Origin of the sequence: Scytonema hankhaensis NUACC26 (assembly GCF_045865695.1) — a bacterium.
In the GTDB taxonomy this organism is placed as follows: Bacteria; Cyanobacteriota; Cyanobacteriia; order Cyanobacteriales; family Nostocaceae; genus Scytonema.
In genome coordinates this window covers 1-56,159 of sequence record NZ_BAACAP010000228.1, presented here as the reverse complement: position 1 = coordinate 56,159, position 56,159 = coordinate 1, and the positions used below count along the sequence as shown (strand labels likewise).

Here is a 56,159-nt window from a genome sequence, read left to right as displayed (position 1 = left end):
GCGTTGTCTCATTCCTCACTTCAAATTCAGTACTTGAGAAACGAGGAACGCTCTTCAGCACTTCAAATTCAATTTGAGAGAGATTGTCAGGACTATAACATTTTGTCTTATCTAAACAATACTCTAATTCGGGAGCGATATAAACTTGATTGCCATTAGGAGAGATGTAGCTACCAATTTCAAGAATTTCTAGGGTATTTTGGGCTATAGCAATTCGTCTCATCGGTCGCCTTTTAGAGAGATTGTACTGCTTTACTACATTGATGTTACAATCAAAAATACATAATTGTCAAGTCCCGATTTAGTCACGTTACGTGTTGAGTCCTAGGAAAAACAGATAAAATTTCTTGTGGTGCGGGCGTCCCCCTATCTCCTTACGGAGACGCTACGCGAACGGGTTCGCCAGTTCCCTGCGGAGGGAAACCCTCCTTCAGGACTGGACTCACCGCCCACCATTAATACAGGACGGGCGAGGACGCCCGTTCCACAAAAAAATGCTGTGCTTTTGGACTTGAAAAACTGCTGTATATTCTGCTGTTATGAAAGGCAGTGGCAATGAAAAAGGTAAAGTTGGGTGGGCATTACCAACCCAACGCCCAATTTTCAAGACAGATACCCACGGGTAATTGCTCGCAATGAGGGCATGAAAATAATTCTTTTCCTATGCCCAATTCTCAATTTTCAAGGCAGAACTTTACTGATTAACCTAAGATAAAGTCTGCACTAATGATAACGTTCTGGGTGTTCTCAACAAAGGCAATCAAATCACCTTTATAAAGAATATCTACTCCATTGTTATAGTTACTTAGGGAGTAATCACTTAAACTACCAGTGACTTGAATTTTGTCACCTTCTGAGTAGTTAAAGTCTTTAATGGTATCAAATCCCAATCCATTATCATAGACAATTCCCCATTCGCCCAGAACAAAAGTGTCTGCACCTGCACCGCCAGTTAAAGTATCATAGCCGTACCCACCAGTAAGCTTGTCATTGCCAGCTTCACCATAAAGCTTGTCATCGCCACTACCACCGTCAAGATAATCATTGCCAGCACCACCATAGAGGAGATCGTCACCGTATCCACCATAGAGGGTATCGTTACCAGAGTATGTTGGATTCAGACCGCCATAAAGGGTATCATTGCCATCTCCACCGTAAAGAGTGTCATCTTGATTACCACCATACAATGTATCATTGCCACCATAACCATACAAAGTATCGTAGCCGTCGTAATCATCGTAGCCAGAGCCGTAACCAGAAGCAGGATAGCCATAGATAACATCGTTACCACTAGTACCGTCAAGAATATCGCTGTAGGAGGTTCCGTTAATAGACATAATTTAAGTTCCCTGTATTTGTGTACTAAGGTTGTGTAAAACTGCGTTTCCGGTGCAGTTATAAAAGTTATCTGGCTTAAATCGAGGATTTACGCAATCTATTGATAAAGAAGGTTTCAATTTTTTCTATCAACTCATAACTTTATTTGATAGAAAAATCAATCAGCCGTTCTTGGAAACCCAATCCACTTGTTGCGCTTCGATAATATTGGGAACTTCCAAACGGTTCCTCATACGGTAAAGCACTTTTTCAGGTACTGTGGTGTCTCGCTCGCGATTTCTGTGCAACAACTCATCCCAAGACGCTTCCAAGTAAACGATGCGAACCCTTGCTTGATAACTGGAGAACAGGCGAATCAACATCCCGCGTAACTGACGGCTCAGGTTCGTTGCATTCCAAACAAAAGATTGTCGCGATCGCAAATATTCTTTAGCGATCGCTTTTGCACGATTAGCGACAACCCCTTGGTCATCTTCTGGATCGATACCCATTGTCTTTCGCAATTCATCCAAAGAAATAACCTTCGAGTCTGCCAGATTTTCCTGAATCCAAGTATCCTTACCAGAACCAGGCAATCCTGACATGAGAACAACTTGAAAACGAGTGTCATCATAAGCATCATAATCTAGGTAGCTATTCTCTTTTTGAAAATAAATAAACCGACTGTGAGCCGACCGAAACAATCGCGGATGCTCCAAGCACATATTTTCCTGACAAAATTCGCGGAAAAACTCAATGCGCTCCAACAACTGCACTTGGTCATTGCAGTAACGCCCCCGAACATCAGCTTCAGCCAGCATTGCCAACATATCGCATCTTATGATTTGACTCGCTTTGATAACAGACCGTTCGGGATTGGGCTTATCCCAAAACCACAAAGGCAAACTACCAAATTTTACCAAAGCAACAATTGCTTCCCGTTCTCTCAAAGGAACATTCAAATCCCAAAGAATCTCTTGTGCCATTTTTGCTCCTTGTAGGACATGACCCTTAGAGGAGATAGCACCATCTTCTATTTGAGTAGCAGCAGGTTTTGCAACATCATGTAGCAAAGCAGCAGCAAATAAAACCGAACGTTCGTTTGGAGGCAGCAATCGCCATTGAGGTAAAGCCACTAATGCTTCACATACCAAGCGGGTGTGTGTGAGAACATCACCCTCAGCATGGTAGCGCGGGTCTTGAGGACAGTCAGCCAAAGCACTGAGCCAATAGAACTCAGATTCCAGCGCCGACCAATCGATCGACCAATTCGTTTCGTCAGGACAGTGAGGAAACGACCAAGAGATTGAAGAAACAGAGGTATTCATAATTGGAATAAATCGACATCAGGACGCAAAATATTAGGTATGATGGGGCGATTGAGCCAATGCCCATCTGATTGCTGGATAGTGGTTAAAAAGCTCGAACGAACGTATTTATAGCGAGCAGTCACCATATCTCCCAATTCGACCTTGATATACAAACCTTCCATAAGATTTGTTTGGTCGGTTTGTTTGAGAGAACGTTCCACATCCAGTCCCCTTTCGTGACAAAGTTCTTGAAAGCGTTCTAAATGTTGGGGAGTTTGGTAATGAGAATTGCCCAGCAATCCTATGAGTTGTTTGTAAGATTGGAGTTCTCCAACAAATAGAATTGGTACGGAAACCAAAGGTAACCCAGCCAATAACTGCTTGCGACTAGACGTACTGAGAAATTGTTGCTTTTCTAAATCCAGCACATCGTACTCAAGAAAGTAATGAGGTAAAGCGTCGTAAAACACCGTGTGTTTGGCATAAAGCCATTCACCAAACAAAATATAACGAGTTCCCAACACCCGCCAAAAAGCAACTGCATGAGTATTTGCCCACTGTTTGAACAGATTAAAGTGCTTTTCCCTCTGTCCCCCCGTGAGATAGTGTCCCCGACTTTGCAATTGAAGTTCACCATCAGCACTAAAACTAATAGCAGCATTTGCCCCATCTACTTTTTCTTCGACGACGACATACTGCTGTTGTATGGCACTAAAAGGAACGCTATCGAGGTCTTCATCCCCAGGTTGCGATCGCGAACCCTCAATATGATGAGTACGCGGATATTTGTATATTTGTTTTTCCATTGCTTTACCTTGGTAACTGCGATGCGATTTCACAGCGAATGGAAGCGAACTTGCACGGAGAAAGCAACTCGATTTCATTCGAGAAGTGCTGCCATTCGCCTTTGAGGTGACTTGAAGTGAGATGTGAGATTACATACGCCGTAACCGCTGGTTTCCAAGAGTAGATATTTTTATATTGTTTACTTCACTAGCCGTGGGAGGTTTTTCGGATTTTAATACAATAGTTTTGGGGCGGGCAAGGATGCCCACCCCACAAGATGCATTACTTACTGTGTTTATTTCAACATTTGTAACAATTAGGCATTAACAACCCCTGCATCAACTGCAAGTTCTAACAGGTGAAAAGGTGGTTGGTCGGGGAGCGTTTTCTTCAGAAGCGGCATGGATACGTTATACACCGGAATGTTACTTATGGTTCGCCCCTCTAAATGACCATTATGAGCGTGACCGTGAAAAGCAGCAGTCACCGAATATCGGGTGAGTGGTTCCTCAAGACGACTCGAACCGAGAAATGGAAAAATTTCTGGCGGTTCACCCTCAACGGTAGCCTGGATTGGGGAATAGTGAAGTATAGCAATGCGCTGAGAAGTTTCTAATCTCGCTAATGCAGATTCTAGTTTTAAGGCTTCATCCACCGCCTCATGGACAAAGTACTTGATAGCTTCTTCACCCCAAGCTCCTAACGCCTTAGAACCAAAGCCTCCAGCAAATCCCTTCACCCCAGCAAAACCAACACCCTTAACCTCACAAGCATCCCCATCAAGCACCCGCACACCTGCTTCAGTAAGAATTTGTTTGACCTCATCTTGCTTTCCAGATTCATAATCATGATTGCCAAACACAGCAATAGTTGGAATTTTCGTAGATGCTAGCTCCTTGACGAGGACATGGGCTTCCTCGGGCAGCCCGTAGTCTGTTAAATCGCCGCATAGCAACAGTACGTCGGCAAGCTCGCTCGCTTGCTCAAACAGGGGTTGTAGGGCTCCCTGAGATGTCTTGGTACAATGGATATCTCCTACTGCTGCTATACGCACTACATCCTTCGTTATTGCCATCAGTTTTTCCCCTTAAACTTAACTAAATCATGGCGCAATTACTGGGTAGATTTTAATGCATCAATAGGAGCATTTTTTTTTGAAAAATATCAGTATTTTTACAGATTACTGCTTCGCTCTCCGGATTGAAGATTTATTTTGAGTTTTCAAGGATGATCGAGTTCTTACGCAGTTACGCACTTGTCCCCCTCATTTTTAGGTAGAACCCTGAAAACGAGGGGTTAAAAGGATTTGGGAAGTCAAATATAAAGAATATGCAAACTGAAACAATCACTCAAATTGAACTCGATCCACAAACTCGCGCTTTCTACTGTCAAGCACTCCAACTCCTAAATGAGTCTAAAGTGCCATTTCTGGTTGCAGGAGCATTTGCTTTTGAGCGCCACACCAGTATCGCACGTCCGACAAAGGATTTGGATATTTTCGTGCGCCCACAAGATAAAGAGCGAGTTATGGAGGTTCTATCTGCAGCGAGTTGTCAGACTGAAGTGCATTCACAACACTGGTTAGCGAAAGCCTTCTGTGGTGAAAACTTTGTTGATATTATCTTTAACTCTGCTAATGGTCTTACTGAAGTTGATAATGGCTGGTTTCAGCGTGCTGTCAACGTGGAAGTGCTGGGCATCCCCGTCCAAATTTGTTCGCCTGAAGACCTATTGTGGTCAAAGTCCTTCATCATGGCTCGCGATCGCTATGACGGAGCAGATGTTGCCCACGTACTGCTCACTTGTGCTGAACATTTAGATTGGTCATACCTGCTTCATTGCTTTGGCTCAGACTGGCGAGTCCTCTTCAGCCATTTGATTCTTTTTGGCTTTATCTACCCAGCAGAGCGATCGCGCATACCAAACTGGGTGATGCAAGAATTATCCAAGCGGTTGGAAGATGAAATCAACAATCCCCCCCCAAACGAAAAACTCTGTCAGGGAACACTACTCTCACCATTACAGTATCTCATTGATGTAGAAAAGTGGGGATATAAGGATGCAAGGCTTCAGCCTGCAGGGAATCTGACAGCAGAAGAAGTTTCTCAATGGACAACAACACTTACTGAAGAAATCAAAAGTAAATCTGATTGAGAAGGAATACATTAGACCTCTCCAAAAAAGATGTAAGGGCGCTCTTGCATTGCGCCCCTACCAGAACTTTCGGGTAATGCATAATTAATTTTTGGAGATGTCTATTACTTATCATTATAGCAGTTCTCACTTGAATGAAGTACAGATTTATCTCCGTCCATCTGCTACAGGCTGCGGTTCCATAAATTTTTTATGTATTGTACCCAAGTGAGAACCGCTATATCTTAAAGGAGTTTTTCGGATTTTCACTGTTTACTGGTCACTGGTCACTGGTCACTGGTCACTGATAACAACTTCAACACCTTAGAGCGTAACGGCTCATCCTCCGGGAGTGCCATAAGTTCATCAATTGCCTGTTGCCGAACTTTGCCTTTGCCTAAAATTCTCAACCAAAGTGTTTTTTCTGTTTCGGGTAACTCGTCAATTGCCACTATTGCAGACCGGAAAGATTTTGCAAAAAAGTACACCCCAGGTGACCAATGCCTCTTCCTCTCTCTCGCCCTAAATCCTTCTATCAATTCAGCAGAAGCTGTTGGCGTCAGTACCCATAGTCTAGGTAAATTGTTTTCTGCAACTTCTTCCTCATCTTCGCTCGGCTGACGCTCAAATTTATCAATCATTTTTAACAGCTTCAGCAGTGAGTTAGAAACATCCATTTCATCAGGTTCATCGAGGAAAGTTTCAAAAATTGCAGCCTTAGCAGCAAATCGACCCAACAAACCCAGCTTTGCAACCTCTGCCACAGGCGGCGATTCATGAGGTACAAACCAAACATCTATTTCTACATACTCTGACAATCGGCGAGCAATCTCTACCGAACCTAGAGGCTGCAATAAATCCTTAAAATAGCTTTTGACAAATCGATCGTAGGAAGAGCGTGTCATAAAAACTCTGTTGTACTAAACATATTTCTGAAGCGTTTTTTCCAGCTGCTGCACTGTAGCTCTAGGAGAAGGGCGAGGTAAAGGTTGCTCTATTCCCTCTTCCTCTGCACCTCTGTAATTTACAAGAAAAAGTACCGGAACTTCATACTGATACGCTTGAAACCAATCGTCGCGAGTCGTAATATCCCGAACTTCCAACTGTAGAGACGCAATACTTTGCTTCTCCACAATTTGTTCTAACTTTTCTTGCAAACCCTCACACAAATGACATCCCGGCTTGCTGTATAAAATTAATCGCATTGCCTCAACTGAACTGATACACTTTCATATCTTACAACCCTGCAATCAGTTCTTGCACCCTCTCTAAACCACTTGCGTCATTTTGCTGACTGTAGATTTTTGCAGCTTGCTCGAAAGCTTGCTTTGCTTCAGATGACTTTTTCAGAGCTAGCAGAGAGTATCCTTTGCTTTCATAGGCTTCTGCATATTTGGGATTGCGTTCGATCGCACGCTCGCAATCCTTAACCGCATCATCATACTTCTTCCGAGCAAAACGGGCAACACTTCGATGATAATACGCCTCAGTATAATTACTATCTAGCTCAATAACTTTATCAAAGTCTTTTGTGGCATTTTTGTAATCTTCCAAGGCTTCGCGAGTTAGCCCCCGATTGAAGTACGCCCAAGCCCAATTATTAGAATTACCAATAGCTTTGTCAAAATCTCTAATTGCTGCTTGGTAGTCCTTCAGAGCATAATGAGCCATACCTCTGTTATTGTATGCCTCAGAGGATTTGGGATTTAAGCGAATAGCCTCAGATGCACTCGTCACAACCGCCGCATAGTCTTTCTGAATGCGGTAAATTGTTGCTCTTCCGTTGTATGCATCAGCGTATTTAGGATTTATAGCGATCGCTTTATTAAAATCAGACAAAGCAGCTGGGTAGTCTTTTTGGTCGAGACGTGCTAATCCTCGGCTGTTGTATGCTCTAGCATAGTTCGGGTCAACTTCTATAGCTTTATTGTAATCAGCGATCGCGCCTGTATCGTCTACCAATTGACTCTTAGAAAGACCGCGACTGGTGTAAGCTTCCGCAAATTTAGGATTGACTTCAATAGCTCGATTGTAGTATGCGATCGCATTTTTATAATCAGTCTTTTGATAACGATTATCTCCCCATAGGGTAAAATCGGGAGCCTCTGCAATAAAACCGTCACTTGGTAACTGAGCGCTATCTAGATCCGCACCCCGAAGATCCGCATCAAACAGAGTTGCGCCCTTAAAATTCACACCCGTCAGTTGTGCGCCACTCAAATCAGAATTATCGAGGTTGGCATACTGCAAGTTACTTCCTTGCAAATTAGCATTACTCAAATCCGCACGGTGCAAATTAGCATAACTGAGATTGGCATTCTTCAACTGCACGCCTCTCAAGTTAACACTATCCAAGTTAGCTCTATTGAGATTAACACCATTGAGAGACACACCAATAAGATTCACATTTCTCAAATCTACGCCACTCAAGTTCACCCCATTAAAATTAACCCCATTGAGGTTGACGTTATCCAATCGCACGCCTCGAAGATCCGCATTAGTGAGATTCACGCCACTAAGATTAACACCACGGAGATCCGCATTATTTAAATTTGTATTACTTAAATTAGCATTTCTCAGGTCTGCACCACTTAAGTTAGCACCACTGAGATTGGCATTACTTAAATTAGCTCCACTCAAGTCAGTACGAGATAGATTTGCTCGGGACAACGTAGCACTTTTTAAGTCAGTATCCCTCAAATCAGCACCACTTAAGTCTGTACCACTTAAATCTGCATTTATTAAATTAGCATCATAGAGGTCAGCACGAACGAGATTTTTCCGGCTGAAGTTCGTGTAACTGAGATCGCATTTAGAACATCTATTAGTTTCCGTAAGCTGTTTAACGTGTTCTGGTTTTTCAGCATAACTTGGAACCGCTACTAATATTGGAGCGAAAAACGCGATAGTAGCAACAAACTTTTTAATACTTCTTTTATAAGAGGGAGTCGTTGATGTAAACATTACCATAACTTGCGCTTAACCAGGATGATACCTGACCGACTTAGCTAGATACCGATGTATCTCAAAAGCTATTTTTCATAACAGATGCTTCTCTGGATAAGTTTGTTCCTGGTATTTGGGACAGAAGCGACAATCCATTACAGTTATATCAATTTGCATCTGCGTGAGGTACAGATTTATCCGCATCACAAGGATTAGTCCTTCATCCTCAATGGCTTCCAACAAATGTTGATAGTCATTAAAATCAATGACCACTTTTTGAATGTTTCCTTCTGTCTCAGTTATTAATTCTCTGGCAAATGGATATTTATCGGCTTTCATTTTCTGGCTTTAGTAAGCAAAGTACAACTGTAAAGTTTTCAGGGCTTACGCAAAATCAACGGTATTTTGGAGATTGCACGCGTTGTAGATCCCCCCAACCCCCCTTAAAAAGGGGGGCTATGGGTAAGTCCTAGTTTATTCCAATTCCCTTCTTACTATAAATGACTAAACTTTCTTTGTGTCTTTATAGTGGGCAATGCCCACCATACATAAACTACTTTTTAGATGCAGTAGGCATACCCAAAATCTCCTCAATTCTAGGCATTTGTTCCAACGGAATCACCCGTCCTTCATCCTCAAAACCAGCAATTTGGTCAAAATTCAAATACCGATACAAATGATCGGCAAAAGGATGAATTTTACTTCCCACAATATCCAAATACTCCTGCACGGTAGGAATCCTTCCCAACAGCGCACAAACTGCAGCTAATTCCGCAGAACCGAGATACACTCGTGCATCTTTACCCATGCGGTTATTGAAGTTGCGAGTAGAAGTAGAAAACACCGTGACTCCATCAGCAACTCGCGCTTGATTACCCATGCACAAACTGCATCCCGGCATTTCTGTTCGCGCACCTGCAGCACCAAAAATACCATAAACACCTTCTTCCTTCAGTTGGTGTTCGTCCATGCGAGTCGGTGGAGAAACCCACAAGCGAGTTTTCACTGCACCTGCACCATCTAATACCTTAGCCATGGCACGATAATGACCGATATTTGTCATACAAGAACCAAGGAATACTTCTTGTACGGGGTCATTAGCAACTTCCGATAACAATTTCACATTATCGGGGTCATTGGGCGCTGCCACAATAGGTTCTTTGATTTCATTCAAATCAATCTCGAGAATTTCCGCGTATTCTGCATCGGTATCCGCTTCTAACAATACCGGGTTTGCCAACCACTCCTCCATCTTGGCAACGCGCCGCATGAGAGTTCGGGCATCTTGATAACCCCGTGCTACCATGTTCTTCAACAGAGCTACATTGGAACGCAGATATTCTGAAATTGTCTCAACACTCAATTTAATCGTACAACCCGCACAAGAACGCTCGGCACTAGCATCAGTCAATTCAAAAGCTTGCTCAACTTTCAAATCTGGTAAGCCTTCCATCTCCAGAATCCGCCCAGCAAAGACATTTTTCTTGTTCTTCTTCTCTACTGTGAGCAAACCTTTTTGAATCGCTACATAGGGAATGACATTCACTATATCCCTAAGAGTAATACCAGGTTGCAACTCTCCTTTAAACCGTACCAACACGGATTCTGGCATATCCAAAGGCATAACACCCAAAGCTGCAGCAAACGCCACTAATCCAGAACCACCGGGGAAGGAAATACCCAGAGGGAAGCGAGTGTGAGAATCTCCACCAGTGCCAACAGTGTCTGGTAATAGCATTCGGTTTAACCAGGAGTGAATGATACCATCGCCCGGACGTAAAGCAACACCACCGCGAGAGGCGAAGAAGTCGGGTAGTTCTTTTTGAGTTTTGATATCAACTGGTTTGGGATAAGCTGCTGTATGACAAAAAGTCTGAATTGTCAAGTCAGCAGAGAAACCGAGACAAGCAAGTTCTTTTAATTCATCGCGGGTCATCGGTCCTGTGGTATCCTGAGAACCAACGGTTGTGACAATCGGTTCGCAAGACGTACCGGGACGAACTCCAGGTAAACCGCAAGCTTTACCCACCATTTTCTGTGCCAAAGTATAACCTTTGCCTGTGTCGGCTGGTTGTTTGGGTCGGGTAAAGACTGTACTGGGTTCTAAACCAAGAGCCAGTCTGGTTTTGTCTGTAAGGGTACGTCCGATGAGTAGGGGAATGCGCCCGCCTGCACGGACTTCATCAAGAATTGTATCGGGTTTGAGGGTGAAGGTGGAAATAACTTCGCCGTCTTCGTTAGTAATTTCTCCTCTATGGGGATAGATGGTAATCACCATACCGGTTTCCATCTTGGTGACATCACACTGGATGGGTAAAGCACCCGCATCTTCTGCAGTATTAAAGAATATGGGTGCGAGCGTACCACCTAAAATATACCCGCCCGATCGCTTGTTGGGTATGTAAGGAATATCATCTCCAATGTGCCATAGCACGGAGTTAATTGCCGACTTACGGGAGGAACCAGTTCCTACTATATCCCCAACATAAGCTACAGGATAACCTTTTGTCTTTAACTCAGCAATGGTTGGCAGCGAACCGGGCATTCGACTTTCCAACATTGCTAAGGCGTGTAGGGGAATATCGGGACGTGTGGTAGCCTGGGTTGCGGGAGATAAGTCATCTGTATTTGTCTCGCCCGGTACTTTGAAGACAGTAACGTTGATAAATTCAGGCAATGTTGGACGAGAAGTAAACCATTGAGCTGCTGCCCAAGAATCAATCACCTGTTTGGCAAAAGGATTGGTTTTGGATAACTCTAGAATATCGTGGAAGGCATCATACACCAAAAGAGTTTTGCTCAATGCCTCTGCTGCATAGGCGGCTATCGGTTCCTTTCCTTGCCCTTTCATCACTAAGGGTGTTTCAGAAGAATCTGATAGAGATGTGGTGGGAGTTTGCAGAAGTTCAATTAATGCTTGGACGTTGTAACCACCTACCATCGTACCTAACCATTGTACTGCAGCAATAGGTGAAATTAAGGGGCTGCTCGCTTCCTTTTTCGCAATGGCACAGAGAAACCCTGCTTTGACATAAGCTGCAGGATCGACCCCAGGAGAAATGCGATCGCGTAACAAGTGCAGTAATGTATCTTCTTCACCCGCAGGAGGATTCTTTAGTAATTCACACAGTTCAGATGTTTGTTTTGCATCTAACGGTAAGGGGGGGATTCCAAGGGCGGCTCTTTCTGTAACGTGTCTGCGGTATGATTCTAACATTCTGCTCTCCAGATTCTACTCAGTCATCAGGGATTGGGGTTAGGCGGGGTTCTCTAGTCTCTAACCCCCTCTTAACAATTATCGCGAATTCCTTCCCCTCCGGTCTCGCTTATAGCATATTTTCCCGTCAAAGATTAAGCTAAGAATTCCATAACTTACACAACTTCAGTCAACTAACTCTTGTCTGTTGTGGGATGCTGTTGTCTGTTGTGGGATGCTGTTGTCTGTTGTGGGATGCTGTTGTCTGTTGTGGTACGGGCTTCTAGCCCGTCCTATGTTAGTGACGGGCTAGAAGCCCGTACCACAAGAAATTTTGGGAGAATTTTACAAGAAATTTTGGGAGAATTTTACAAGAAATTTTGGGAGAATTGCCGATTGACAAGTTTCTTAATTGAGTTTTTGCTCATTATAAGATAAACTGTCAGACTGAAGAAGTCATAAATTTATACTTCATACTTAATAATTATTTATGCCCAAAACACACACAGTTGAAATCATCCACCAAGGCAAAACTCATACCTTGCAAGTCGCTGAAAATGAAACTATATTATCAGTCGCTGATGCCAGTCATTTAGAGTTGCCAAGTTCCTGTCATGCTGGAGTTTGTACGACTTGTGCTGCCAAAATTATCTCTGGAACTGTGGATCAAACTGATGGCATGGGCGTTAGTCCAGAGCTTCAAAAACAGGGCTACGTGTTGCTTTGTGTCGCCTATCCTCGCTCCGATTTGAAAATTGAAACTGAGAAAGAGGAAATAGTTTATCAGTTGCAATTTGGTAAATAATAAAAAAATGTGGTATCCGGCTGCACAATCAGATAGGTACGTATATCCCCTCCATACATAAGTTAGGAAGAGCGCGATGACGACTCATTTTATGACTGTAGAAATTGACTTACAAGAAACTCCCACCGAACTGCAAAAAGCGATTGAAGCAGAACTCAAAAAACAGGGAGAACCTCTCCGTTGGGCTATTTCCTCAGTAGACGTTAAAAAGCAAACCTGTTCTGTTGAAGCTGTTGTAACCAATGGTTAGTCGTTAGTCGTTAGTCGTTAGTCGTTAACTGCTAACTACTGTACGGGCGCAATGCCTTGCGCCCCCTACTAACAACCAACATTTAATAAATGTTATACACATCTATTTTAATTGTACCGACTGGGGTTGGAGCATCGATTGGGGGCTATGCAGGCGATGCATTGCCAATTGCAAAAGCTTTAGCTAGGGTTTGCGATCGCTTGATTACTCACCCAAATGTCCTCAATGGAGCCAACTTGTACTGGAATTTACCTAACACTCTTTACGTAGAAGGTTACGGGCTAGACAAATTTGCAGCTGGAGAGTGGGGATTGCGCCCTGTTTATCAGAATCGGATAGGTTTGATTTTAGACAAAGGAATCGAACCAGAGTTACAGTTGCGGCACTTGCAGGCAGCAGATGCAGCGAGAGCAACACTAGGGTTATCTTTGACTGATTATGTCATAACTGATGCTCCTTTAGAAGTAAAATTACAGACATCAGCATCGGGGGTAAGTTGGGGAACAATTGGTAACCCAGATAGCCTGTTACGAGCAGCATCTGTCTTGATTGAAAAAGCAGGTGCGGAAGCGATCGCAGTAGTTGCGCGTTTTCCAGATAACATAGATGAGGAAATAGAGCAAAAGTACCGCCAAGGAAAAGGAGTCGATCCCATAGCAGGTGCAGAAGCAGTCATCAGTCATTTAATTGTCAGAACATTTCAGATTCCCTGCGCCCATGCTCCCGCTTTTTTGCCTCCTCCCCTCGATCCCAATTTATCTCCCCGTTCTGCTGCTGAAGAATTAGGTTATACTTTTTTAACAAGCGTACTTGTTGGTTTGAGTCGCGCACCCCAATTTTTGATTGGGACGAGTCATCAATTGACCGAACAAGAAACCAAAATTAATACCAACACAGGAGCCAAAACAGGAGACATCTGGGCAAATGAAGTCGATGCGGTAATTGTACCCGCAACTGCCTGTGGTAGTAGCGCTTTACTCAGTTTAAGCCAAAGTCGGCGATGCCAAATCGTAACAGTAGAAGAAAATCAAACTCAGATACAAGTACGACCCCAACCATTGGGGATCGAGACAATACAAGTAAAATCATATCTAGAGGCAATAGGTGTATTGGTTGCTCATCAGGCGGGGATCGATCCATTAGTCCTCAAATCGGAGCTATCCCAATTACGATTATTAAAATATGAAAGCTAAGTGATGAATTGTTAAGCGTTCGAGATTAACATAAAAAAGCATTCATAATTTTTTTCCTTTCCCTCCTCGAGGAGACTCCCGTGGCACAACAGCACAAGCACGAGCCAGAAATTCCATACCTGACACGCACCCAAGTGTTGGTAGCGATGGGAGTAACTGCAGTTATTTTGTGGATAGTCGCTAAACTGTGGTTGCGCTTTGGCAATATTCCTTTAATGTCCTGGCGTTGGCAAACAACGGATTTAATGCTAGGAGCTTTTTTGGGTCTATCTATCACAATTTTAAGTGGTATAGTCTATCGTCTTTGGACTCCCTACCGTAGAAGTGCAAACTATTACTTAGAAATGGTATTGAAGCCCCTTGCTTTACCAGACATCATTTGGCTGGGGCTATTACCAGGTTTGAGTGAAGAATTATTATTTCGCGGTGTTATGGTACCAGCTCTAGGATTTAATCATCTAGCAGTCATTCTATCTAGTTGTTGCTTTGGTGTCTTACACCTAAGCGGTCCCCAACAATGGCCTTACGTAATTTGGGCGAGTGTTGTTGGATTATTACTAGGATACAGCGCCCTTCTGACTGGTAATTTACTAGTGCCGATCGTTGCTCATGTAATTACCAATATGATTTCTAGCTTTTTATGGAAGCTCGGTCAATCTTAATTAAGAGGATGTTTGAAAAGTAGTCTGCTGTCATTTTCATCACATTATTACCCCCCTTAGTCCCCCCGATGGATTGGGGGGAAATAAAAGAAATCTAGTTCCCACCCCTTGATTAACCCTTGGGGTAGTGCAGGGATATCAGTAATAGGGTTCCGCCATTTTTTCAGAGCTTAGTTCGTGACAATCAAGTTAATGAAACGCACCGTTAGCATCCCAGTCAACTTGCCATCTGAAAGATTTCTACCACTGATGAACCAGTGTGCAGAAATTTTTAACACACACGTTGACTGGGCAATTGCAAACAAGACTTACAACAAAAACAAGGCACACAAGGAACTGTATCACTCGTTAAGAGTGCAGTAGCATGAAGTGCCTTCTGCTTTGCTGCAAACAATCAGAGACAATGCGCTCGAAGCAATCAAAGCCACTAAATTTAAAAGTTTTCCCAAAAAGAAACCGACATCAGGGCTTAGATATGACAAGCGCACAATGACGCTTAGGGGAAAACAATTAACTCTCTCGTGTATTGGCAAGCGAGTTAATTTAATTCTCGATGTCCCTGACTATTTCAAAGAAGTTTTTGAAACTTGGGAATTTGGCAGTGCAACTGTTACCTATACCGAACAAACCAAGCAATTCTGGGTAAGATTGGTATTTGAGACAGAAACACCACAACAAATAGAAGGACAAATTCAAGGAATTGACAGAGGTTTGTATCATCAAGTTGTCACCAGTGATGGTCAATTCTTTAGTTATTCTAAAATCCGCTCCGTGCAAAGACGTTATTTACATAATCGTCGTCATCTCCAACAAAAAGGCACTCGCAGTGCTAAACGTCGCTTGAAAGCGATGTCTGGTCGCGAGAAGCGGTTCATGAAGGATACGAATCATTGTGTGAGTAAAAAGCTAGCCAACCAACCAGGGATAGCGGTTTTTGTGCTTGAGGACTTGTTCAGTATTCGCACTCAACTCAGGGGCAAGAAGATGAATAAATGGTTGGGCAGCTGGGCGTTCTATCAGCAAGAGCAGTTCTTGGCTTATAAGGCAGAAGTTTTGGGAAAACGAGTGGTACATCAAGATCCTCGTTACACCTCCCAAAAGTACAATATTTGTAAGCATATCAAAAGAACAAATCGGTATAAGTCTAGGTTCCACTGTAGAAATTGGGGACACCAGACTCATGCCGATTTAAATGCTGCTAAAAATGTCCGAGACGACTATATTCTCTCCTCTACCTTCGGGACGGAGGAGCAGGCGTCAGTCAATGCGCCATATGTTTCAGTCAAGTTTCTCGGCTAGTTACAAGCGCCATCCCCTCGTGGGTGGCACCGTTGACCCCTATCCATATGATATGCCTTATGAAGAAGTAGAAAGCATTTTTAAATCAAAGTTAAATCAAAGCGAGCCATAAAGTATTGGCGCTAGAGCGATCGCATCTGGTAGAATCCGATGTTCCTGTACTTGAATCCTAGCATGAAGCGTTTCAGGAGTATCATCAGGCAACACGGGTACAGCAGCTTGCATAATAATTGGTCCGCTATCCATCTCCAAACATATGAGATGCACCGTACAACCAGCAATCTTCACTCCTGCTGCAAGTGCTGCTTCAACAGCATGCGATCCCTTAAAACTCGGCAACAAGCTTGGATGAATATTCAGAATTCGATTGGGGAAAGCGTCTATTAACACAGAAGTTACCAATCGCATCCAACCTGCCATGACAACCCATTCCACACCATATTCGCGCAAAGTTTGCACGATTCGTCCATCTAAATCTTGACGGCGTTTGTAGTTTCGATGGTTGAGAAGAACTGCAGGTACACCCCACTTTGCCGCCCTTACCGCAGCATAAGCATCCGGGTTATTATAAATCAAAACTTTAATTTCAGCAGATAAGCGCCCATCATCAATATCTCGAGCAATAGCTTCAAAATTACTGCCATTTCCCGAAGCCATAATTCCCAATTTTAAAGTGCCATCTTTCCATTTGTAACTAGAAATGCTTGGGGAAATCAAGCTGACATCCATTGTATCAGTTATAGAATTGTGACCCATAAAATCTGTAGAGCGGCTAATTTGCTCTACATTATCTTACATTAAGTTAGTTGTTAGTTGTTAGTTGTTATTAGACCACTATCTACTAACGACCAACCACCAACCACTATCTACTAACCATTTCTCTTACTGCTTCTCCTTTTTGTTCCAAAGTACGTAGGGTATTTAAAGATAGAAACCCAAAACCAACTTTAGAAGCAATATCTAGCAGCGTATAAAACATTGCCTCAGAACCTTGACCAAAGGCTCTAAATCCTTCTGGACTGAGAATCCATACAATTGGATAAAGCGTCCACAATACCAAATGGACTGTTATGAGCTTGCGAAAAGCTGACTTCGCTCTCGGATGTAGGCGTTCAGCTTCAACTCGATACGGTTGTGCAAGCATATAAACAATTGCTAGATATGCAGCACAACTCACTACATACCAGATGTAGCTCATGGGCTTGGGTGTGACTGTAGCGACAAAGCCAGTAGCTAGCATATAAGCATTTGCTCCTAGCAAGCTACCTGTGATAGGTAAACTCGTTCTTCCCAGAAAAGTTAAATCCAGTAGTAAAAGGGGCGTTGAAAAAAACCAAGTTAGGAATCGTACCCAGTAGGTAGGGCGATCGTTAATAATATTAACCCCCAAACCCAATGCCATTGCTAGATAAAGTCCAGACGCAATTAAGCAAATAAAAAAATTGAGCGTGTACAAGATTTTCCATCGTTCATTTTTGGCATTGTGTGCGCCAAATCCAAAAAAGGCGCTTCCCAGTGCCATACTAATAACACCAATCCAAAGCCAAGTTTGAGTCATGTAAAGTCTCTATCTTAATAAATAAGTATTTTTACGAACGTGTCTGAAATTATGTCAAATTTCTTAAAATAAAAAATACCTCTAATTGCAGATTTTAATCAATTCCATATATAGATTTAAATACAACTAAACACTATCCAAAGATAGATTATGTTTATTAACTACATCTCATTAATGTTAATAAATCTTGTGGCAGGATTATTTCTCCTTGCTAGTTACGTTTACTATGGTTTAGACAATAGCGATCGCAAACGTTGGGTTCCTGGCTTTGGGATAACAGGAGCAATTGCACTTTTGACTGGTTTACACATGACTTTTACATGGCCAATTAGAGGGAGTTTCAATATTGCCTATGGTGAAACAACAATTTTATTTGGAATTTTGTTTATTGCGACTTCCATAGCTTTAGCCCAAGGATGGGATTTAATGACAATTGCTGTTTACGGATTTTTTGCTGGGCTTGCTGCTCTTGTGATTGGTGTACGTATTATTAATCTCGATATAACAAAACGTCCCCTGCTCACAGGAATTGGATTTATCCTAACAGGATTAGGTGGAATTTTTGCTTCCCCAACACTATATTTCCGTACTAATCGAACTCTCCGATTAGTTGGCACGATTGTTCTTGTAGCAGCAGCTTGCATTTTTGCTTTAACAGGATATTTAACTTATTGGGGTCATATAGCTGACTACTCAAACTGGCAACCATTACCTATGAGAACGCCTTAGTTTTCAGCCACTATAAGGCAAAACCGGGTTATGCACTACAATGCCTATCCTACAGTACTTAGATTTTTCACAAATCAGATACGATTGCTATATGTATATGCTGGGAAGTCAATAATGCAAACACTGTCAATTAACAATAACCAACGGCTGCAACTTGCACCTCTTGCAGTTCCATCTCGTCTTCTGTTGGGACCGGGACCATCTAATGCCCATCCTGCAGTTCTTGAGGCAATGAACACTTCCCCATTGGGACACCTCGATCCTGCTTTTTTAGGGCTGATGGATGAAATTCAATCACTCTTGCGCTATGTATGGCAAACGGAAAATCCTATGACGATCGCAGTTTCGGGTACGGGATCTGCTGCAATGGAAGCAACGATCGCTAACACTGTAGAACCCGGTGATGTTGTCTTAGTCGGTGTCATGGGATACTTTGGCAATCGTCTCGTAGATATGGCGGGGCGATATGGTGCAGATGTAAGAAGCATTACAAAATCTTGGGGACAAGTGTTTACTCTGGATGAATTGCGGAGTGCTTTGGAAACCCATCGTCCGAGTTTGTTAGCTTTGGTTCATGCGGAAACTTCTACAGGCGCACGTCAACCTTTGGAAGGTGTTAGCGATTTGTGTCGAGAATTTGGGTGTCTGCTACTGATAGATACAGTTACGAGTTTGGGAGGCGTTCCTATATTTTTAGATGAATGGGGAGTTGACTTGGCTTACAGTTGCAGCCAGAAAGGTTTGGGTTGTCCGCCAGGGGCTTCGCCATTTACAATGAGTCCTCGTGCAGTTGAGAAATTGCAAAAGCGTCCGAATAAGGTGGCGAACTGGTACTTGGATATGACTTTGCTGAACAAGTACTGGGGTCAAGAACGGGTTTATCACCATACTGCTCCCATTAATTTGTATTATGCTTTGCGTGAAGCATTGCGCCTAGTAGCAGAAGAGGGATTGGAAAACTGTTGGCAGCGCCATCAAAAGAATGTAGAATATCTCTGGGCAAGATTAGAAGATTTGGGGCTAAGTTTACACGTTGAGCGAGAGTTTCGTCTTCCTACGCTGACGACAGTTCGCATTCCAGAAGGAGTTGATGGTAAAGCGATCGCACGGCAGTTACTGAACGAGCATAATATTGAAATTGGGGGAGGATTGGGCGAACTAGCAGGTAAAGTTTGGCGCGTTGGGCTTATGGGTTTTAATAGCCGTCAAGAAAGTGTTGATAAATTTGTAGATGCATTAGAGAAAGTAGGAATAAAAGGTTAGGGGGAATTAAGACAGCGTAGGTTGGGTTGAGGAACGAAACCCAACTAAAATAAAGATTGTGCGGGCTTCTAGCCCGCACCACAACAAATTTTGAGTAAACATTAATTTATTCCCCTTATACAAATCAATTTTGTGTTGCTTGCGAATTGCTCGAAGAACGTGAACTTCGATGAGATTAGTAAATGAAAGAAGTCGTGGTCTGCGATTGTGAATTGGAATCAAGGGCTTGAAGAAATTAGATCCCGAAGTAATCCGGTAACGCCGCCCCACTGTCCATGCTCGAATTGTACCTCTTGGAATGCGTAAGTAGCGAGCAGCATCACTGATGGAATAACTTGGGATGTCTCTAGGATCTATTCCTCCATAAATATTTGTCATAAGCGCACCTGCCAAAAGGGGGTATTCTTATTATTAAACATATTTCCGCCATCGCTCTCTTACATAAAATGCAACGCTCTCAACGTCAAGAAAATCCCAATAATTACGAAAAATATTTTCAAAACCACCTCTTAAATGCACGTACATGGGTAGGTCAACCGTTTTAATTCTCCCGCAAATGGAGGAGTTAGGGTAAACTTTAACAGCGATACCAAGTTAAAGCAATGGGGAGCGCTGTTGACAAACTCGCTAAAATAAAGTGTATTTGTATTACTTGTAAGACGTATGCAACAAAGAGTAGGAGTAGTTGGCTTTACAATCGACGGAGAAACCTCTAAGGACTTGGACGATGCAATTTGGATCGAGCAACAAAACGAAGGGATACTGCTGTCTATCCATATCGCCGATGTAGCCGCCTACGTGAAGAAAGATAGCTACATCGATCGCAACGCTCAGAATAGAATAGAAACGAGATATAGAGCTAGTAGGGTGAGTCCCATGCTGCCCAAGCAGCTAGCAGAAAATGACCTCAGCTTGTTGGAAAAGCAAACACGAGATACCGTGACAGTACAAGTTCGCTTGTCACAGAGCGCGGAAATTTTAGAAACTAGAATTTTTGAATCGGAACTTTGTAGTCTAAGGAGATTTTCTTACGCTGAAGCAGATGCTGCTTTGAAAAATCGGGAAGACGATTTCCACTCTGCTTTAAAACTTTGTCAACTGATAGCCAAAAAACTAAACATTCGCCGTCAAGAACAAGGTGCGATCGCTATCTCATTAAGCGATAATTTACTAGTCACTGAAGATGGGCGTTTGCTCGCGGTTGAGTATAAAAGCCAGCAAATTATCTCCGAATTTATGATTCTTTGTAATTTTGTGGTAGCCAACACCATGGCGAACGCAGGAATCAACATCGTGTATAGAAATCATTCAGCTAAGGAGATCGCACCCGATCGCAAGCGCATCTTAGAATCAATATCGGTTGTGGCTTCTATGGGCTACATTCAGTCATTGCTAATTAATTGGATGAACAAAGCTGAATATAGTCCTACTTTAACAGGACATTTTGCTTTGTCAACACCAGCTTATTGTCATTTCACATCTCCCATTAGACGGTACGTCGATCTAGTCAACCATAGAATTCTCAAAGCTTGGTTGAACGGACAAAAACTGCCCTATACTAAAGCAGAACTTCAAGAAATTTCGATTAAAGCAACTGAATATCGACAGAGTTTACAAGAAAATGCTGATGATTATTTCTCAGGAGAAAAGAAAAAACAGTATGAGAAAATTCTTGTGTCTAATGAGTTTAAAGAACTCCCTCCAAAAGAGTTTTCTCGCATAGTTAAATATACTGCCAAGCAGAACAATGTTGAAAATATAGTTGATGAAATAAAACGCAGAGCGCAAGAAAAAATACTACAACCTCCAGATTTTACATACCTTCTATTTTATGCTCGAGATAATAATGTCCATAAAATAATTTGTTCGGCTTTAAACGAAACTCCTAACGTAGCAGTTTCAGCACTGACTATACAGTGTCAAAAGGTTGAAAACTGGAAGATAGAAGATTCTATTATTGATGAAGGTACGGAATTTTGTACTTGGTTTGTTATCAGTATTGATGGTGCGGCACTAACAACAAAAAAAGGTGCAACAGATCTCTGGAAAGCAAATAGCCATAATAAAGCAGCAGTTCTCTGGATTGAGGAATATCTTTGTGGTAATTTGGTTCATCCCGACGAACGAGAATTACCTCATAAGGTTGAAAGCAAGCACCTATCAGCAGCGCCTCGAACTATGCAAGAACTGACCCCAAAAGAGTTTAGCCGCGAGGTAAAGCGTGTTATCGAACTGAATACGGTTGAAAGCATAATTGATGAAATTGAACGGCGAGGAAAACAAGAACTTTTGCAAGCCTCAGATTTTACTTATCTTTTATTTCACAGCAGGGATTCTAAGGTACATGAGGTAACTTTATCGGCTTTAACCAAAGTGCCTTACATGGCAGTCTCGGCATTAATGATGCAAACTCAAATTAATACGAATTGGAAGATAAAGAACTCAATTCTTGATGAAGGCAAAGAATTCTGTACGTGGTTTGTCGTTGCGGTTGATGGTTCGATGCTGACAACAAGAGAGTGTGCGATCGCCCCAGGAAAAGCAGCGAGTCGCAACCAAGCAGCCGTTCTTTGGGTTCGAGACTATCTTCGTGGTTGCTTAGTAAATCCTAGTGAAAGAGAGTTACCCGTCAAAGTAAAAACTGAAGTTCAAAAACCCATTGTTATAGATACTGTTGACTTAAGCGCTCCCGATCTCAATTTCGTTGGACTTCTGCAAGAACTGGTTATCAAACTCAAGCAACAAGAACCAAAATATACCTTTACTCAGCTAGGAGGCGGGGGTTTTCGGTGTCGCTGTCGCATTGAATTGTTTGAGGAAGAAATTCTCGCTGTAGCTGATTATCCTAACAAGAAAACAGCCAAACAACTTGCTGCTAAAGAGGCTTACACTCAAGGGATAAAAGTTTTGGAATCCGTGCCGAATTTAGTTTTTAGCGAAACCAGTTGATTAAACATTGCCCTTAAGCGTATTAGAGTTGCTATGATGACTATGCGATCGTTACGTACTGCGTACTGCATAGTCGCAAGTCAATCAAATTCAGGTGGCCACAAGTCTGATACTACTAATTCCCATCCCGGCAATAAGTCTGGTAGCGTCAAGCGATCGCTATCCCTTAAAACTATAGGGTTTTGACCGAGCCGATAAACAGTAACGGTTCGCTCGTCGGGGTTGCTCGAGACACCGACAGTACTTCCCAGTTCTAGAAAAAGTTGAATTTTTTCTACCAAAACCTTAACGCGGTCAGTTTTAGATTTCACTTCAACTGTTAGGTCTGGAACCATCTGTACAAAATCGCGCTTAGTCTTTTTTAAGCGTTCGGCTTTGACAAAAGACACGTCAGGATCTCGCAAATCTCTACTCAAAGATGGGTCTGTAGTCGGCAGAATAAATCCAGCACTGGAGCCTGTTACTCTTCCTAGTTTGCGAGGACGTACCCAATTGGCAAGCTGTCGTGCAAACTCCAAGCCAACTTCTTCTGATTCGTAATCCGATGGACGCATAACGACAATACTCCCATCCACCAGTTCCATTTGCCAATCTGGGTGTTCTGTTTGTAATTCTTGTAAATCCGTAACGGTGAACATAATGCTCGCGAGCGCTTTTTCTTTTTAATTTTAGCTGAGTGTCATTACTCGTTTCTTCCCAGTAACGCAACAATCAATCAAATTCAGGAGGCCACAAGTCCGATACTACCAATTCCCATCCTGGTAACAAGTCTGGTAGCGTCAAGCGATCGCTATCCCTTAAAACTGTGGGGCTTTGACCAAGCCGATAAACTGTAACAGTTCGCTCATCGGGGTCAATTAGGATACCGACAGTACTCCCTAGTTCTAGGAAAAGTTGAATTTTTTCTACTAAAACCTTAACGCGATCGGTTTTAGATTTCACTTCAACTGTTAGGTCTGGAACCAGCTGTACAAAATCCCGCTTAGTCTTTTTTAAGCGATCGGCTTTGACAAAAGATACATCAGGAGCGCGTAAATCTCTACTCACAGATGGGTCTGTACTTGGCAGAATAAATCCAGCAGAAGAACCCGTGACTCTTCCTAGTTTGCGAGGCTTAACCCAATTGCGAAGTTGAGCAGCAAGCTCAGTACCAATTTCTTCTGATTCGTAATCTGATGGACCCATAACAACAATACTCCCATCCACCAGTTCCATTTGCCAATCTGGGTGTTCTGTTTGTAATTCTTGTAAATCCGCAACAGTAAACATAATGGTCGCGATCGCTTTTCTTTATTTTAGCTGAGTCTGCTTAGTCAACGCGATCCGGTGTTAATGAGTGGTGAATTTCCTCTGCTATGCATCCAGCAGAAGGGTAATAAAATTGTTAAGCGCTTTGCTTTACTTCTACAGTGACCCGGTTTTGCTCTATCCACTGCTGGTAAGCTTGCTCGTCACCACCGAACGAGTCAATCGATACTTGACGTTCTGGCATCGGTTTAAGTGGTGCGTTGATGGGTGAGTACTTACAATGACAAATGACTATGATGTCAAATTCACCTATGGGAACGTCAGGGGTGTAGGTTTCCACTTTTGTGACTTCCCAATCACCTTTTCGATAATGAGTGCTGTAGCCGTGCTGTTTTGGATCGTGAAGCGTATCAACTCTGAGAAACTCCGCCGGACGATATCCCACTTTTGGTATTGGTTTATTCGAGCAATCGTAATGTTCGGTTAAAATTCTGGTCAAAGATTGTGTATGCTCTAGTTTACGGTTTTCCCAACCCGTTTGATTTGCTTCGGCGCGAAAAATAATATATTTACGCATTTTGCTCCTTGTCAGTGTCATAGAAATTAATAGTTGCCCTCTGACAAGTGTCGATTGCCAAATTATTTGACTACTTGACAAATTAATATCATTTAAAGCTAGCAGTCGGATTTGAACCGACAACCTTCCACTGATGCTCTAATTTTTATAAACGTCTCTTCGGTGTCCGACACGCACCACAGTTACCAGTAGTACGTTGTCTTGGATTTGATAAATAATCCGGTAGTCACCCGCACGCGCACGATACAGTTCAGAGTTAGTCAGTTTTTTTACACCGTCCAAGCGAGGGTTGAGAGCTAATTCGTTTAGACGCGCTCCTATTCGCTCTTGTACGTCTCGTGGTAGTTTTCTGATTTGTTTGGCTGCTGCTGGCTTAATTTCTATGCTATAAGTCACGCCAATCCCAGCTCTTTTTTTAACTCAGTCCAAGGAATGCTACCGAATTCAGCTAATGCTGCATGAGACTCTCGCAGATCTTCTTCATCCTCCTCCTGCTTGCGTTTTTTGATGAGGTGTAATACCTCTTCCAATGTCTCTGGAGCTATATCTTCCATCTCTTTGATGATTTCTTGGCGTAGTTCTTTGTCGGTCATAGTGAGTGCCTATGTTTTTCTAAGCTTAAATTGATTATATGCAATATGCTAAAGTAGCATAAAACTCTTCAAAGCATAGCTGCCACCTGCCCTCTGCCCTCTGCCTCTCCCAAAGCCAGCAGTCGGATTTGAACCGACGACCTTCCGATTACAAGTCGGATGCACTACCACTGTGCTATGCTGGCACTTTTACACCTTTGACAATAACACTATGTTTATTGATTTCAGGCATTGCACTAGTCAAACAATATAGCATATATCTTCTTGTTATGCAAGCGATCGCTGCAAAATATATTTCTCCCAATTTTTTTGGACAAGACCAGGGTAAAAGATCGACAATAAAAAATTGTTCGATCGCACATCAACAAGCATGGCAGGGTTGAAAGGACGAGATTTATTAAGTTTGGCAAACTTCAGTCCCACGGAAGTTCAAGAACTTTTGCAAATGGCAAGCCAGCTCAAGTCGCAACAGTTGAGATTGAGATGCAATAAAGTCTTGGGTTTGCTGTTCTCCAAAGCATCTACTCGAACGAGAGTCAGTTTCACTGTAGCAATGTACCAACTTGGCGGACAGGTAATCGATCTAAATCCCAATGTTACGCAAGTGAGTCGTGGAGAACCCGTGCAAGATACGGCACGAGTTTTAGATAGATATCTAGATATTTTGGCAATTCGCACCTTTGAGCAGCAAGAATTAGAAATTTTTGCTAACTATACCAAAATTCCCGTCATTAATGCCCTCACCGATTTGGAGCATCCCTGTCAGGTATTGGCCGATCTAATGACAGTTCAAGAATGTTTTGGCTCCTGCACGGGTTTAACCTTAACCTATGTTGGAGACGGGAATAATGTGGCAAATTCTTTGTTACTGGGTTGTGCTTTGGTAGGAATGAATGTGAGAGTTGCCACACCCAATGGATACGAACCAAATGCTGCAATTCTAGAAACAGCACGCTCAATTGCAAGTGGAAAAACAGAGGTAATCCTAACTCATGACCCCGAAGCAGCAACAAAAGGTGCTCATGCCATTTACACCGATGTTTGGGCAAGTATGGGACAAGAAGAAGAAGCAGATGACCGAAAGCAAGTTTTTCGACCTTACCAAGTGAACGATCGCCTATTAAGTCTTGCCGATCCCAAGGCAATTGTTTTACACTGTTTACCAGCACATCGTGGTGAAGAAATCACTGATGAAGTCATGGAAGGTTCCCAATCGCAAATTTGGAACCAGGCAGAAAATCGAATGCACGTCCAAAAAGCTTTACTTGCAAGTCTTTTAGGAGCAGAAAAAATCTAAGAAAAAAGTTAGGAGTTTGTGAGTGAGAGGTTGTAAAATTTAAATTGTGAGTATTTTTCCTCTCTCTTCACTCCTCTGTTCCCACCCAATTACAAAGTTTTTTCAGAAAAATTAGTAAAAGATAGTGCATAAAGATGTTTTTTGTAGTACTAATGTTCTAGGAACATTTGTATTTTCCTGTCAAAAAAATTATGGAACGTCTCACAGAAGCTCAAAGAGAACTTTACGAATGGCTGGCAGAATATATACGCTTGCACCAGCATTCACCTTCTATCCGACAAATGATGCAGGCAATGAATTTAAAATCCCCTGCACCAATTCAAAGTCGCTTAGAGCATTTACGTACCAAAGGGTACATTGAATGGAATGAAGGGAAAGCGCGAACAATTAGAATTTTGCGACCAATAAAACTAGGTGTCCCGATTTTGGGTGAAATTGCAGCAGGGGGTTTGATCGAACCAGTTACGGAAGCGGAAGAGTATATAGACCTCACGAGTATGACGTTACCTGCGAAAACTTATGCTTTGCGGGTAACGGGTGACAGTATGATTGAGGACTCTATCGTTGATGGAGATTTAGTCTTTTTGCGTCCCGTACCAGAACCAGATCATCTCAAAGATGGCACTATCGTTGCTGCTAGAGTTGACGGATTTGGCGCGACTTTAAAACGATTCTATCGTGACGGCGATCGCGTCACCCTCAAAGCAGCAAATCCCAAATACGATCCCATTGAGGTAAACGCCTTTCAAGTACAAGTGCAAGGTTCCCTAGTCGCCATCTGGCGCAATTACAACTAAATCATAGGGAATGGGGAATGGGGAATGGGGAGTAGGGAGTGGGGACATTTTCCCTATTTCCCTACTCCCCACTCACCACTCACTACTGGCCAATACAATATGTACTTGTTAAAAAAACGAATTTCACAACCGCCAACTTCCTACACAGCAGAAGTGGCAAATTTAGCGACATATCTCCTCAAGCCACCATTCGTAGGCGAAAACAAAAGTAAATATCAAATACAGCAGCCATCATTACCTGGATGCCCTAAAATGCCGATATCCATCCAATTACGGGGATATCAGCGACAGGCGATTGACAATTGGTTTGCCAACAACGGCAGAGGAACCTTGAAAATGGCAACTGGTAGTGGAAAGACAATCGTTGCACTTGCCATTGTTTGCGAACTCTACAAGCAAATAAACCTGCAAGCCGTGTTAGTTGTCTGCCCATACCGCCATCTTGTCACTCAATGGGCGCGAGAATGTGAAAAATTTAATTTGCAGCCCATCCTCGCCTTTGAGAATGTACGCAATTGGCAGAGTCAACTCTCCACGCAACTCTACAACGTTCGTTCTGGTTCTCAACCCTTTTTGACAATTATTACTAGTAACTCTACCCTAATTAACGATGGTTTTCAATCTCAGGTCAAGTACTTTCCCGAAAAAACTTTGATTGTCGGAGATGAAGCACATAACCTCGGCGCACCTAGATTAGAAGAAAGTTTACCCCGACGCCTTGGGTTGCGGCTCGCTTTGTCTGCTACACCAGAGAGATATTTTGATGAAGATGGAACCCAATCTATATTTGGATACTTTGGTCCTGTTCTGCAACCAGAGTTTACCTTGAGAGATGCGATCGCGCAAGGTGCTCTAGTCCATTACCTCTATTACCCCGTACTTGTAGAATTAACAGAAACAGAAAGCCGTGCATACGCTAAGCTAACGCAAAAAATTGGACGAGCACTCCTGTACCGAGAACGAGACAATATTGCACCCGGAAATTTTGAAGACAATGAAGACTTAAAACCCTTGTTAATGCAAAGAGCAAGATTAATAGGTGCAGCCGAAAACAAGTTACACGCTTTGCGCGAACTGATGCAAAATCGTCGAGACACCACCCATACCCTCTTTTATTGCAGCGATGGTTCGCTTGATGTAACTCAGCGTTCCGATCTACATCAAGTGAAAGCCGTCGCCAAAATATTAGGAACGGAGTTAGGTTACAGAATAAGTACTTATACTGCCCAAACACTATTAGCAGAAAGAGAAGTTTTGCGCCGCCAATTCGAGAGTGGAGAATTACAAGGTTTAGTCGCCATTCGCTGTTTAGATGAAGGAGTCGATATTCCGGCTATTCAAACTGCTGTGATTTTGGCAAGTTCTGGCAATCCCCGCCAGTTTATTCAAAGACGCGGACGAGTTTTACGCCCACATCCAGGGAAAGAACGCGCAACCATATTTGACATGATAGTTTTACCACCAGATTTAGATAGGAATACACTAGAAGTTGAGCGGAACTTGTTGCGGAAAGAATTACTGAGATTTGTGGAATTTGCCGACCTAGCCGATAATGCAGGTGAAGCCAGGATGAAGTTGCTTGCTCTACAAAAGCGTTACAGTTTATTGGATATATGATCTGATTTGATGGGAACATTAACTGAAGCTTTAGAAAGAATTATAAATTGGCAGCAAGAGCATCAGCCAGAGTATGCTGCTTCCTTTCAGCCTGGGTTAAAAGTTGATGAAATTCAAGTAGAAGAATTGGGATTTAAATTACCCAAGGAAATTTATGAGCTTTACCAATGGCGAAATGGAACAGAACAAGATGCTAAGGCGTTATGCTTTCCTTCTCTGCAGTTTTTACCTCTTTCTAGAGCTATTGAATGCAGTCAAGGATGTAACGAATATATTGAAAGTAGAAAACAATTTGTAACAGAGAAAAGTGAATGGTATGAAATCAGCCCTCTGTTTGTATTTATAGAAAACAATTGTAACTTCTGTGGTCTTCCTCTTATTGACCCTCAAAGATAAAAATTACCAGTAGTTGTTTTACTTGAAGCATCCATGTCGAAGATTTTTTATACAAGTCTAACTGACATGATGTTGACACTAGCAGAGTGCTATGAAACAGGAGCCTATTACTTAAATAGAAATGGATACATTTGCGAAGATGAATGCAAAGCTGCTTCAGTATTACGTAAATATAATGCCGCTCTTGGCGAAAGAGCGCTTTTGGCTTGTCAATCTTTACTTCTACAACCACTAGACTTTTCCAATAGTAGTTTAATTGGACAAGTTGCTGAAGCCACAATAGCGATCGCTAGATTTAAAGATCCAAGAAGTGTTAATTTATTGCTAGAAGCCTCACAAAATTTAAGTAGAGTAAAAGGTCTTTGTAGAGATGGAGTTTACTCTTGGGTACTAAAAGCTTTAGGTAAAATGTGTAATTTTAGGGCATTACCACCAATAACTAATGCCTTGCAAGATGATTCTCCACTTATTAGGAAAGAAGCTCAAAACGCTTTGTTAGAACTAAAGAAATGTAATGAGAAGTTATGGCTATAAAAATAAATATAATCGAAGATTGGAGATTGTGAATCGAAAACTTTGGAGGGTTAGCAGGCGCAAGGATTAAAAAATTTTGAGGAGATAAGGATGGGTGTATTGATAAAATTGGAAAGTTTCTTTGGTGCGGGACTATTGTATAACATTGAATATATTTCAAAACAAACCTTATTTTTGACTAAAATATTGCTTGCCCTCTTAATTTTGCAATCGGTAACGCCTACTTCTTTTAGTGTAGAATAGCTTTAAAGCTAAAAGTTGATGAATTTTAATGGCTAAGACAATTCCGGCAATTTACGAAAATGGAGTGTTACGTCCCTTAACTCCAGTAAATTTTTCTGACCACCAAACTGTTTGGTTGCAAGTGTTACCCGATCGAAACATGACTGAACTTATGCCTTTGCTTAGACCTTTTTATGAGTCTGGTTTACTTACACCTCCCACCCCCTCTGATGCAGAACCGATTTCTGACGATGATTTGGCAGCAATGGTACAGTCCATTCATGTTACGGGTCAACCACTTTCAGAAACAATCATTGAGGATCGAGGTGAGTGGTAAAAGCATATTTTTTAGACAGTAGTGCTTTGCTTAAACGGTATGTTTCAGAAACAGGAACCGCTTGGATTCAGTTCTTAACGGCTCAGTCGAGTGGTAATTTGCTGATTATTGCCCGAATTACCTGGGTTGAAATTTTGAGTGCATTGGCTCGTCGCCAACGCGAGGGTAGCCTTTCTAGCAATCAGGTTAGCCAAATTTTGCAAGCATTTCGTTACCACTTTGATACTCAGTATCAAAAAGTTGAATTACTGCCAACAGTGACTCAAATGGCAGGAGAACTTGTCACTCGTCATCCCCTCAGAGCTTATGATGCCGTTCAACTTGCTTCTGCATTGTGCATTTTGCCTCAATTCTCTCAAGCAAATACTATGACATTCACTTTTCTCACTGCTGATGAGCGTTTGCTTGCAGTTGCTCAAATCGAAAACCTCATCACTGATAATCCCAATGACCATCCTTAACTTTGTATGGGAGCAACAAGTAAGTTTTGTTAGTGTTTTTAAAGATATGCGCTTTTACTGATGAAAACGACTTAACAAACAGTTAATATATACAAACGATTTTGTTTTGCAAGCAACAGGGTGGAGTGTAGATGTAATCGTTCAGAAACGATTGTTGAGTTGATAGAGATAGGATTAGCAGTTACCTTCAAGCAACAATCTCGGTCTGTAAGTTTTACAGTGCAAGACACTAACAAATTGCCATCGCAAGCCCATCAAGAGTTCCGCACCTGCAATTTTCATTGCTTCGTGAAAGTCTCGTTATAGTACTAGAGCGCTGATACATTAATCAAATTTGGGTGTAAAAAACCCAGTTTCTGTTCCTGGAAGTACTAGTTTTTCGTTGTCCCAACTTAAAGAAACTGTTCCTTATGGAGGGAAAGCCGCATACAGGACTAGACTCACCGCAACGCACTGCTCTCTGCACGGAATTGATACCAAAAAACCACTCTTGTAATTAACGGCAGAAGACAGTATGACTGAGTTTACAGTATTATTCTTGCAAACCAGATTCGCGAAACGCTTTTGATAGTTCATCATCAAGCCCTAATCTTTGTCCCCACAGGCGTAAATACTCAAAATCTAAATGTTCCGCTTGAACTTTGAGAACCCCCAAAACATCACGCCACTGACGATCCGATTGGCTAAATCCCATCCGATACCACCGCAGCTTTTGCAAGATAATATCTTCAGCCGAATAAATATAAATCGACTGCCCGAATTGTCCGGGTAATCGATAGATTTGACGGCGACGCAGTTTTGATTGCGAAAACGCATCGTCGCCTAGAACAAAAAAGTCTGCCTTTTCTGTAGTTTCAAGATGAATAGCATTAAACGAGGCTTTACGCTCAACAGCATCGGTTACCGCATCAATACTGAGATAAAACTCACCTGTCATGGCTGCAATCAGCAATTCGATTTGGGATGAGTGAAGATCGACAACCAAATCCAAATCCAAAGTTGCACGAGGTTCTCCTAACAGCGAACTGGCTACAGACCCCCCCACTAAATATGGAATATCCAGTCCTTCTAAAATTTCAGCAAGTTTTAATGCCAACCAAACTGCATCTTCCATCACCGTTTCAATTCCTACAATATCCTCAAACTTCCCCCAATAATCCTCGTTACAGAGCACCTGTATCCATTCAACACCAAATCGTCGCCGGATAAATTCCTGTCGCACTTGCTTCATTGTTAACAAGTACGAATGTTGATTCCAAATTCCTATTAAACTTAATTGCCAACATCGTTTGGTTGCATTGCGGACAAGCTTTGCTTTTTCCGTTGGAAGCATCTCGCGCCACCGCTGAATCAAAATTTGTTCCACATCGGGGCTTGTATCAGGAGATTGCGTTCGATATGAGAATGGCATTTGGTTAAGTGGAGTCTGAGCCATGAAGGTAAATTTGCAGGGTAAATCGTGACTATCAAAGCTTAACCAATTCATGAGGACAGGCGAGACGCCCATCCCACTCTTAGGGATTTTGAAGCTCAGATCCCCGCAGGGATCTGTCGATCGTTTTGCAGCACTCGGAGTAAGAGGAGGCGAATTGTGAGTTTTCCAAAAACTTTTTTAAAAGCCAAGCTTGGCTAACCTAAGATCGGTAAAGAGGTTCATCATTTTGAACCTTGAATTGTAGTTTACTGGTAGTGTGAGGTTTCCAGGAACAGAATTAAGTAATATATGGCACAGCGACAGTATCGTAACCCGCCTATAGAAGAAGCAGTCTGTGAGTTTCGCTTTGCTCCGGGTCTAGCATGGAATCTTACAGTACCAGGTTTATTTTATGAAAAAATCAAAGACTTTTACACGGGTGAACCACAACAGCAGCATTTAGTTGCGGCTGAACTCCAAACAATTCCTCAGCCTCAAAATTCCGAAATTACCGTAACGCAGAGAGTAACCAAACTACTGTTTCCGTCTGCAAATGCCACAAGATTGGTAGGCGTGGGACCTGATGTTCTAAGTATCCACATCCTTCGCCCTTATGAAGGATGGGACGAGTTTAGAGGAAGAATTTCTCAAGCATTCGACGTTTATTTAGAGGTCGTAAAACCTGTTGGAGTGAAGCGCACTGCTTTGCGATACATAAATCGAATAGTTATTCCGGAGAAACAGGACATTGATTTAAGTCAGTACTTCACCATATACCCTCAGGTTCCAGATGGGATTTCGACTCGGGTATCAGCATTCTTGAATCGGACTGAGTTAATCTATGAGGATCTTCCGATCGAGCTAGCATTAACCTTATCAGACACTTCAGACCCTACTGAGAAACCCGAATTTCTACTTGATTTAGAAATTTCGCAAGAATGGACAGATGACTCTTTAGCCCCTGAAGAAGCGCTTTCTAGCTTGAATGAATTAAAACAGAGGGAGGGGCAAGCCTTTGAAAGTTTGATTACCGATCGCACTAGGGAGTTATTCGATGCGGACTAAAACTTATCATTATTCGTATAGCGATCGCAAATTAGGGACAACACCGCTATTTAGTGAAAACGAGAAATTAACTAGAGACTCATTCCTGCAATCGCTGAAAGGCATACAAAGCACGTCAGTCCATAGATCGATAAATATTGACTTTTCTAGCAGAACCTTAACCGCGAAAAATTGGGCGGATAGACTTAAAGTCGTAAATTCCAGGTTTCAAAAGGCTATGGCTGTTCTTGAGGCTAAAAATTATGAACCTTCTCAAGCTTCGGAGCGACTCAATAATCCAGCAGTTCACAAAACTTACAAAAAAATTTCTAGCCTGGGAGCAGCGAATGAGACTTTTCTCTACGCAATAGAATGGCTAGATCGTCTGCGTGCAACTGCTTTAGACAAGCAAATGTGGTGGCATGAGCCACTGATAAATTTAGGTGTTGACTCGGAAATCGTCTTTGAATGGTGGTACGAGAATAAGAAAATAACTGTTTATATTCTAGGTAATACCGCAGAATACATTAAAGTATGGGGACGTGACATCGATAACGAAATGGAGGATGGTTTAGCAACATCATCCGTTGAAATTCTCAATCTCTGGAAATGGCTAGTTTCGTAGGGGTTGGCAGTGAATGATGTAGTTGCAGATGATGAGCTATTGTATCGGTGTGTTTTTCACGGTGCGGATCGCTATTACTACCTTGAGGAAAGCGGAGTACGACTTAGCTCGCAGGCATTTGCTGATAGAGGGCAAGCTCCCTCCGTAGATCGGGCAAAACTTTGCAATTATGACCCACAATGGACACAGAAAAACCCAAATGATGCTGTGGTGAGTTTAGTTGCTGGTGACATTCGGGTGATAGATGATATCGTTCAGAAAGACGCCAAAGGCAAGGAGCTTTGGACTTATAAAATTGATGTCTGTCCAAGACCGCTTGCGGACAATCCAGCCCACGCGCAAATTGAGCCATCTCCAGCATATCAGAATCGGAATACCTTCAGAAAAGTATCGGAAAAGCTAGCACGTCTGGCAACCGAGAGGATTGCCGAGCAAGGCTGGGAAATTGAGCCGTATGAATTACGGAACCTCAGCAGCTCTGACCATTAGGCAAACCTCGTCGCGATCGCTGCCTCTAATGTCACTAAGTACTGATGAAGCTTTTAAGCCTTCTGCCATCTGCTTCCTTACTTCTGCCTTACAACAGGCGCTCATCTTCAAATTTTGATAAAGAATAATTGCTCGCACTTTCACTGATGGTAAAGAGCTAACAAACAGTTAAAATATACAGACGACTTTGTTTTGAAAGCAACATGGCGAAAGAACTCAATATTGATTACGTTCAAGAACCAATTACCAGTGCAACACCAGAAGTGCGGCAAATTATTGAGCGTGTATGGCAACTGGAAAAAAGCCGACTCGATAAGAAAATTAACAGTCATATTAATGATGACATTTTGGCAATTGTGAAGGAAGTTGTCAGATGAAGCTGCTTTCCATTAAACTGTGTAACTTTCGCTCTTTTTATGGTAAAACTCCAGAAATTGTTCTCGCGGTTGGAGATCCTCGTAACACAACCGTCATTCACGGGAATAATGGTTCTGGAAAAACAAGCTTGCTGAATGCATTTACTTGGGTGCTCTATGAGAAATTTAGCGCCGCTTTTGCATCGTCCGAACAATTAGTCAATAAGCGTGCGATCGCTGAAGCAAAATCGGGTCAACCCATAGAGTGCTGGGTCGAGATAGCATGGGAACATGAAGGCATACGCTATCGAGTCAAACGAGAGTTTCGTGCCTATAAAAATGAAACTGATTTTGATACAGGCAAAACAGAATTATATTTACAATTTGCCAATGCTGATGGGATCTGGAATTTTCCCACCCAAAACCCAGAAGATATCATCAATCAAATTTTACCTGCCAGTTTACATCAATATTTCTTCTTCGATGGCGAACGGATTGAAAAGATAGTTCGTTCTGACAAAAAAGCAGAAATTGCCGAAGCCACCAAGATTTTTCTAGGAGTAGAAGTCATCAATCGTTCTATCAAACATTTAATCGAAGCTAAAAGAAGTTTAGAAAGCGAGTTAAAATCCATTGGCGATTTAGAAATCAAACAGTTATTAAAACAGCAAGAAAAAATAGAGAATGAACTAGATAATATTCATCAAAGACAATTAGAAATTCAACAAGAGCTAGAATATCAAGAAACTTTTAAAAAAGAGACAAGTGTTCGATTTAGAGAACTGAGTGCTGCTAAGGAATTAGAAGAAAGGCGTCAAGAATTAGAAAAGCAAAAATCATTCAATCAACAAAATCTTAGAGACTCTAGAGACACACTGAAAAAAATTATTTCCGCACGAGGTTACACCGTTTTACTTTCTGGAACTGCATTACAGTTTCAAGAAATTGTTCATGCTTTCAAAGAGAAAGGGGAATTAACCTCTGGGATTTCCAAAGAATTTGTCAACGACTTATTGATTTCTCAACAATGTATTTGCGGAACCAAGTTCCGAAAAGGTAGCCAAGGTTACGAGAATATAGAAAAATTGTTAGCGAGAGTCGGTTCCTCTGAGGTAGAAGAGACAGCGATTCGTATGTTGGCACAAGTCGATGGAATTGATAAGCAAGCAACTAGCTTTTGGGAAGAAGTCGATAGAGAGCAAGCAAGAATCAATCAACTCAGACAAACGATCTCTCAAATTGAAAATGAGTTAGACAATATTCAAGAAAGATTGAGAAAAGATGCCAATGAAGAAATTAGCAATTTACAAAAGCGATTGGATGAAATAGAAGAAAAAATCAGACATTTAATACTAGAGCAAGGGGCAAATCAGCAGAAAATTGCGAATTTTAAAACAGAGTTAGAAGTAGTAGTCAAGCAAGTAGCCAAGCAGAAATTGAACGAAGAAAAGCAAGTCCTGACACAACGACGCATTACGGCTACTCAAGATGCTATAGACAGGTTAACTTTAGTGAGAGAACGACAAGAGAAGCAGTTCCGATTTCAACTAGAAAAGCGGGTACAAGAAATTTTTAGCGAAATTTCCTTTACACCTTATATACCCAAAATCAGTGAGAAATACGAACTGACGTTAGTAGAGAACACTGCTGGTATAGAAATGCCGGTTGCTGCTTCAACAGGAGAAAATCAGATTTTAAGCTTATCGTTTATTGCCAGCATTATCGATAGGGTACGGGAATGGAGTGAAAAAAGAAAAATGCTGATGATTCCTGATAGCAGCGCCTTTCCAATTGTGATGGACTCACCTTTTGGAAGTTTAGATGTTATTTCTCGCAGACAAACTGCCAAGACAATTCCTAAATTGGCAAATCAGTTGATTGTATTAGTTACCAAGACACAGTGGCGAGGTGAAGTAGAAGAAGAAATGGCAGACAGAATCGGTAGAGAATATGTACTGACTTACTACTCTTCTAAACCTGACTGCGAACAAGATTATATTGAATTGGATGGGGAACGATATCCTTTAGTGAGACAAAGCCCCAACGAGTTTGAATATACAGAGATTTATGAAGTAGATCGTCGAGGATAAGCTTTAGATCCCCGACTTCGTAGAAGTTGTCATGTTACCAGATAAGTTAAAAACGTAAGAAATCATGGTCAATCGTAGTAAAACTGTATCCCAAAAAAAATTAGGATAGTTTAGAGCAATCTAGAGTTTGGTTAATTCCCAAACTCTAGATTACATTGCTCGTTTGAGCACTCCCCGAAGGGGTATTGTTTGCCTTGACACGGCTTAAGAGCTTATAAATGGATTACGGTTTTGCACTGTCGTGAGCAGCCATGTTCCTTCTCCGACGCTTGAAGCTGGCTAACTTCATTAAGTCCTGACTCTTAAGCGGACTAAAATCCTTGCGGTGAGACCAGTGCTGAAGGAGGGTCTCCCTCCGTAGGCAACTGGCGAACCCGAAGGGATAACGTAGAATTAACAATTCTACATTGAGTCTGGTGAAGTCAAAAACCGAATTACTTCGATTTCTTACGAATTACTCCGTATCACGAACTTCTCGGGAATCTGAGAATAATCCAAACCCAGCTCTCGTTCACCTCGTTCCCAGGCTCCGCCTGGGAATGCCTTCCCAGAGGCTCCGCCTCCCGCATTCAGCCTACCACACGAAGCAGTCCCGATGAAAAAATCTCATAACCAATCGTGAAAATCCCTCTTCCCTTTTCCCTTTTCCCTTTTCCCTAACCCCTGATTTCATACCCAACCTTTGGTAGAATCAATTAGCCCTGACCCCGACTTGAGAGATTCGCTGAAAGTCGCACTAGCCATGTGCTTCATTTGAATTGGCTCACCAGCATCTGCGGCTAGAAAAGCTGCATTTAAGGCAATGTTGCGGATGACAGCACCAGCAGCATTCAGCCGTGCTAGCTTTATAAAAACGGATTTGGTATCACACGTTGTAGATCCCCCCAACCCCCCTTAAAAAGGGGGGCTTTGTGTAAGTTCTATTTTTTTATTTAGAACTTGCTAACCCAAACCTAACTCTCGTTTCAGCAAGCTAATCGAATTAGAACCGATATAATTGTCGCCACAAATCAGTCTTGGCGGACGAATGATATCATCCATAGTAGATTGCAAGGCTGATTGGGCGGCTGCATAACTCACTTGATCTGTACTAAAAACCACTTGTGCTCTTTTGACCATTGCATGAAGTCTGTAAGTATCTTTTGGCTGTGCTGTCATAATCAATATTTCATCCCCCCTCAAACCGTGAAGAATCACTTCCATGGCAGTCAAAATTCCAGAACTCATGCTAACTATGCCAAGACAGCTATCTTTTGGGAGACCTTTAAATAAAGTGTACTCCTTGGCATAGTCATGGATGTCTAGGGGAATTACACGCACGGCTTTAGGTGCTGCAATTACTTCTACATCACCAATAAAATACCGACTTGTCACCACTGTAGCAGAGGAAGTTTGATCCAAAACAGCAGATAATTCTTCCATCGGTACTAACTGTACTGGTATTTTGAGGGCTTGTTCTAATTCATAGACCATCAGTTCTCCCGCACCAATGTCTCGCGATGGAACTGCAACTAACACTCGCGCACTACAGCGCAAGCGCCAATCAATTTCTGCTAAAAATAACTCCCGTGCTTGGCTCAGCGTACAACCTTGGGAGAGGAGTTCATCAAGGGCTTGCTGTACAACTGTGCTGGCTTGGGGATACTGTTTGAGGATTGGCGATTGCAGTTTACTACCGCCTTCATGTCCTTGGGCGCGGACATATATTCCAGAACCAGCAAGACTTTCTACCAATCCATCATCTTCTAACTGGCGGTAAACCTTGCTAATTGTATTACGATGTAGCCCCGTCTGCATTGCCAACGCCCGCGTGCTCGGTAATTTGTATCCAGGTGGATATTGCCGAGATGCGATCGCAAACCGAATTTGGTTAAACAGCTGGTTGGATGCGGGTATTTCACTGTCCGGTTGGATTCGGAATTGAAGCATCAACAATCTCTCCTGTGTGGTGGTGGTTACATAAAACCAGTTGCACTCTGCCAATCGTTAAATATAGTACTTATAAATTCAAACCGATTATTATAAATTTCTGGTGCAGTTGCTACTGGTGGTTGATAATTGATCGGGGATAGCCCATAGCTCTAGCGTAGAGCGACATCTCTATACTCACACAGTACTGGTAAAAACTATTATGGCAGAGCGATCGCTAATTACCACAAGAATTCAAATTCCGCAAGATAACTTACAAATCGATGCGTACCAAGCAAAGCCTTCAGAACCAGGTTCTTACCCAGGAGTCGTAGTATTACAAGAAATATTCGGGATCAACTCCCACATTCGAGATGTTACAGAACGTATAGCTCAAGAGGGTTATGTAGCCATTGCACCAGCCTTGTTTCAAAGAATTGCCCCTGGATTTGAGACGGGTTACACCCCACAAGACATAGAAGTGGGTAAAAAATACGCTTGGGAGCAAACAACCGCACCACAACTGTTAGCTGATATTCAAGCAACCATTGACTATCTAAAAACCGTCGATGAAGTTAAAAAGGATAGCATTGGCTGTATAGGTTTTTGTTTTGGGGGTCATGTCGCCTACTTAGCCGCAACCCTACCAGATATTAAAGCGACAGCTTCTTTTTACGGTGCAGGTATTCCCACCCGTACACCAGGGGATGGGAATCCTACCATAACTCGTACCCCAGAAATCAAAGGCACTGTTTACGCCTTCTTTGGCATGGAAGACGCCAGCATACCCGCAGAACACGTAAACCAAATTGAAGCAGAGTTAGAAAAATACAAAATTTCTCATCGCGTGTTTCGCTACGATGGAGCTGACCACGGATTTTTCTGCGACCAACGTGCCAGTTATAATTCAATAGCTGCAGCCGATGCTTGGGAGCAAGTGAAACAACTGTTTTCACAAATTCGTTAGTAGATAGTTGTTAGTTGTTAGTAGATAGTTGTTAGTTTTCAACCACTAACCACTGTACGGGTGCTCTTGCATTGCGCCCCTACTAACCACTAACAAGAAAGCTGTTAGCAATTAACAATGAGTCTTTATAAGTCATGAACTCCGACGCGAAAATTTCTCAAAAAGCCGATTCGTCTTTTACAATGGACGATTTTGCCAAGGCACTGGAAAAACACGACTACCAATTCCAAAAAGGACAGGTGGTACATGGCAAAGTTTTCCAAATCGATCCAGATGGAGCCTACGTTGATATTGGTGGCAAATCGTCAGCTTATATTCCCCGCGATGAGGCTTCTTTGAGAGCAGTTACTGATTTATCGGAGGTACTGCTATTAAATGAAGAGCAAGAATTTTTGATTATCCGCGATCAAGATGCCGAAGGTCAAGTCACCTTATCGCGAAAGCAACTGGAAATTAGGCACATCTGGGATAGATTGGCGCAAATGCAAGAAAATTCCCAGACAGTTCAGGTACGGGTAAATAATCTCAATAAAGGTGGCGTTACTGTTGACGTTCAGGGTTTGCGAGGATTTATTCCGCGATCGCACCTCACAGAGCGCGATAATTTAGAAGCACTCAAAGGGCAAACCTTGAGTGCAGGTTTTTTAGAAGTGAACCGTAGCACCAATAAACTCATACTTTCACAACGAGTAGCAGCACGTTCTGCAAACTTCAGTACATTAGAAGTTGGACAATTAGTCGAAGGAAAAGTAACGGGGATCAAACCTTTTGGAGTGTTTGTGGATGTAGATGGTACAAGCGCTTTACTCCACATTAAACAAGTGAGCCAGAAATTTATTGAGAATCTAGAAAACGTATTTCAAATTGGTCAGCCCATCAAAGCTACAATCCTAGATTTAGACGAAGGAAAAGGTCGAGTAGCCCTCTCTACAAGAGTTTTGGAAAATTTCCCTGGCGAAATCTTGGAAAATATGGAAGATGTGATGGCGTCGGCTGAAGCCCGCGCTGAACGAGCTAGAAACAAGATGTCGAGTGAGCAGTGACCAGTGACCAGTGACCAGTGACCAGTGACCGGTGACCGGTGACCAGCGATCGGTGAGTTAGTGGTTTAGTAGGGGCGCTCTTGCATTGCGCCCGTACATAAGTTAGCACTACGGGCATAGCGTGTGGGGAATTCAGCATTGTTTAAAATAATTCAATTTTTATTTTTCTTTGCTATTCCCAATCCCCATTGCCCCTTATCCCCAGAGGGGGCCCCGAGTTCCCTAATCCCCAATCCCTAATCCCCAATATCCCGCTTTGGCGGACGCTTGTAAGTGAATGTAAAAGTGTCACCACTAGAAATTACTTGCCGCATCTCATCATACATTAAATAATTGCCGACACCACTCAGACAAGCCCAACCCCTTGCTCTGGTTAAACCAACAAATAACTGGTTGCGGTAATTCACATCACTTTCATTGCGAGCCACATTATCAAAGCCAACCACATACACCATATCCGCCTCATGTCCCTTAGCACGGTTGGTACGGGACACTGTGACTCCTCCTTCATGCCAAAATTTATCTGGGTCATTATTAGGCCATTGGGGAGTCAAGTCATTTAAGTTTAAAGCTGTGGGAATATAAACATCAATACTATGGTCTAATAAAAAGCCAGCAACATCAACTTCCAATTCTATCGCCTCAGAATTAGAGCCTAAAACCACGACTAAAATATCGCGACTGGGATTGAGACCGTCAAACATGACGTTATGCATAATGTTATCAGCTAACGCCTGCAATTCTTCTCGTCGAGAACTGTAAGTGTGAAACTCTAAAACAGGTTTGTCCCAAAATTCAGGAATGGGGTTAGGCGAATATTCAATTGGTCGATGCACGGTAATTGGCTTGCCAACTCGTCGAAAATCTCCTTTGACTTCATAGCCAATTTTGTTCCAATCATCTCTATTTGTAATACCTGCAAGCATTCCCTGTGGACGTAGCAAACCCATACCGATAGCATGAGCAGCTGTGAGAATGGGACCTGGTGTGCGGTAACAGCGACGCATGACCTCGGAACGCTTGATACCGCCAGAATACTGGGGTTGTTTGCTCAAAATATTTCCCAATTTCTCGCCAAAGACTTCTTTTGCCTTCGGAACTGCCATACTATCTAAACTCTGCGCTTCATCATACGCCCAAATCAGGCGGCGTTCTTCTGGGTTTTCTTCATCTACGGGTCGCAACGCCTGATAAGCCAACCAGTAAATTGCTTGTTTATCGTCGAATTTCAAATCGGCTTCAGATACCAAATCTTGACCCTCATCAATCAAGATAGCATCAAACATAGGTTGAATAGCGATCTCTTCCTGCAGCCGTTTACACAGTTCTGCTAAACCTCGATTGGGTTGTCTTTCCTTTGTATCTGCTACTTTCTTGCGTTTTTTACCGTGGAACTCGCAAATTGTTCCATACAAGCCAGGATGTTCTTTTGCGCCCCACGCATGAAGGACTCGCAACTTGTGATTTGTGTTTGGATCGTAAGTTAATTCACCACTGCTGAAGCGGCGAATCCATCGATCCAAAAGTTCAATTATTAAGTCATACAAAGAGCGAGTGAAAAACACAATGGCAATATCCCAGTCTGGATGCTTGAGGTGCATATGCGCTGCTTTTTGACACAACAAGACTGTTTTTCCCGATCCTGCAATACCGCGAATTCTTTGAGGTCCTGGAGGTATTTCTTTGCCAATATGCTCTTGTTGCAAATCAATTTCGTATAGTTTGCGCTCCAGATTTTCCATAACTCTAGCGCGGCTGTTTTGTGCAATCGCAGATGTTGTCCGGTTCGTGTCTTTGCGATGGACTGGTGTACCGCTAACCACAGACAGCAGCAATTCCCAGTCTTTATCCTCTAAGCTTTCTCCAGGAACGACAGCAGAAATTTGTTGAAATCGTTCAACACAACTGACTTTGCTTAATTGGTCTTGAAAAATTAAAGGAGGACAGTTGGGTATTTGGTCAAAGCCCCTTTGTTGCCATTGTTCTTGGGTAATCAAGGGAAGTGCAACAATAGCTCGTCCGTTAACCTTGCGCCAAAGATCTGATTCGCGGTCTCCATGTGCCTCACCTTGAATTTCCTTTGAGTCGCCTTTAACGGAGTAGGAAGGCTCGAGTTCGGACGTGGGACTTGCATCGCGATCGCCGACGCAAGCCGTACCCGGCTTATCGCAGTAGGCAATCAAAGCGCGTAACTGATGTTCGGCTTGTTGATAGGGATTTGCTTGTGCAATCTCACAGTTCTGCAACTGCCACACGCCACCGATGATACCAGTAATTTGGTCAATGGTAACTGATAATATTTCAATGACCGATAAACCAAACTCGCGATCGGCAATTAGAATATCAGGTTCTTTACGAACTTTACCCACCTTGGAGAAAATGGGATAACGCCAGTAAGCTATGCATTTTCTATCGGAAAAAGCATTTTTGATAGAGTCCCAAACTTTTTGTTCGCCCGCTTCATGACTAGCTTTTAGCGGTTCGGTAGTAATAAATTTGCTAATTTGTTCTTCGTTAGCAATTGTCATTGAGTACCTGCCTGTAGTGATTTTTTTGACACGGCAGCACCCTGAATATTTAGCAAGCTAACACAGGTAATCTGTTATTTGATACAGGAAAGTTACGGATAATTTATTTTGGAAAAAATAAGTATATGTACTAGATTAAATAAGAAAATTGTGTAAATTAATTTGACAGGAATTTGGGTGTGTGGCAATCGAAATTGTTGCACAATACCTCTTCCTCTCCTGTAAAGATCTGGTGTAAAGAAGTCAGTTCCTAACTAGACCAGTTGTAGTAACTGCCCTCAAAAAGTTTGTCTTGGCGTCTTTGCGTGTTATTATGATTTACTTGGTGAAAAACTTTCAAAGTCATCCCCATGTCTTATGTGGCGGGCTTTCCTTCTTCGATTCTGGTGACGACAGAATGTCAAAGCCGTTTTAGGGAAGGGCGAAAATATCCTGAAACATACTTCTTTATAGAGAAAATTGAGGTGCAACTCAACTAAAAAACTCTAGTTTATCTAGTTGATTTGCATCAAAATCAACACGTTTGCGTCTCAACTTGCACAAAGTTAGAGATGTGAAACCTCACGTATCTAAATAAAAACTTTATCTTGTTACTGAATTAATCGACAGACAACAAAATAGAGCGATCGTTACAATGAAAATTTTTCGGAGAGGAAACAATGATTAAGAATGAGTATCAATTAATGGTCACTAAATCGTGGATTGAGAAATTCCATCAAGCCATTATGAATTTATATCAAAATGAAGAAAAAAGGCGTAAAGATCCGGACGGTTGGCAACTGTTAATAGATTCTTATTATGCTCATATTAAAAATCTTCATACAGAAATAGCAGAGTATAAAAATCTGAAAAATCACAATCCAGAGAACTCTTTGGTCTTGCAAAATGTGAATCTTAACGTGGATGAAATTGGAGAGATTTTGATTAAAGTGAGACTCGCTAAAAAAATTACAGAGAAAGAGCTAGCTGCACTGACTCAATTAACAGAAGAACATATTAAAGAGTACGAAAAACATGATTATCAAAACGCTAGTTTTGACACTGTGATAGAGGTAGCAGATGCTTTAGGGGTTAAGCTACAACATTGTATCGTTGTTGCAGAAATTAATGAATTTTTGGAAAGTCAACTCATGGAAGTCCGAGAAACAGAGAAAATTGAGGCTGAATTTCAATCAGCAATTGGTTTGATGGATTGCAATTGATTAAGTAAGTCAGCACAATTAACGTCATTAGTCATTAGTCATTCATCATTGGTAAGGATTTCCGGTCTATTTACCTGCTTGTAATCTAGTTCGGTTTATTTATACCTAACTACTTATAAGACTTTCGAGGTTAGGATTCAACAAGCCTTGCTTGGATTTAATTTCACCAGACTGTCGGTTGTCTTTTCAAATTGGGATTTACAATTTCAGCGATCGCTTCTGTTCTATCTAGATGTTTTTCAGGTTTTAAAGTTCCGTATGTTTTTCTCTTCTAGCTCTGATGTTCGACTAAAATTTGTCAAACCCACTTCATTTTGTCAAAAATTAAATTTTATAAATCCTATGTAAAGACGCAAATGATAGTAACAAATTAGGTAACAGATACAACGGATGGTTTATTTGTACGGTCGATAAGAACATCCATCTGTTATATCTGTTAAATGTTCTCTTCACGGTAGTGGCGGAACCTCAAAGTCATTGAATGAATAAACGTTGTAAGCTGTCGAAGCTAAAGCTCTTACTAAGCGCTGGTCTAAAGTTAGTAACGTAGCATTAACCTGCTGTGAAAGGGCAACGTAAGAAGCATCATAAGCAGAAATTCCATTAAGATATCGCAATCTGTGCTGCATCTTCCATTAAATCAACTGTCGAAACAACATTTAAAGAAAATCCTTTGAGAGTAGTTAGATCCGTTGCAACTTTGTCAGTGGGATAAAGCCTTGCTCGAACATATTTCCAAAGAGTGTTAGTACACTCAATATAGAACAGCTCGGGTACAAAGAATTTAAAGTGGGTATTATCAACATATGACAACAATAGATCCACTTTTTGTGACAGTGGATCTGGGATAAATTGCTTAATAAATACACTGGTATCTACTACGTAATTAATGGTAGTCATCATCTATCGCGGTCTTCTCGAATCATAGCTGTACTATCTGGCCATTCGATATCTTTTGGTAACAACTCGCGACGACGGCGACTTTCCTCCAAAAGTTGTGCGACATTCTGCTGTTTCTGTTCTGCCATTCTCTGCTTTTGAACTACCAATAAGCCATTTTGCAGAAGAGTAATGAGTTGGGCATCAAGCGAACTTTCCTTTGCCGCTGCTAACTCTTGCAACTGTTCATACAAGTCATCGGGTAAATATAGGTTATGAAGGGTAGCCATTTACAGACCTCCTGAAATTATGAAAAATGTGCTTAAGTATGTTTTGCCAACCAATTCAATAATAGTTGATTTATTTGTTGCGCTCGCTTAAGCATAAACTAATGCCCTGCACCCTCAATCCTCTCGTACTACCACTCAGCCGATACGTATTGTTCAGAATCTTTCATCTGTGATTCCCAGAGAAAATCGTCTTTGGTACTCCAGATACCAAGGGTTGGAACTTAAATTTGTTTCCATCAGCTTAAGAATAACATAATTAGCTAGTACAATTCTGTACTGCATTATGGTTCAGTATTCCATGATGGATGTATACTTTATCCAAATCACAACCATTCATGACTGATAGAACTCAGTACTTATTGGAATTAGCAAAACGCAATGTCGAAGCTTATATTGCCAACTCGAAAACAAAAGCGGTCATGGTTACTGGCTCAGTCGCGGAAGGGCTGTGCGATGAATATTCAGATTGCGAGGTGTGCATTTATTACGACGAATTACCTTCTGACGAGGAATTAGAGCTTGCACGTCAGCAAAATCATGGTTCAGAGTTGCTTGGCATTTTGGGCGATGCTGCAAAGCAGCCGCTTCGCGAACGCTTTGAGGGAGCGATTGGTCAGACTTACTTTGTAAACGGGGTTGAATTTCAGTTTGCTCACGCAACGATCGCACAATGGGAAAAGGAAATTTCAATCATCTTGTCTGGGTCTGACATTCAATCTCCAATGATGAAAACGATGACTGGGACACTAATTGGAATTCCATTGTACGGCGAAACGCTGATTCAGAAGTGGAAAGCCAAAATTACAAATTATCCCGATGACCTTGCACAGAAGATGGTCGAGCATTACCTCACGTTCTTCCCAATTTGGGGAATGTGGGAAAAGCTTGCTAGAAGGGATACAACGCTTTGGTACTATCAAATCCTCGTTGAGTCAGCCCAGAACTTGCTCGGTGTATTGTCTGGAATAAACCGTTTGTACTATTCAACGTTTCAATTCAAGCGAATGAGGAGATTCATTGAGCAAATGGAAATTGCCCCTGAAAATCTTGCCTCTCGTCTCGAAGGCTTGTTTCATCATGAAGCCCCTGTAGCGATCGATGAACTTGAAGCATTGGTTCGAGAAACCATAGAGCTTGTAGAGATTCATATGCCTCAAGTGGATACTTCATCAGTAAGACGGAAATTAGGGTGGAGACAGCAGCCGTGGAGTTGAGTTTGTTGAGATTGACTCCATATTAAGTAGGTTTGAGTAGGTTTTTAGAAGCGATAGCCATATACTAACCTCCTTTGACCTCAAATCAATTTTGAGAAATTGTAGTATGGTGCTACTAGATTGGATTGCTAAGGACAGAGGGGATCTCCCTCATCCCGTCTGTTGATAAATTCGTGAATGTGTTCGCGTTACCTTGATTTGATATATCGCATGATTGTTAAAATTTTGAGTTTGTGCGAACAAGTATTAATTTTTATCAAAAATTATTAAGGATTAATACATAGACCCTAAGAATTATTCTATCATTTTAAGTTTATGGTGATATAGAGTATAACTCTTCATCAATAAACACAGAGTATATTTGAGTTTTAGCGTAATTTTCATCAATACTTAGAGAGCAGCATAATGAGTAGTAATAGTTCAAGCCAATTGCAGTTGCGTGTTTGGCAACCTTGTCGCTGGCAGCGAGAATACTTGGACACTAACAAGAACGGTTTAGCAGATATTACTTCTTTCCAAGAATGCATTTATTTGTGGGAACCGTTTAGCGATCCTTTTGGTTCTGTCATTGGTACTGAGTCAACCCAGCAACTACGGGAGGTATTAATAGAAAATTTTGCTCTAGCAAGACCACCTCATGAACGTGGAATAGAGAATCTTAAGCAAGCAATTGAAGTCATGGACACTATATTATCTAGCAAAAATGACTCATCTTGGGGTGATTCAGAAGAGTTCGGATATTTAAGCAATGGAGGAAATGTAAATCTTCGTCAACATCACCTTCTAGCGTTACGCCAGCACATTCAGTGGATATATGACACATTTGTTGGTGTTCCAGGTGTTAACGTATCGCTGCGCTAAAGAGGAAAACATGGAATTCAGGTTGCTTAGTCAACAAGAAGCACTTCAATTCATTGCCGAAATAGGCAGCCAAGGAAATCTGTTTGAAATAGACCTTGGGGAGGATATCTGTTTCGGAACAGACAAATGGGTTAATGTTGGAAGAATTTGGTTATACCCAGGAGGACAAGTTTCCGAAACTGAAACTCGATACGATGAGTTTTGTGCTGCTAAATTCGGTGGGTTTGAATGGCAACTACCAACCACAGATAAGCTTAGGGAAAATATTTTTAAGTTTCTAGATTCTTCTAGTTACCCCAAAGAAAGTGTTGAAAAAGCTTTTCGGGAAGGTTTACAAGACGTTATTCGGCGCACATTGCTACTTTTACCTGTTTTTGATGTTGAAACAATTTCTCGAATACCTTTACAACGACCAATAACTATCGTGACAGATACATCAGCAGTTCACCAAGGAGGACTAGATTTTGTATGTCGCTTTCTCACCCCTTGGGCAAGAATAAAAGTACCAGCCATAGTTCATATGGAAATCTTAGCTCAAGTGGATAATTACTTGTCTAAAATTCGATGGAGTAGTGACAATAAAAAGAAAGCTCAAAGCAATCCTGCAACACTTCGTCAACATCTGCTTAGTCAAGGAGGACAAAGAACGTTGCTACGTCTTGAGTTCCATTCAGATGCAGAAATGGAGCGAGGTGATTTGGGAGCCGATCCCCTGCGTGGCATTGTGACATCTAGTAGCGATTCTGAAGACAAAGCTCTTGGGCTACAAAACGTTACTAGGAGTTTTGCAGATCGTCTCATTGTGGAAACAGCTAGGCGTTTTCAAACAGAAGTTCGTCCCAGTCATCCCCTTGCTCTTCTAACGAGCGATCGAGGAATGGCTAGAATGGCTATGGCTGAAGGAATTGATGTATTGTTTTTTCAAGCTCGTTCTGTCCCTAAATTTGATGGTAGAACACTTACTGGGACTCTTTTTCACCCCTTCAAACCATCACTTTATACTGTTTCTCTGACTACTCTATTGTGGGAGTTAGCTGTATCTTTTGGTTGTCTTCGTATACACAATCCTGAAACGAATGCCTCACTACAATTATGGGGGATTCCTAGTTCTGAGGGAGTGACCTGGCAACCACTTCATATTAAGGACGATCTTTTGTGGGGCCAGTTCGCTCCGGGAACATCTACTCGCATTATTTCGGTACAACCAGATACTAGCTCTTTTGCATTTGTACCTGATGTAACCGCAAGTAAACAACAAACGAGTTCATCTTCTCTCCTAAATACAGATCTTTTACCTGAAGGCTATGCATTTAGCCCAGATCGAATGTTTCAGTTGATTAAAAGTTTAGTAGAGACAAGAGAGTTAACAACTGAAATAGCACAAGCAACAATAGGCTTAAAACATCAAGAGCGTTTTAACCTATATAAAAACTTCCTCCGCAGTGGCTCGTTTATTGAAATACATGGCGATCGCATTAAATCTACACAATCCCTAATGTCACTTTGGCAAAGTATACTAAGTAGAGATATTACTAGTTTTTTAAATTACTTGAGAAAAATACCCTCATTTGAGAAAGTTTATAATTATGTTAAAAGACTCAAGGTTGTTGAACCTCATGATAAAGAATTGCCCCTTAGAAATAAAGCAAAATCAACTTATATTCGGCTGGGTGAAGCTGCTTGTGCTTGGCTGAACATAACTAACAGAGGAATTGTTATTACTGACAACAAACCAGAACTAACGGATTTTGCTAATGTAGCAGTTGAGGTTTATAAATTGATTTGCTCTCAGGGAGATACAGAGTGGGTACTTACGGGTCTTTGGTTAGAAGAATTGGCTTTCCGCCATCATATCCATCCTATATTTGTTAGAGAACTTTTAGAAAAGGCACGGTTTCAAAAGTTATTAGATGTATATGTTGAAGGATCTACACCAGATACACGCTTTGAACAGCATAATTTCTGGATTCTTAAAATAAGTGATGCAATTCCTCAGTTAGAGAAAATTTTTCTGTATCATGGTGATTTTCTCATACCTGGTACAGCAACGGTACGTATCAAGGTAGAAGGAGCTAAAAATGCCTCTTGAAAATCTATTTACAGACGAGGTTGTTGACACCCCAGAAAAGAGTCAGAAGTTACTTTACGAAAAGTTTGGTGTGTTAACCAACCCTTTCCCTAGTGCTGGGCAGACTAGTGGTCATCCACATATGCCTACAGAAGCGGACAAACAAGTTGATACTGCGGTGAAAATATTTTACAGCGAGCGCAAATCGCACGTAATTTCCATTACTGCTAGCCAAGGTATTGGCAAGACGAATCTTCTGAACGCTTATGAGACTGCTTTGCGTGAAAAACTTAGTCCACTTGGCTTTTTTGTAATTCGCTACGTAGCAGATCCAGAACCTTCTTTTGATCCATTAATTAGATCGCTTTTTGAAAATCTTGGAAAAGATTTCTTACGTTCGTCAATTAATGCACTATCAGAAAAACAAGTCAACGATCTCGACCAGCTATTAGAGTTTGTTAGAACAGTTGAAATTAAACTGATGCTTCAAGCTCTCTTAGATGCTAAAAATGAATCTGAAGAAAAGTTTGATTCTCGTTTATCATTAGCACATCAATGGCTTTTAGGAATGCCTGTAAGGAAAGTTCATCAGAATGAACTAAATGTCAATTTCCGTTTGGATACTGTAGAGGCAAAAACAAGAGCATTACGCGATCTTGTTTATTTTGGTGCAGAAATGAAAACTCTAGCAGGAATTTTTCTTCTTTTAGACGAACTAGAAAAACAAGATTTCAGCCTTTCTAAAACTATTGTTTTAAAATATTTATCAGCTTTGCGTGCTTTAATCGATGCACTTCCAAAATACCTTTTCTTGATGGTTGCTTTAACTACAGATGCTCTTAACCGTTATCGGGAAATGCTTCCTGCTATTAGGGGTCGTCTTTCAAATGAAGTTCAACTAACCCCTTTAAGAAATGAAGAAGAGGCTGTAAGATTATTTCGCTTTTACCTCGAACAAGCAAAAAGAGAAGCGAAAAATTTGGTATCAGACAAACAATGGCACAGTGGAAATGAAACCCTTTTGAACGAGGATTCTGCACGGCTACTATTCTATCAACTGTCAAAAGGTAGTAACATTCAAGGTGTTCGACAGCGTGACTACCTTAATGCACTGTACGAGAAAGCAAATGAATCAATCGCTAATGCTAGTTAACAGTTTTAGCTTGTAACGGAACACAGACGATCGGTAGCCTGTGGGTTGTGTTCAGCAACATAGTTCCAAATTTCCTCAAGGTCTTGCATTACTTGAGTAGAAATCCTATACCGACTCGTGAAGCGTCTCTCTCTGCCAACCTTTTTCTTCCTCGTGCTTTGCTATCTTCAAAAAAAGTTGAAAGCGACTCTTCGTCATATTCGGTATATTGACCGCGATCGAGTTGTTCAATCCCAAGCTCAATTTCATGCCGTAATGCTTCGAGCTTTAATGCTTGAAGTTCTTTCTCAACGTTCTCAAGCCGATCCATCATCTCCTGGAAAGCTTGTACCTCATGAACTACTACCTCAGCTTTACCATTAACCGTTAACACAAGTGGAGACTTTGTTGCTTTTATCCGCTCTACGTAATCCTTGGCATTTTGCTTGAGGTCGGTAAGAGTTTGAATATTTGCGAGATTAATCTTGATTGCCATAGCACCAAATAAAGCATTTTATGAAATGCTATCTCCAAAACATTACACATTCCAGCTTTTAGCTCAGTCAGTAAAGGTGCTTTATACGGCAATCCTTGGACTTGGACAACTAAGGGCAAGAAACGTAGTCCTTTAACGCAACAGGATGCTAATTTGGTTGACCTCCAACAAGAAAGACCGTGGTACGGTGAAGTCTGCTATCACGTCTTGCAACAAATGCTTAAGCAAGTAAATGCTGCATTTGTGCTCTTCTTTCAAGGCTTGGGCAAATATCCTAAAATAAAATGACAGGGTATGTTCCGCTCTTTTACTTATCCGGCAAGGGATGCTACCTTTAAAGGAAATAAAGTCAGGCTGCCTGGAATTGGTTGGATGCCATTCTTTCAGTCTCGACCGTTTCTGCAAGATTTCAACATTTGTGCTGTCATCATAAGAAGGAAAGCAGATGGCTTTATATGTCTGTTCGATTGCAAGATGATTCAGTTCCAGATGTACCTGCACCGCAACAAGTCAAAACAGCAGTGTAGCTGTGGCTCTGGGTATGTTTGAGTGCAGAGGAACTTGAGTAATCAGTTCCCAGCATACTCCGGCAAGAGCTGTAAGCAAGCTGTCGATAGAAATCTAGTGGTGCTTTACCTAGTAGCCACATAGAGATGTAACATCTTTAAACGGAGAGGGGGAGATTCGAACTCCCGGATGCTTTCACATCATCCGATTTCAAGTCGGACGCAATCGACCACTCTGCCACCTCTCCAGTAAAGCTGCAGCTATATGCTGTCAGCTGTCAGCAATATTAGCTGACCAGTTTCTAAGTATATATCATCTTTAGGCAGTTTGCACTACTGGACTGGGTTTTTTATAAAGAATTTCTTCTGAGGCAACAGAGAAATCTTCTCCTACCCAAATAAGGGAGGCTTGAGAGATGGAACCGCCTTCTAACAGAACAATTGAGAAGTTACGTTGCTTACCAAGATTAGTTTCCATAATTCTAGGTACACTGGCAGCGTTTAAGTAAACAACACCTTCTGGGCTGGTAAATACACGTTTTCGCGGTTCTTTTTTGGTGTGCCGCAAGGTGTGGTGCATATGACCAAATGTGACCAGGGGAATGGTTTTACCAGCAATCATCGACTGTGCGATCGCTTCTGCCAAATCGGGGTCGCCAAAGTCACCTCCTATGGGATGCCAATCTTTGCCACAGGGGTCTTCTGGACGCTCGCCTAGCCCAGTGGGTCCATTGTGACCGATAAAAATGATATTTTCATGAGCCGCACTCTTTACAGCCGCAACAATGCGATCTGTGGAATCCTCAAAACTAGTCACTCCAAACCATTGTTGGTAGAAATCGGTATATTTCCACTCAGGTCCACCCCAGCTAAAGGGACGACCACCAACAACAGTTAAATTTCCGTTGGGAAAATCCAACTTACTGTAACCAACTTGGGTTTCACCTAACAAATCAAGTTGTTGTTGCACCCAGTTTTCCTTAGTGCGATCGTAAGGACACTTCTTTCGTCCCCATTCGGTGGCAGTGTACCAAGCATCGTGGTTTCCCATGACTGCTGCTTTGGGAATGTCGAGGGATGCGATCGCTCTCACTACGTCTACCGATTCATTGCCAAAATCACCAACAAATAGCACTAGGTCAACGCCCAAATGCTTGAGTGCAATGCCATCTTCTTCTTCCCATTGGTCGTGAACGTCTCCTACTACAGCAATTTTTATGGTTTTTGAGTTTGTTTTCTGACTGGTCATGCCACTTTCCAAGCATATCTGTTTTTAGCATAGGCAACTTATGGAGTTTTGACACAACTCCAAGGAAGGAGGGTTACCCGCCTTCCATTTTTGGTAAAAACTACTATAATTGAATCCACGATACAAAAATTTGTAATTCTAATACAACCTAACTGTGTTTACTACCGCATTAGCTCAACGTGGAAAAACGGAACGGGGCGATCTACCACTGGATTTATTTGCAGCTATTGAGTCTCTTAAAAAAGAACTCAACGCGATTGTCCTAGCACATTACTATCAAGAACCAGATATTCAAGATATTGCAGACTTTATAGGAGATTCGCTCCAGCTTGCCAAAGCTGCAGCCAATACAAAAGCAGATGCGATCGTCTTTGCTGGTGTCCACTTTATGGCAGAAACGGCAAAGATTCTCAATCCAGATAAAATGGTACTGTTACCGGATCTCAATGCTGGTTGTTCTTTGGCTGATAGTTGTCCAGCCGAGGCGTTTGCCGCTTTTAAAGCTTTACACCCAGGCCATATAGTGGTATCCTACATCAACTGCTCTGCTGACATTAAAGCACTTAGCGATATTATCTGTACTAGTTCCAATGCTGTCAAAATTGTCCAGCAAATACCAAAAGAACAGCCCATCATATTTGCTCCTGACAAAAATTTAGGGCGGTATGTGATGGAACAAACTGGACGAGATTTGGTATTGTGGGATGGGAGCTGTGTTGTTCATGAAACTTTTTCTGAAAAGAAAATAGTGCAGCTAAAAATTGCCCACCCAGAAGCAGAAGCGATCGCTCATCCAGAATGTGAAACAAGCGTATTGCGCCATGCCAGCTTTATTGGTTCGACAGCAGCATTACTTAAGTATTGTGTGGAAAGCCCATCTCAAGAATTTATTGTGGCGACAGAACCGGGGATCATTCATCAAATGCAAAAACAAACGCCCCATAAACGTTTTATACCCGCACCGCCGATAAACAACTGTGCTTGTAACGAGTGTCCCTTTATGCGATTAAATACCTTAGAGAAGTTATACTGGGCGATGAAAAATCGAACTCCAGAAATTACCTTACCAGAGGAGACTCGTTTAGCTGCTTTGAAACCTATTCAGAGGATGCTAGAGATGAGTGCTTAAAACTAAGAAGGGTTTTTCTTAGATTCTTTTTCAGCAGCTTCGCTATATTTCTTATAGAGTTTTGTACGGATTTGAGCTTCCTCATAACGGCTGTGGTTTGGCGGTACAGATTTCATTAATTCTGATGCTCGTTGCCATCGCGCAGCCAAATCTAACCATTGAACTGAGGTTTGAGCCGTTTTACCTGTTGCAGAAGCTTGGTTAGCAATCCTTACTGCTGCTGAAAAGGGATCTTCAGATGAGGTAGAAGCACTTGAGCCACTAGTAGTAGGCTGACTGGGAAAATTGCCTCCATCCGTTACTGCTGGAATCACTGAATTTAGAGTTTCTGCTCGCTCGACATTCTTCGATGTATTTAGAAACAAAGTATAACCAACCCAACCAAGCAACAGTAAAAATACGGTAAAGCTAACTCCTCCTAACAATTTTTTGGTAGTAGAATTTCTAAATTTGTTCTTTTTATTAATTACAACAAGACGAGAAGATTGGGAATTGAGTAAAACAGCCCTACCTTGTTCTTTTCTTCGCTCTTTAAAATCTTTCACTAATTGCTCGATAACATTAGGTTGAACCAACGTAATTTCCTGAGACCAAAGCAGTTGATTCTCCGAGTCGCGACTAATTTCCTCTAACCACAGCAATTGCTGTTCCCGAACAATCCGACTATTGATATTGACGCGATAAATGTTGCGCGGTGCAATAGACTCAAGAATTTGTTGGACTTGCTCAACTAAAGTTCTTTGTTCGAGGTTATCTACTGCACGTGCCTCACAGAGTAATTGCAAAACACCAGCGTCAAAAATAGCTCTGGTTCTGACGCCCGAATTAGCGAGTCGCTCGTTTAACACTTGAATAATTGCAGCAACGCTCCCTTGGTGAGCTTGCCAAGCGATATCATTTATCCGATCTACCATTTCCATTTGTGGATATGTAATAGCTGTTTAACCCTGAATTAATTGACAAACAAATTTATTTAAAAAATTTTGGTTTTGTCTTGATTTAGATTTTATGTGTAAAAATCTAAGGATGCCACATTTGCTATAAAGTAAATGCAGTCATACCCAATTCTATTGAGGACTAGTATTAAGTTAATAATAATTAGAATTCTGACTCTAGATCTATAATACACATACTACATTTAAGAGCGCTCGATACAATACGATGAAAAGACTTTAGAAGAGAAGCCCTCATATGGAGTATGCTGTCCTACTTCTATATTTTCCATAGCAGTCCTAAATCATTCTGAAAAATCATTAAGCACTGTAGGGTAGGCAATGCCCACCTACAGCAGATTGTAACAAGCGTGAGGTACAGATTATTGTAAGGGCGCAAGGCCGCCGCCCCTACTGATGTACTTCATTCACATGAAAAAATGCTATGAGTGTGTTTCATAAATCAGATAGGATTGCTATATCAAGATACTCAAGCTATATCACAAGATCCGGCAAGTTAAGATTTTAAGAGCAAAAACAAAGCCCCCTTCCTAACTAGAGGAAAGAGGGCTTTGCTGCAATTATAAACCTGGCACCGAGCTATTTTTGCGGGCGGCTACCCGCCAACTATCGTCGCCGCATCAATGTTTCACAACTGAGTTCGGGATGGAGTCAGAGTGGTACCACTGAGCCATTAGCACCAGGCAAGAAGGTAGGGGGAAGGGGGATGGGTGAGGGGGGAAGGGAAATAAATTTCACATCAACCTTAACCATTCACCATCTGCCACCTTCACAAAACCCTGAAGACTGCACAGAAACGCGATTCACCACCAAGGCTTGAAACAGGCCCGAAGAAATTGGGGAATTTTTTCACCCTGCTCCCTTCACCCTGCTCCGTGCCTCTTCATCGAGGTCAAGTGCTCGGTCTGTTAGGACAACTTGGCTCAATACATTACTGTAATTACACCGACTGCCTATTAACAGGTGTTCTACCTGTGACCTTACCTATTCTCATAGTCAGAGCACTCATCTTGAGGTGGGCTTCCCACTTAGATGCTTTCAGCGGTTATCCGCTCCGCACTTGGCTACCCAGCGTCTACCATTGGCATGATAACTGGTACACCAGCGGTGCGTTCCTCCCGGTCCTCTCGTACTAAGGAGGACTCCTCTCAATGCTCTTGCGCCTGCACCGGATATGGACCGAACTGTCTCACGACGTTCTGAACCCAGCTCACGTACCGCTTTCACGGGTGAACAGCCCA

At 41.9% G+C, this 56,159-nt stretch carries 60 protein-coding genes, 2 tRNA genes and 2 rRNA genes (1 of these 64 running past the window's edge); 31 read left to right on the top strand and 33 right to left on the bottom strand.

Going from position 1 to position 56,159, the window contains the following annotated elements:
* The 5 genes from ACKTT2_RS34005 to ACKTT2_RS33985 form a co-directional block, all read right to left on the bottom strand.
* A protein-coding gene (locus ACKTT2_RS34005; RefSeq protein WP_407895113.1) for a TIGR02452 family protein crosses the window boundary here: on the bottom strand, nt 1-223 show its 5' end (the start). Its footprint begins 617 nt before the window's first position; the window shows 223 of its 840 coding nt (coding positions 1-223); its start codon is at nt 221-223; the stop codon falls past the left edge of the window.
* Nucleotides 224-701: 478 nt separating this feature from the next.
* A complete protein-coding gene (locus tag ACKTT2_RS34000; RefSeq protein ID WP_407895111.1) occupies nt 702-1,337 on the bottom strand; it encodes a calcium-binding protein in 636 nt (211 codons plus the stop codon).
* A gap of 162 nt (nt 1,338-1,499) precedes the next feature.
* Entirely contained in the window at nt 1,500-2,645 is a 1,146-nt protein-coding gene (locus ACKTT2_RS33995) for an AAA family ATPase (protein WP_407895109.1), read from the bottom strand.
* Nucleotides 2,642-3,433, bottom strand: a complete 792-nt coding sequence (locus ACKTT2_RS33990; protein ID WP_407895107.1) for an RNA ligase family protein — start codon at nt 3,431-3,433, stop codon at nt 2,642-2,644. The genes ACKTT2_RS33995 and ACKTT2_RS33990 overlap by 4 nt, the downstream gene beginning before the upstream one ends.
* 296 nt (nt 3,434-3,729) lie before the next feature.
* Entirely contained in the window at nt 3,730-4,488 is a 759-nt protein-coding gene (locus ACKTT2_RS33985; protein WP_407895105.1) for a metallophosphoesterase family protein, read from the bottom strand.
* Nucleotides 4,489-4,742: 254 nt separating this feature from the next.
* Here ACKTT2_RS33985 and ACKTT2_RS33980 point away from each other — a divergent pair, with 254 nt between their 5' ends.
* Nucleotides 4,743-5,567: a nucleotidyltransferase family protein gene (locus ACKTT2_RS33980; protein WP_407895103.1), complete on the top strand. Its 825-nt coding sequence runs from the start codon at nt 4,743-4,745 to the stop codon at nt 5,565-5,567.
* Nucleotides 5,568-5,833: 266 nt separating this feature from the next.
* On the opposite strand, the gene ACKTT2_RS33975 is transcribed toward ACKTT2_RS33980, so the two are convergent.
* The 5 genes from ACKTT2_RS33975 to acnB all read right to left on the bottom strand — a co-directional run bounded on the left by ACKTT2_RS33975 (nt 5,834) and on the right by acnB (nt 11,709).
* Nucleotides 5,834-6,451 carry a hypothetical protein gene (locus tag ACKTT2_RS33975; protein WP_407895101.1) on the bottom strand — a complete coding sequence of 206 codons (618 nt, stop codon included), beginning with the start codon at nt 6,449-6,451 and terminating at the stop codon, nt 5,834-5,836.
* Nucleotides 6,452-6,466: 15 nt separating this feature from the next.
* On the bottom strand, nt 6,467-6,751 hold the full coding sequence (locus tag ACKTT2_RS33970; protein ID WP_407895099.1) for a glutaredoxin family protein: 285 nt from the start codon (nt 6,749-6,751) through the stop codon (nt 6,467-6,469).
* A 31-nt stretch (nt 6,752-6,782) separates the two neighbouring features.
* Nucleotides 6,783-8,510, bottom strand: a complete 1,728-nt coding sequence (locus ACKTT2_RS33965) for a pentapeptide repeat-containing protein (RefSeq protein ID WP_407895097.1) — start codon at nt 8,508-8,510, stop codon at nt 6,783-6,785.
* Nucleotides 8,511-8,585: 75 nt separating this feature from the next.
* Nucleotides 8,586-8,831: a RelB antitoxin-like protein gene (locus ACKTT2_RS33960; RefSeq protein ID WP_407895095.1), complete on the bottom strand. Its 246-nt coding sequence runs from the start codon at nt 8,829-8,831 to the stop codon at nt 8,586-8,588.
* 214 nt (nt 8,832-9,045) lie between these two features.
* Nucleotides 9,046-11,709, bottom strand: a complete 2,664-nt coding sequence (gene acnB / locus ACKTT2_RS33955) for a bifunctional aconitate hydratase 2/2-methylisocitrate dehydratase (RefSeq protein ID WP_407895093.1) — start codon at nt 11,707-11,709, stop codon at nt 9,046-9,048.
* A 180-nt stretch (nt 11,710-11,889) separates the two neighbouring features.
* On the opposite strand from acnB, the gene ACKTT2_RS33950 reads away from it, so the two are divergent.
* From ACKTT2_RS33950 to ACKTT2_RS33925, 6 genes are all read left to right on the top strand, one after another.
* Nucleotides 11,890-12,126, top strand: a complete 237-nt coding sequence (locus tag ACKTT2_RS33950; protein ID WP_407895091.1) for a hypothetical protein — start codon at nt 11,890-11,892, stop codon at nt 12,124-12,126.
* A gap of 52 nt (nt 12,127-12,178) precedes the next feature.
* Nucleotides 12,179-12,493, top strand: coding sequence for a 2Fe-2S iron-sulfur cluster-binding protein (locus ACKTT2_RS33945; protein ID WP_407895089.1), 315 nt, complete (start codon nt 12,179-12,181; stop codon nt 12,491-12,493).
* A gap of 76 nt (nt 12,494-12,569) precedes the next feature.
* Nucleotides 12,570-12,743 (top strand): DUF8621 family protein, encoded by a 174-nt coding sequence (locus tag ACKTT2_RS33940; RefSeq protein ID WP_407895087.1) that lies wholly within the window; start codon nt 12,570-12,572, stop codon nt 12,741-12,743.
* An 89-nt stretch (nt 12,744-12,832) separates the two neighbouring features.
* Complete coding sequence (locus tag ACKTT2_RS33935) at nt 12,833-13,936, top strand: DUF3326 domain-containing protein (RefSeq protein ID WP_407895085.1); 1,104 nt, start codon at nt 12,833-12,835, stop codon at nt 13,934-13,936.
* An 80-nt stretch (nt 13,937-14,016) separates the two neighbouring features.
* Nucleotides 14,017-14,598, top strand: a complete 582-nt coding sequence (locus tag ACKTT2_RS33930; protein WP_407895083.1) for a CPBP family intramembrane glutamic endopeptidase — start codon at nt 14,017-14,019, stop codon at nt 14,596-14,598.
* A gap of 369 nt (nt 14,599-14,967) precedes the next feature.
* Nucleotides 14,968-15,897 carry an RNA-guided endonuclease InsQ/TnpB family protein gene (locus tag ACKTT2_RS33925; RefSeq protein ID WP_407895081.1) on the top strand — a complete coding sequence of 310 codons (930 nt, stop codon included), beginning with the start codon at nt 14,968-14,970 and terminating at the stop codon, nt 15,895-15,897.
* Nucleotides 15,898-15,993: 96 nt separating this feature from the next.
* On the opposite strand, the gene purN is transcribed toward ACKTT2_RS33925, so the two are convergent.
* Together purN and ACKTT2_RS33915 are read right to left on the bottom strand one after the other, a co-directional pair.
* Nucleotides 15,994-16,653 (bottom strand): phosphoribosylglycinamide formyltransferase, encoded by a 660-nt coding sequence (gene purN / locus ACKTT2_RS33920; protein WP_407895079.1) that lies wholly within the window; start codon nt 16,651-16,653, stop codon nt 15,994-15,996.
* A 106-nt stretch (nt 16,654-16,759) separates the two neighbouring features.
* Entirely contained in the window at nt 16,760-17,455 is a 696-nt protein-coding gene (locus tag ACKTT2_RS33915; protein ID WP_407895077.1) for a bacteriorhodopsin, read from the bottom strand.
* A gap of 150 nt (nt 17,456-17,605) precedes the next feature.
* On the opposite strand from ACKTT2_RS33915, the gene ACKTT2_RS33910 reads away from it, so the two are divergent.
* On the top strand, nt 17,606-18,184 hold the full coding sequence (locus ACKTT2_RS33910) for a DUF981 family protein (RefSeq protein ID WP_407895075.1): 579 nt from the start codon (nt 17,606-17,608) through the stop codon (nt 18,182-18,184).
* A gap of 111 nt (nt 18,185-18,295) precedes the next feature.
* Nucleotides 18,296-19,447, top strand: coding sequence for an alanine--glyoxylate aminotransferase family protein (locus ACKTT2_RS33905; RefSeq protein WP_407895195.1), 1,152 nt, complete (start codon nt 18,296-18,298; stop codon nt 19,445-19,447).
* Between the two features lie 6 nt (nt 19,448-19,453).
* Here ACKTT2_RS33905 and ACKTT2_RS33900 read toward each other — a convergent pair whose 3' ends face one another.
* On the bottom strand, nt 19,454-19,825 hold the full coding sequence (locus ACKTT2_RS33900; protein WP_407895073.1) for a helix-turn-helix domain-containing protein: 372 nt from the start codon (nt 19,823-19,825) through the stop codon (nt 19,454-19,456).
* Between the two features lie 285 nt (nt 19,826-20,110).
* On the opposite strand from ACKTT2_RS33900, the gene ACKTT2_RS33895 reads away from it, so the two are divergent.
* Nucleotides 20,111-22,396 carry an RNB domain-containing ribonuclease gene (locus tag ACKTT2_RS33895; RefSeq protein ID WP_407895071.1) on the top strand — a complete coding sequence of 762 codons (2,286 nt, stop codon included), beginning with the start codon at nt 20,111-20,113 and terminating at the stop codon, nt 22,394-22,396.
* A gap of 80 nt (nt 22,397-22,476) precedes the next feature.
* On the opposite strand, the gene ACKTT2_RS33890 is transcribed toward ACKTT2_RS33895, so the two are convergent.
* The 6 genes from ACKTT2_RS33890 to ACKTT2_RS33865 form a co-directional block, all read right to left on the bottom strand.
* Nucleotides 22,477-23,034 carry a Uma2 family endonuclease gene (locus tag ACKTT2_RS33890; RefSeq protein WP_407895069.1) on the bottom strand — a complete coding sequence of 186 codons (558 nt, stop codon included), beginning with the start codon at nt 23,032-23,034 and terminating at the stop codon, nt 22,477-22,479.
* 73 nt (nt 23,035-23,107) lie between these two features.
* On the bottom strand, nt 23,108-23,665 hold the full coding sequence (locus ACKTT2_RS33885) for a Uma2 family endonuclease (protein ID WP_407895067.1): 558 nt from the start codon (nt 23,663-23,665) through the stop codon (nt 23,108-23,110).
* A 115-nt stretch (nt 23,666-23,780) separates the two neighbouring features.
* Nucleotides 23,781-24,221 carry a hypothetical protein gene (locus ACKTT2_RS33880; RefSeq protein WP_407895065.1) on the bottom strand — a complete coding sequence of 147 codons (441 nt, stop codon included), beginning with the start codon at nt 24,219-24,221 and terminating at the stop codon, nt 23,781-23,783.
* 138 nt (nt 24,222-24,359) lie between these two features.
* Nucleotides 24,360-24,617 carry a type II toxin-antitoxin system RelE family toxin gene (locus ACKTT2_RS33875; protein ID WP_407895062.1) on the bottom strand — a complete coding sequence of 86 codons (258 nt, stop codon included), beginning with the start codon at nt 24,615-24,617 and terminating at the stop codon, nt 24,360-24,362.
* The gene (locus ACKTT2_RS33870; protein ID WP_407895060.1) at nt 24,614-24,814 is read right to left on the bottom strand and encodes a hypothetical protein; all 201 of its coding nucleotides are present in this window, start codon (nt 24,812-24,814) and stop codon (nt 24,614-24,616) included. The genes ACKTT2_RS33875 and ACKTT2_RS33870 overlap by 4 nt, the downstream gene beginning before the upstream one ends.
* Nucleotides 24,815-24,927: 113 nt before the next feature.
* Nucleotides 24,928-24,999 (bottom strand) — tRNA-Thr (locus ACKTT2_RS33865).
* Between the two features lie 33 nt (nt 25,000-25,032).
* Between ACKTT2_RS33865 and ACKTT2_RS33860 the strand changes: the two genes are divergently transcribed.
* From ACKTT2_RS33860 to ACKTT2_RS33825, 8 genes are all read left to right on the top strand, one after another.
* Nucleotides 25,033-25,197: a hypothetical protein gene (locus tag ACKTT2_RS33860; RefSeq protein ID WP_407895058.1), complete on the top strand. Its 165-nt coding sequence runs from the start codon at nt 25,033-25,035 to the stop codon at nt 25,195-25,197.
* Nucleotides 25,185-26,111, top strand: a complete 927-nt coding sequence (gene argF, locus ACKTT2_RS33855) for an ornithine carbamoyltransferase (protein ID WP_407895056.1) — start codon at nt 25,185-25,187, stop codon at nt 26,109-26,111. Before ACKTT2_RS33860 ends, argF begins: the two co-directional genes overlap by 13 nt.
* Nucleotides 26,112-26,302: 191 nt before the next feature.
* Nucleotides 26,303-26,908, top strand: coding sequence for a transcriptional repressor LexA (lexA, locus tag ACKTT2_RS33850; protein WP_407895054.1), 606 nt, complete (start codon nt 26,303-26,305; stop codon nt 26,906-26,908).
* 99 nt (nt 26,909-27,007) lie between these two features.
* On the top strand, nt 27,008-28,525 hold the full coding sequence (locus ACKTT2_RS33845) for a DNA phosphorothioation system restriction enzyme (protein WP_407895052.1): 1,518 nt from the start codon (nt 27,008-27,010) through the stop codon (nt 28,523-28,525).
* Nucleotides 28,526-28,534: 9 nt separating this feature from the next.
* Nucleotides 28,535-28,921 carry an SMI1/KNR4 family protein gene (locus ACKTT2_RS33840; protein WP_407895050.1) on the top strand — a complete coding sequence of 129 codons (387 nt, stop codon included), beginning with the start codon at nt 28,535-28,537 and terminating at the stop codon, nt 28,919-28,921.
* Between the two features lie 33 nt (nt 28,922-28,954).
* Complete coding sequence (locus ACKTT2_RS33835; RefSeq protein WP_407895048.1) at nt 28,955-29,455, top strand: HEAT repeat domain-containing protein; 501 nt, start codon at nt 28,955-28,957, stop codon at nt 29,453-29,455.
* Nucleotides 29,456-29,726: 271 nt separating this feature from the next.
* Nucleotides 29,727-30,014 (top strand): antitoxin family protein, encoded by a 288-nt coding sequence (locus ACKTT2_RS33830; RefSeq protein ID WP_407895046.1) that lies wholly within the window; start codon nt 29,727-29,729, stop codon nt 30,012-30,014.
* Entirely contained in the window at nt 30,008-30,475 is a 468-nt protein-coding gene (locus ACKTT2_RS33825; protein WP_407895044.1) for a type II toxin-antitoxin system VapC family toxin, read from the top strand. The genes ACKTT2_RS33830 and ACKTT2_RS33825 overlap by 7 nt, the downstream gene beginning before the upstream one ends.
* 532 nt (nt 30,476-31,007) lie before the next feature.
* On the opposite strand, the gene ACKTT2_RS33820 is transcribed toward ACKTT2_RS33825, so the two are convergent.
* A complete protein-coding gene (locus ACKTT2_RS33820; RefSeq protein ID WP_407895042.1) occupies nt 31,008-31,910 on the bottom strand; it encodes a hypothetical protein in 903 nt (300 codons plus the stop codon).
* Nucleotides 31,911-32,198: 288 nt separating this feature from the next.
* On the opposite strand from ACKTT2_RS33820, the gene ACKTT2_RS33815 reads away from it, so the two are divergent.
* The 5 genes from ACKTT2_RS33815 (at nt 32,199) to ACKTT2_RS33795 (ending at nt 36,493) form a co-directional block, all read left to right on the top strand.
* Nucleotides 32,199-32,954 carry a TIGR04255 family protein gene (locus ACKTT2_RS33815; RefSeq protein ID WP_407895040.1) on the top strand — a complete coding sequence of 252 codons (756 nt, stop codon included), beginning with the start codon at nt 32,199-32,201 and terminating at the stop codon, nt 32,952-32,954.
* Nucleotides 32,944-33,558: a hypothetical protein gene (locus ACKTT2_RS33810; RefSeq protein WP_407895038.1), complete on the top strand. Its 615-nt coding sequence runs from the start codon at nt 32,944-32,946 to the stop codon at nt 33,556-33,558. The genes ACKTT2_RS33815 and ACKTT2_RS33810 overlap by 11 nt, the downstream gene beginning before the upstream one ends.
* Before the next feature lie 9 nt (nt 33,559-33,567).
* A complete protein-coding gene (locus ACKTT2_RS33805) occupies nt 33,568-34,047 on the top strand; it encodes a hypothetical protein (RefSeq protein WP_407895036.1) in 480 nt (159 codons plus the stop codon).
* Nucleotides 34,048-34,250: 203 nt separating this feature from the next.
* Nucleotides 34,251-34,424, top strand: coding sequence for a hypothetical protein (locus ACKTT2_RS33800; RefSeq protein ID WP_017750052.1), 174 nt, complete (start codon nt 34,251-34,253; stop codon nt 34,422-34,424).
* The gene (locus ACKTT2_RS33795; RefSeq protein ID WP_407895033.1) at nt 34,421-36,493 is read left to right on the top strand and encodes an AAA family ATPase; all 2,073 of its coding nucleotides are present in this window, start codon (nt 34,421-34,423) and stop codon (nt 36,491-36,493) included. The genes ACKTT2_RS33800 and ACKTT2_RS33795 overlap by 4 nt, the downstream gene beginning before the upstream one ends.
* A gap of 669 nt (nt 36,494-37,162) precedes the next feature.
* On the opposite strand, the gene ACKTT2_RS33790 is transcribed toward ACKTT2_RS33795, so the two are convergent.
* A complete protein-coding gene (locus ACKTT2_RS33790; protein ID WP_407895031.1) occupies nt 37,163-37,381 on the bottom strand; it encodes a hypothetical protein in 219 nt (72 codons plus the stop codon).
* A gap of 54 nt (nt 37,382-37,435) precedes the next feature.
* Complete coding sequence (locus ACKTT2_RS33785; RefSeq protein WP_407895029.1) at nt 37,436-38,422, bottom strand: GntR family transcriptional regulator; 987 nt, start codon at nt 38,420-38,422, stop codon at nt 37,436-37,438.
* Between the two features lie 202 nt (nt 38,423-38,624).
* On the opposite strand from ACKTT2_RS33785, the gene ACKTT2_RS33780 reads away from it, so the two are divergent.
* Nucleotides 38,625-39,368: a dienelactone hydrolase family protein gene (locus ACKTT2_RS33780; protein WP_407895027.1), complete on the top strand. Its 744-nt coding sequence runs from the start codon at nt 38,625-38,627 to the stop codon at nt 39,366-39,368.
* 134 nt (nt 39,369-39,502) lie between these two features.
* A complete protein-coding gene (locus ACKTT2_RS33775) occupies nt 39,503-40,411 on the top strand; it encodes a S1 RNA-binding domain-containing protein (RefSeq protein WP_407895025.1) in 909 nt (302 codons plus the stop codon).
* Nucleotides 40,412-40,647: 236 nt separating this feature from the next.
* Here the strand turns inward: ACKTT2_RS33775 and ACKTT2_RS33770 are convergent, their stop codons facing one another.
* On the bottom strand, nt 40,648-42,939 hold the full coding sequence (locus tag ACKTT2_RS33770) for a DEAD/DEAH box helicase (RefSeq protein ID WP_407895023.1): 2,292 nt from the start codon (nt 42,937-42,939) through the stop codon (nt 40,648-40,650).
* A gap of 659 nt (nt 42,940-43,598) precedes the next feature.
* Between ACKTT2_RS33770 and ACKTT2_RS33765 the strand changes: the two genes are divergently transcribed.
* Nucleotides 43,599-44,141: a helix-turn-helix domain-containing protein gene (locus ACKTT2_RS33765; protein ID WP_407895021.1), complete on the top strand. Its 543-nt coding sequence runs from the start codon at nt 43,599-43,601 to the stop codon at nt 44,139-44,141.
* A gap of 449 nt (nt 44,142-44,590) precedes the next feature.
* On the opposite strand, the gene ACKTT2_RS33760 is transcribed toward ACKTT2_RS33765, so the two are convergent.
* From ACKTT2_RS33760 to ACKTT2_RS33750, 3 genes are read right to left on the bottom strand one after another with little or no spacing between them, the layout of a single operon-like run.
* Nucleotides 44,591-44,770 carry a type II toxin-antitoxin system VapC family toxin gene (locus ACKTT2_RS33760; protein ID WP_407895019.1) on the bottom strand — a complete coding sequence of 60 codons (180 nt, stop codon included), beginning with the start codon at nt 44,768-44,770 and terminating at the stop codon, nt 44,591-44,593.
* Nucleotides 44,745-45,044 (bottom strand): type II toxin-antitoxin system VapC family toxin, encoded by a 300-nt coding sequence (locus ACKTT2_RS33755; RefSeq protein WP_407895017.1) that lies wholly within the window; start codon nt 45,042-45,044, stop codon nt 44,745-44,747. Before ACKTT2_RS33755 ends, ACKTT2_RS33760 begins: the two co-directional genes overlap by 26 nt.
* Complete coding sequence (locus ACKTT2_RS33750; RefSeq protein WP_407895015.1) at nt 45,041-45,310, bottom strand: hypothetical protein; 270 nt, start codon at nt 45,308-45,310, stop codon at nt 45,041-45,043. Before ACKTT2_RS33750 ends, ACKTT2_RS33755 begins: the two co-directional genes overlap by 4 nt.
* A 335-nt stretch (nt 45,311-45,645) precedes the next feature.
* Between ACKTT2_RS33750 and ACKTT2_RS33745 the strand changes: the two genes are divergently transcribed.
* The 4 genes from ACKTT2_RS33745 (at nt 45,646) to ACKTT2_RS33730 (ending at nt 50,606) form a co-directional block, all read left to right on the top strand.
* Nucleotides 45,646-46,524: a hypothetical protein gene (locus ACKTT2_RS33745; protein WP_407895013.1), complete on the top strand. Its 879-nt coding sequence runs from the start codon at nt 45,646-45,648 to the stop codon at nt 46,522-46,524.
* 405 nt (nt 46,525-46,929) lie between these two features.
* Nucleotides 46,930-47,385, top strand: a complete 456-nt coding sequence (locus ACKTT2_RS33740) for a hypothetical protein (protein ID WP_407895011.1) — start codon at nt 46,930-46,932, stop codon at nt 47,383-47,385.
* 10 nt (nt 47,386-47,395) lie between these two features.
* Nucleotides 47,396-49,474 carry a PIN domain-containing protein gene (locus ACKTT2_RS33735; protein WP_407895009.1) on the top strand — a complete coding sequence of 693 codons (2,079 nt, stop codon included), beginning with the start codon at nt 47,396-47,398 and terminating at the stop codon, nt 49,472-49,474.
* Nucleotides 49,464-50,606: a hypothetical protein gene (locus ACKTT2_RS33730; protein WP_407895007.1), complete on the top strand. Its 1,143-nt coding sequence runs from the start codon at nt 49,464-49,466 to the stop codon at nt 50,604-50,606. The genes ACKTT2_RS33735 and ACKTT2_RS33730 overlap by 11 nt, the downstream gene beginning before the upstream one ends.
* An 88-nt stretch (nt 50,607-50,694) precedes the next feature.
* On the opposite strand, the gene ACKTT2_RS33725 is transcribed toward ACKTT2_RS33730, so the two are convergent.
* From ACKTT2_RS33725 to ACKTT2_RS33710, 4 genes are all read right to left on the bottom strand, one after another.
* Nucleotides 50,695-51,081: a type II toxin-antitoxin system prevent-host-death family antitoxin gene (locus tag ACKTT2_RS33725; protein ID WP_407895005.1), complete on the bottom strand. Its 387-nt coding sequence runs from the start codon at nt 51,079-51,081 to the stop codon at nt 50,695-50,697.
* A 451-nt stretch (nt 51,082-51,532) separates the two neighbouring features.
* Nucleotides 51,533-51,730, bottom strand: a complete 198-nt coding sequence (locus ACKTT2_RS33720) for a hypothetical protein (protein ID WP_407895003.1) — start codon at nt 51,728-51,730, stop codon at nt 51,533-51,535.
* A gap of 20 nt (nt 51,731-51,750) precedes the next feature.
* Nucleotides 51,751-51,835, bottom strand: a tRNA-Ser gene (locus ACKTT2_RS33715).
* A gap of 71 nt (nt 51,836-51,906) precedes the next feature.
* Complete coding sequence (locus ACKTT2_RS33710; RefSeq protein WP_407895001.1) at nt 51,907-52,836, bottom strand: TIGR04168 family protein; 930 nt, start codon at nt 52,834-52,836, stop codon at nt 51,907-51,909.
* Nucleotides 52,837-52,990: 154 nt separating this feature from the next.
* Here ACKTT2_RS33710 and nadA point away from each other — a divergent pair, with 154 nt between their 5' ends.
* Nucleotides 52,991-53,965 carry a quinolinate synthase NadA gene (gene nadA / locus ACKTT2_RS33705; RefSeq protein ID WP_407894999.1) on the top strand — a complete coding sequence of 325 codons (975 nt, stop codon included), beginning with the start codon at nt 52,991-52,993 and terminating at the stop codon, nt 53,963-53,965.
* Between the two features lie 2 nt (nt 53,966-53,967).
* Here the strand turns inward: nadA and ACKTT2_RS33700 are convergent, their stop codons facing one another.
* From ACKTT2_RS33700 to ACKTT2_RS33690, 3 genes are all read right to left on the bottom strand, one after another.
* Nucleotides 53,968-54,879 carry a hypothetical protein gene (locus tag ACKTT2_RS33700; RefSeq protein WP_407894997.1) on the bottom strand — a complete coding sequence of 304 codons (912 nt, stop codon included), beginning with the start codon at nt 54,877-54,879 and terminating at the stop codon, nt 53,968-53,970.
* Between the two features lie 605 nt (nt 54,880-55,484).
* A 5S ribosomal RNA gene (gene rrf / locus ACKTT2_RS33695) occupies nt 55,485-55,602 on the bottom strand.
* A 204-nt stretch (nt 55,603-55,806) separates the two neighbouring features.
* A 23S ribosomal RNA gene (locus ACKTT2_RS33690) occupies nt 55,807-56,159 on the bottom strand; the annotation flags it as partial.

What these genes read in the sequence shown, in the direction of transcription:
- ACKTT2_RS33785 (WP_407895029.1), bottom strand. Translation starts at nt 38,422, where the DNA reads ATGCTTCAATTCCGAATCCAACCGGACAGTGAAATACCCGCATCCAAC.
- ACKTT2_RS33910 (WP_407895075.1), top strand. Translation starts at nt 17,606, where the DNA reads ATGTTTATTAACTACATCTCATTAATGTTAATAAATCTTGTGGCAGGA.
- ACKTT2_RS33760 (WP_407895019.1), bottom strand. Translation starts at nt 44,770, where the DNA reads ATGCAGCACAGATTGCGATATCTTAATGGAATTTCTGCTTATGATGCT.
- ACKTT2_RS33740 (WP_407895011.1), top strand. Translation starts at nt 46,930, where the DNA reads ATGAGTAGTAATAGTTCAAGCCAATTGCAGTTGCGTGTTTGGCAACCT.
- ACKTT2_RS33990 (WP_407895107.1), bottom strand. Translation starts at nt 3,433, where the DNA reads ATGGAAAAACAAATATACAAATATCCGCGTACTCATCATATTGAGGGT.
- ACKTT2_RS33765 (WP_407895021.1), top strand. Translation starts at nt 43,599, where the DNA reads ATGATTAAGAATGAGTATCAATTAATGGTCACTAAATCGTGGATTGAG.
- ACKTT2_RS33935 (WP_407895085.1), top strand. Translation starts at nt 12,833, where the DNA reads ATGTTATACACATCTATTTTAATTGTACCGACTGGGGTTGGAGCATCG.
- ACKTT2_RS33730 (WP_407895007.1), top strand. Translation starts at nt 49,464, where the DNA reads ATGCCTCTTGAAAATCTATTTACAGACGAGGTTGTTGACACCCCAGAA.
- ACKTT2_RS33900 (WP_407895073.1), bottom strand. Translation starts at nt 19,825, where the DNA reads ATGACAAATATTTATGGAGGAATAGATCCTAGAGACATCCCAAGTTAT.
- ACKTT2_RS33895 (WP_407895071.1), top strand. Translation starts at nt 20,111, where the DNA reads ATGCAACAAAGAGTAGGAGTAGTTGGCTTTACAATCGACGGAGAAACC.
- ACKTT2_RS33815 (WP_407895040.1), top strand. Translation starts at nt 32,199, where the DNA reads ATGGCACAGCGACAGTATCGTAACCCGCCTATAGAAGAAGCAGTCTGT.
- ACKTT2_RS33960 (WP_407895095.1), bottom strand. Translation starts at nt 8,831, where the DNA reads ATGAAAGCCGATAAATATCCATTTGCCAGAGAATTAATAACTGAGACA.
- ACKTT2_RS33835 (WP_407895048.1), top strand. Translation starts at nt 28,955, where the DNA reads ATGTCGAAGATTTTTTATACAAGTCTAACTGACATGATGTTGACACTA.
- ACKTT2_RS33745 (WP_407895013.1), top strand. Translation starts at nt 45,646, where the DNA reads ATGACTGATAGAACTCAGTACTTATTGGAATTAGCAAAACGCAATGTC.
- ACKTT2_RS33795 (WP_407895033.1), top strand. Translation starts at nt 34,421, where the DNA reads ATGAAGCTGCTTTCCATTAAACTGTGTAACTTTCGCTCTTTTTATGGT.
- ACKTT2_RS33775 (WP_407895025.1), top strand. Translation starts at nt 39,503, where the DNA reads ATGAACTCCGACGCGAAAATTTCTCAAAAAGCCGATTCGTCTTTTACA.
- ACKTT2_RS33965 (WP_407895097.1), bottom strand. Translation starts at nt 8,510, where the DNA reads ATGTTTACATCAACGACTCCCTCTTATAAAAGAAGTATTAAAAAGTTT.
- ACKTT2_RS34000 (WP_407895111.1), bottom strand. Translation starts at nt 1,337, where the DNA reads ATGTCTATTAACGGAACCTCCTACAGCGATATTCTTGACGGTACTAGT.
- ACKTT2_RS33870 (WP_407895060.1), bottom strand. Translation starts at nt 24,814, where the DNA reads ATGACCGACAAAGAACTACGCCAAGAAATCATCAAAGAGATGGAAGAT.
- ACKTT2_RS33770 (WP_407895023.1), bottom strand. Translation starts at nt 42,939, where the DNA reads ATGACAATTGCTAACGAAGAACAAATTAGCAAATTTATTACTACCGAA.
- ACKTT2_RS33880 (WP_407895065.1), bottom strand. Translation starts at nt 24,221, where the DNA reads ATGCGTAAATATATTATTTTTCGCGCCGAAGCAAATCAAACGGGTTGG.
- ACKTT2_RS33985 (WP_407895105.1), bottom strand. Translation starts at nt 4,488, where the DNA reads ATGGCAATAACGAAGGATGTAGTGCGTATAGCAGCAGTAGGAGATATC.
- ACKTT2_RS33750 (WP_407895015.1), bottom strand. Translation starts at nt 45,310, where the DNA reads ATGGCTACCCTTCATAACCTATATTTACCCGATGACTTGTATGAACAG.
- ACKTT2_RS33970 (WP_407895099.1), bottom strand. Translation starts at nt 6,751, where the DNA reads ATGCGATTAATTTTATACAGCAAGCCGGGATGTCATTTGTGTGAGGGT.
- ACKTT2_RS33720 (WP_407895003.1), bottom strand. Translation starts at nt 51,730, where the DNA reads ATGTGGCTACTAGGTAAAGCACCACTAGATTTCTATCGACAGCTTGCT.
- ACKTT2_RS33810 (WP_407895038.1), top strand. Translation starts at nt 32,944, where the DNA reads ATGCGGACTAAAACTTATCATTATTCGTATAGCGATCGCAAATTAGGG.
- ACKTT2_RS33975 (WP_407895101.1), bottom strand. Translation starts at nt 6,451, where the DNA reads ATGACACGCTCTTCCTACGATCGATTTGTCAAAAGCTATTTTAAGGAT.
- ACKTT2_RS33755 (WP_407895017.1), bottom strand. Translation starts at nt 45,044, where the DNA reads ATGATGACTACCATTAATTACGTAGTAGATACCAGTGTATTTATTAAG.
- ACKTT2_RS33840 (WP_407895050.1), top strand. Translation starts at nt 28,535, where the DNA reads ATGGGAACATTAACTGAAGCTTTAGAAAGAATTATAAATTGGCAGCAA.
- ACKTT2_RS33980 (WP_407895103.1), top strand. Translation starts at nt 4,743, where the DNA reads ATGCAAACTGAAACAATCACTCAAATTGAACTCGATCCACAAACTCGC.
- purN (WP_407895079.1), bottom strand. Translation starts at nt 16,653, where the DNA reads ATGGGTCACAATTCTATAACTGATACAATGGATGTCAGCTTGATTTCC.
- ACKTT2_RS33735 (WP_407895009.1), top strand. Translation starts at nt 47,396, where the DNA reads ATGGAATTCAGGTTGCTTAGTCAACAAGAAGCACTTCAATTCATTGCC.
- ACKTT2_RS33845 (WP_407895052.1), top strand. Translation starts at nt 27,008, where the DNA reads ATGTACTTGTTAAAAAAACGAATTTCACAACCGCCAACTTCCTACACA.
- ACKTT2_RS33830 (WP_407895046.1), top strand. Translation starts at nt 29,727, where the DNA reads ATGGCTAAGACAATTCCGGCAATTTACGAAAATGGAGTGTTACGTCCC.
- ACKTT2_RS33710 (WP_407895001.1), bottom strand. Translation starts at nt 52,836, where the DNA reads ATGACCAGTCAGAAAACAAACTCAAAAACCATAAAAATTGCTGTAGTA.
- ACKTT2_RS33800 (WP_017750052.1), top strand. Translation starts at nt 34,251, where the DNA reads ATGGCGAAAGAACTCAATATTGATTACGTTCAAGAACCAATTACCAGT.
- ACKTT2_RS33885 (WP_407895067.1), bottom strand. Translation starts at nt 23,665, where the DNA reads ATGTTTACTGTTGCGGATTTACAAGAATTACAAACAGAACACCCAGAT.
- ACKTT2_RS33945 (WP_407895089.1), top strand. Translation starts at nt 12,179, where the DNA reads ATGCCCAAAACACACACAGTTGAAATCATCCACCAAGGCAAAACTCAT.
- lexA (WP_407895054.1), top strand. Translation starts at nt 26,303, where the DNA reads ATGGAACGTCTCACAGAAGCTCAAAGAGAACTTTACGAATGGCTGGCA.
- argF (WP_407895056.1), top strand. Translation starts at nt 25,185, where the DNA reads ATGGCAGGGTTGAAAGGACGAGATTTATTAAGTTTGGCAAACTTCAGT.
- ACKTT2_RS33700 (WP_407894997.1), bottom strand. Translation starts at nt 54,879, where the DNA reads ATGGTAGATCGGATAAATGATATCGCTTGGCAAGCTCACCAAGGGAGC.
- ACKTT2_RS33725 (WP_407895005.1), bottom strand. Translation starts at nt 51,081, where the DNA reads ATGGCAATCAAGATTAATCTCGCAAATATTCAAACTCTTACCGACCTC.
- ACKTT2_RS33940 (WP_407895087.1), top strand. Translation starts at nt 12,570, where the DNA reads ATGACGACTCATTTTATGACTGTAGAAATTGACTTACAAGAAACTCCC.
- ACKTT2_RS33890 (WP_407895069.1), bottom strand. Translation starts at nt 23,034, where the DNA reads ATGTTCACCGTTACGGATTTACAAGAATTACAAACAGAACACCCAGAT.
- ACKTT2_RS33995 (WP_407895109.1), bottom strand. Translation starts at nt 2,645, where the DNA reads ATGAATACCTCTGTTTCTTCAATCTCTTGGTCGTTTCCTCACTGTCCT.
- ACKTT2_RS33780 (WP_407895027.1), top strand. Translation starts at nt 38,625, where the DNA reads ATGGCAGAGCGATCGCTAATTACCACAAGAATTCAAATTCCGCAAGAT.
- acnB (WP_407895093.1), bottom strand. Translation starts at nt 11,709, where the DNA reads ATGTTAGAATCATACCGCAGACACGTTACAGAAAGAGCCGCCCTTGGA.
- ACKTT2_RS33915 (WP_407895077.1), bottom strand. Translation starts at nt 17,455, where the DNA reads ATGACTCAAACTTGGCTTTGGATTGGTGTTATTAGTATGGCACTGGGA.
- ACKTT2_RS33820 (WP_407895042.1), bottom strand. Translation starts at nt 31,910, where the DNA reads ATGGCTCAGACTCCACTTAACCAAATGCCATTCTCATATCGAACGCAA.